Annotated in this window: 44 protein-coding genes and 2 pseudogenes; 16 read left to right on the forward strand and 30 right to left on the reverse strand. The window is 57.7% G+C overall.

Translation table 11 applies throughout. The features are described from left to right. Nucleotides 1-303: pseudogene (locus WFM46_RS06505) on the reverse strand (MFS transporter); the annotation flags it as partial. A gap of 82 nt (nt 304-385) precedes the next feature. Then, nucleotides 386-646 (reverse strand): DUF2534 family protein, encoded by a 261-nt coding sequence (locus WFM46_RS06510; RefSeq protein ID WP_039031021.1) that lies wholly within the window; start codon nt 644-646, stop codon nt 386-388. Between the two features lie 195 nt (nt 647-841). Here WFM46_RS06510 and eco point away from each other — a divergent pair, with 195 nt between their 5' ends. Then, a complete protein-coding gene (gene eco / locus WFM46_RS06515) occupies nt 842-1,333 on the forward strand; it encodes a serine protease inhibitor ecotin (RefSeq protein ID WP_336997271.1) in 492 nt (163 codons plus the stop codon). A 36-nt stretch (nt 1,334-1,369) separates the two neighbouring features. Here the strand turns inward: eco and mqo are convergent, their stop codons facing one another. Beyond that, the gene (gene mqo / locus WFM46_RS06520) at nt 1,370-3,025 is read right to left on the reverse strand and encodes a malate dehydrogenase (quinone) (protein WP_156654927.1); all 1,656 of its coding nucleotides are present in this window, start codon (nt 3,023-3,025) and stop codon (nt 1,370-1,372) included. Nucleotides 3,026-3,213: 188 nt separating this feature from the next. Between mqo and WFM46_RS06525 the strand changes: the two are divergent. Further along, a pseudogene (locus WFM46_RS06525) lies at nt 3,214-4,513 on the forward strand (SulP family inorganic anion transporter). On the opposite strand, the gene mgtE reads toward WFM46_RS06525, so the two are convergent. The 6 genes from mgtE to WFM46_RS06555 form a co-directional block, all read right to left on the reverse strand. Next, complete coding sequence (mgtE, locus tag WFM46_RS06530) at nt 4,476-5,912, reverse strand: magnesium transporter (protein WP_103180395.1); 1,437 nt, start codon at nt 5,910-5,912, stop codon at nt 4,476-4,478. The pseudogene WFM46_RS06525 and the gene mgtE sit on opposite strands and share 38 nt — an antisense overlap. A 155-nt stretch (nt 5,913-6,067) precedes the next feature. Beyond that, complete coding sequence (locus WFM46_RS06535; RefSeq protein ID WP_159339607.1) at nt 6,068-7,711, reverse strand: multidrug ABC transporter permease/ATP-binding protein; 1,644 nt, start codon at nt 7,709-7,711, stop codon at nt 6,068-6,070. Nucleotides 7,712-7,787: 76 nt separating this feature from the next. After that, nucleotides 7,788-8,438 (reverse strand): DNA oxidative demethylase AlkB, encoded by a 651-nt coding sequence (alkB, locus tag WFM46_RS06540; protein ID WP_156654931.1) that lies wholly within the window; start codon nt 8,436-8,438, stop codon nt 7,788-7,790. Next, nucleotides 8,438-9,502 (reverse strand): bifunctional DNA-binding transcriptional regulator/O6-methylguanine-DNA methyltransferase Ada, encoded by a 1,065-nt coding sequence (gene ada, locus WFM46_RS06545; protein ID WP_336997272.1) that lies wholly within the window; start codon nt 9,500-9,502, stop codon nt 8,438-8,440. Before ada ends, alkB begins: the two co-directional genes overlap by 1 nt. 72 nt (nt 9,503-9,574) lie before the next feature. Further along, nucleotides 9,575-10,630, reverse strand: a complete 1,056-nt coding sequence (apbE, locus tag WFM46_RS06550; RefSeq protein ID WP_103180401.1) for an FAD:protein FMN transferase ApbE — start codon at nt 10,628-10,630, stop codon at nt 9,575-9,577. Nucleotides 10,631-10,750: 120 nt separating this feature from the next. Further along, nucleotides 10,751-11,863 carry a porin OmpC gene (locus WFM46_RS06555; protein WP_336997273.1) on the reverse strand — a complete coding sequence of 371 codons (1,113 nt, stop codon included), beginning with the start codon at nt 11,861-11,863 and terminating at the stop codon, nt 10,751-10,753. Between the two features lie 739 nt (nt 11,864-12,602). On the opposite strand from WFM46_RS06555, the gene rcsD reads away from it, so the two are divergent. Next, nucleotides 12,603-15,275: a phosphotransferase RcsD gene (rcsD, locus tag WFM46_RS06560; protein ID WP_103180405.1), complete on the forward strand. Its 2,673-nt coding sequence runs from the start codon at nt 12,603-12,605 to the stop codon at nt 15,273-15,275. Nucleotides 15,276-15,291: 16 nt separating this feature from the next. After that, nucleotides 15,292-15,942 (forward strand): response regulator transcription factor RcsB, encoded by a 651-nt coding sequence (gene rcsB / locus WFM46_RS06565; protein WP_032612710.1) that lies wholly within the window; start codon nt 15,292-15,294, stop codon nt 15,940-15,942. 110 nt (nt 15,943-16,052) lie between these two features. Here the strand turns inward: rcsB and rcsC are convergent, their stop codons facing one another. Beyond that, nucleotides 16,053-18,899, reverse strand: a complete 2,847-nt coding sequence (rcsC, locus tag WFM46_RS06570) for a two-component system sensor histidine kinase RcsC (protein WP_336997274.1) — start codon at nt 18,897-18,899, stop codon at nt 16,053-16,055. Nucleotides 18,900-19,042: 143 nt separating this feature from the next. Next, the gene (gyrA, locus tag WFM46_RS06575) at nt 19,043-21,679 is read right to left on the reverse strand and encodes a DNA topoisomerase (ATP-hydrolyzing) subunit A (protein WP_159339610.1); all 2,637 of its coding nucleotides are present in this window, start codon (nt 21,677-21,679) and stop codon (nt 19,043-19,045) included. Nucleotides 21,680-21,811: 132 nt separating this feature from the next. Here gyrA and ubiG point away from each other — a divergent pair, with 132 nt between their 5' ends. The 4 genes from ubiG (at nt 21,812) to yfaE (ending at nt 26,625) form a co-directional block, all read left to right on the forward strand. Then, entirely contained in the window at nt 21,812-22,546 is a 735-nt protein-coding gene (ubiG, locus tag WFM46_RS06580) for a bifunctional 2-polyprenyl-6-hydroxyphenol methylase/3-demethylubiquinol 3-O-methyltransferase UbiG (RefSeq protein ID WP_180210757.1), read from the forward strand. Nucleotides 22,547-22,873: 327 nt separating this feature from the next. Then, entirely contained in the window at nt 22,874-25,159 is a 2,286-nt protein-coding gene (nrdA, locus tag WFM46_RS06585; protein ID WP_336997275.1) for a class 1a ribonucleoside-diphosphate reductase subunit alpha, read from the forward strand. An 81-nt stretch (nt 25,160-25,240) separates the two neighbouring features. Continuing rightward, on the forward strand, nt 25,241-26,371 hold the full coding sequence (gene nrdB, locus WFM46_RS06590) for a class Ia ribonucleoside-diphosphate reductase subunit beta (protein ID WP_336997276.1): 1,131 nt from the start codon (nt 25,241-25,243) through the stop codon (nt 26,369-26,371). Further along, nucleotides 26,371-26,625, forward strand: a complete 255-nt coding sequence (yfaE, locus tag WFM46_RS06595; RefSeq protein ID WP_103180417.1) for a class I ribonucleotide reductase maintenance protein YfaE — start codon at nt 26,371-26,373, stop codon at nt 26,623-26,625. The genes nrdB and yfaE overlap by 1 nt, the downstream gene beginning before the upstream one ends. A gap of 83 nt (nt 26,626-26,708) precedes the next feature. On the opposite strand, the gene glpQ is transcribed toward yfaE, so the two are convergent. Continuing rightward, nucleotides 26,709-27,770: a glycerophosphodiester phosphodiesterase gene (gene glpQ, locus WFM46_RS06600; protein ID WP_336997277.1), complete on the reverse strand. Its 1,062-nt coding sequence runs from the start codon at nt 27,768-27,770 to the stop codon at nt 26,709-26,711. Nucleotides 27,771-27,781: 11 nt separating this feature from the next. After that, complete coding sequence (gene glpT / locus WFM46_RS06605) at nt 27,782-29,134, reverse strand: glycerol-3-phosphate transporter (protein WP_156654937.1); 1,353 nt, start codon at nt 29,132-29,134, stop codon at nt 27,782-27,784. Nucleotides 29,135-29,384: 250 nt separating this feature from the next. On the opposite strand from glpT, the gene glpA reads away from it, so the two are divergent. From glpA to glpC, 3 genes are read left to right on the forward strand one after another with little or no spacing between them, the layout of a single operon-like run. Further along, the gene (glpA, locus tag WFM46_RS06610; RefSeq protein WP_336997278.1) at nt 29,385-31,013 is read left to right on the forward strand and encodes an anaerobic glycerol-3-phosphate dehydrogenase subunit A; all 1,629 of its coding nucleotides are present in this window, start codon (nt 29,385-29,387) and stop codon (nt 31,011-31,013) included. Then, nucleotides 31,003-32,220 carry a glycerol-3-phosphate dehydrogenase subunit GlpB gene (glpB, locus tag WFM46_RS06615; protein ID WP_336997279.1) on the forward strand — a complete coding sequence of 406 codons (1,218 nt, stop codon included), beginning with the start codon at nt 31,003-31,005 and terminating at the stop codon, nt 32,218-32,220. The genes glpA and glpB overlap by 11 nt, the downstream gene beginning before the upstream one ends. Then, nucleotides 32,217-33,407, forward strand: coding sequence for an anaerobic glycerol-3-phosphate dehydrogenase subunit GlpC (glpC, locus tag WFM46_RS06620; protein WP_336997280.1), 1,191 nt, complete (start codon nt 32,217-32,219; stop codon nt 33,405-33,407). Before glpB ends, glpC begins: the two co-directional genes overlap by 4 nt. A gap of 32 nt (nt 33,408-33,439) precedes the next feature. On the opposite strand, the gene WFM46_RS06625 is transcribed toward glpC, so the two are convergent. The 4 genes from WFM46_RS06625 to tctD form a co-directional block, all read right to left on the reverse strand. Next, on the reverse strand, nt 33,440-34,639 hold the full coding sequence (locus WFM46_RS06625; RefSeq protein ID WP_336997281.1) for a nicotinamide mononucleotide deamidase-related protein YfaY: 1,200 nt from the start codon (nt 34,637-34,639) through the stop codon (nt 33,440-33,442). 93 nt (nt 34,640-34,732) lie between these two features. After that, nucleotides 34,733-35,272, reverse strand: coding sequence for a YfaZ family outer membrane protein (locus tag WFM46_RS06630; RefSeq protein ID WP_180210753.1), 540 nt, complete (start codon nt 35,270-35,272; stop codon nt 34,733-34,735). 128 nt (nt 35,273-35,400) lie between these two features. Next, nucleotides 35,401-36,810, reverse strand: coding sequence for a sensor histidine kinase (locus WFM46_RS06635; RefSeq protein WP_336997282.1), 1,410 nt, complete (start codon nt 36,808-36,810; stop codon nt 35,401-35,403). After that, nucleotides 36,797-37,471 (reverse strand): transcriptional regulator TctD, encoded by a 675-nt coding sequence (gene tctD, locus WFM46_RS06640; protein WP_103180432.1) that lies wholly within the window; start codon nt 37,469-37,471, stop codon nt 36,797-36,799. Before tctD ends, WFM46_RS06635 begins: the two co-directional genes overlap by 14 nt. A gap of 149 nt (nt 37,472-37,620) precedes the next feature. Between tctD and WFM46_RS06645 the strand changes: the two genes are divergently transcribed. From WFM46_RS06645 to WFM46_RS06655, 3 genes are read left to right on the forward strand one after another with little or no spacing between them, the layout of a single operon-like run. Continuing rightward, the gene (locus WFM46_RS06645) at nt 37,621-38,601 is read left to right on the forward strand and encodes a Bug family tripartite tricarboxylate transporter substrate binding protein (RefSeq protein WP_336997283.1); all 981 of its coding nucleotides are present in this window, start codon (nt 37,621-37,623) and stop codon (nt 38,599-38,601) included. 11 nt (nt 38,602-38,612) lie between these two features. Continuing rightward, on the forward strand, nt 38,613-39,044 hold the full coding sequence (locus WFM46_RS06650) for a tripartite tricarboxylate transporter TctB family protein (RefSeq protein WP_180210156.1): 432 nt from the start codon (nt 38,613-38,615) through the stop codon (nt 39,042-39,044). Nucleotides 39,045-39,055: 11 nt separating this feature from the next. Further along, the gene (locus WFM46_RS06655) at nt 39,056-40,570 is read left to right on the forward strand and encodes a tripartite tricarboxylate transporter permease (protein WP_336997284.1); all 1,515 of its coding nucleotides are present in this window, start codon (nt 39,056-39,058) and stop codon (nt 40,568-40,570) included. On the opposite strand, the gene menE is transcribed toward WFM46_RS06655, so the two are convergent. The 8 genes from menE to WFM46_RS06695 all read right to left on the reverse strand — a co-directional run bounded on the left by menE (nt 40,571) and on the right by WFM46_RS06695 (nt 48,503). Next, nucleotides 40,571-41,932: an o-succinylbenzoate--CoA ligase gene (menE, locus tag WFM46_RS06660; RefSeq protein WP_336997285.1), complete on the reverse strand. Its 1,362-nt coding sequence runs from the start codon at nt 41,930-41,932 to the stop codon at nt 40,571-40,573. It abuts the gene before it with no gap. Beyond that, complete coding sequence (menC, locus tag WFM46_RS06665) at nt 41,929-42,894, reverse strand: o-succinylbenzoate synthase (RefSeq protein WP_336997286.1); 966 nt, start codon at nt 42,892-42,894, stop codon at nt 41,929-41,931. Before menC ends, menE begins: the two co-directional genes overlap by 4 nt. After that, a complete protein-coding gene (gene menB / locus WFM46_RS06670) occupies nt 42,894-43,751 on the reverse strand; it encodes a 1,4-dihydroxy-2-naphthoyl-CoA synthase (protein ID WP_103180443.1) in 858 nt (285 codons plus the stop codon). Before menB ends, menC begins: the two co-directional genes overlap by 1 nt. Beyond that, nucleotides 43,748-44,524, reverse strand: coding sequence for a 2-succinyl-6-hydroxy-2,4-cyclohexadiene-1-carboxylate synthase (menH, locus tag WFM46_RS06675; protein WP_336997287.1), 777 nt, complete (start codon nt 44,522-44,524; stop codon nt 43,748-43,750). The genes menB and menH overlap by 4 nt, the downstream gene beginning before the upstream one ends. Then, on the reverse strand, nt 44,521-46,191 hold the full coding sequence (menD, locus tag WFM46_RS06680; RefSeq protein ID WP_103180447.1) for a 2-succinyl-5-enolpyruvyl-6-hydroxy-3-cyclohexene-1-carboxylic-acid synthase: 1,671 nt from the start codon (nt 46,189-46,191) through the stop codon (nt 44,521-44,523). The genes menH and menD overlap by 4 nt, the downstream gene beginning before the upstream one ends. A gap of 88 nt (nt 46,192-46,279) precedes the next feature. Next, complete coding sequence (gene menF, locus WFM46_RS06685) at nt 46,280-47,575, reverse strand: isochorismate synthase MenF (protein ID WP_336997288.1); 1,296 nt, start codon at nt 47,573-47,575, stop codon at nt 46,280-46,282. A gap of 98 nt (nt 47,576-47,673) precedes the next feature. Beyond that, a complete protein-coding gene (elaB, locus tag WFM46_RS06690; protein WP_103180450.1) occupies nt 47,674-47,979 on the reverse strand; it encodes a stress response protein ElaB in 306 nt (101 codons plus the stop codon). 62 nt (nt 47,980-48,041) lie between these two features. Then, a complete protein-coding gene (locus WFM46_RS06695) occupies nt 48,042-48,503 on the reverse strand; it encodes a GNAT family N-acetyltransferase (RefSeq protein ID WP_336997289.1) in 462 nt (153 codons plus the stop codon). A 73-nt stretch (nt 48,504-48,576) separates the two neighbouring features. On the opposite strand from WFM46_RS06695, the gene rnz reads away from it, so the two are divergent. Next, the gene (gene rnz / locus WFM46_RS06700) at nt 48,577-49,494 is read left to right on the forward strand and encodes a ribonuclease Z (RefSeq protein WP_336997290.1); all 918 of its coding nucleotides are present in this window, start codon (nt 48,577-48,579) and stop codon (nt 49,492-49,494) included. Nucleotides 49,495-49,560: 66 nt separating this feature from the next. After that, nucleotides 49,561-50,565, forward strand: a complete 1,005-nt coding sequence (locus tag WFM46_RS06705) for a chemotaxis protein (RefSeq protein WP_103180456.1) — start codon at nt 49,561-49,563, stop codon at nt 50,563-50,565. Between the two features lie 111 nt (nt 50,566-50,676). On the opposite strand, the gene nuoN is transcribed toward WFM46_RS06705, so the two are convergent. From nuoN to nuoJ, 5 genes are all read right to left on the reverse strand, one after another. Next, nucleotides 50,677-52,134: an NADH-quinone oxidoreductase subunit NuoN gene (gene nuoN, locus WFM46_RS06710; protein ID WP_103180457.1), complete on the reverse strand. Its 1,458-nt coding sequence runs from the start codon at nt 52,132-52,134 to the stop codon at nt 50,677-50,679. Nucleotides 52,135-52,140: 6 nt separating this feature from the next. Next, nucleotides 52,141-53,670, reverse strand: coding sequence for an NADH-quinone oxidoreductase subunit M (gene nuoM, locus WFM46_RS06715; RefSeq protein WP_156654950.1), 1,530 nt, complete (start codon nt 53,668-53,670; stop codon nt 52,141-52,143). A gap of 76 nt (nt 53,671-53,746) precedes the next feature. Next, a complete protein-coding gene (gene nuoL / locus WFM46_RS06720) occupies nt 53,747-55,588 on the reverse strand; it encodes an NADH-quinone oxidoreductase subunit L (RefSeq protein WP_156654951.1) in 1,842 nt (613 codons plus the stop codon). After that, nucleotides 55,585-55,887, reverse strand: coding sequence for an NADH-quinone oxidoreductase subunit NuoK (gene nuoK / locus WFM46_RS06725; RefSeq protein WP_049841347.1), 303 nt, complete (start codon nt 55,885-55,887; stop codon nt 55,585-55,587). The genes nuoL and nuoK overlap by 4 nt, the downstream gene beginning before the upstream one ends. Then, complete coding sequence (gene nuoJ, locus WFM46_RS06730) at nt 55,884-56,438, reverse strand: NADH-quinone oxidoreductase subunit J (protein ID WP_336997291.1); 555 nt, start codon at nt 56,436-56,438, stop codon at nt 55,884-55,886. The genes nuoK and nuoJ overlap by 4 nt, the downstream gene beginning before the upstream one ends. Nucleotide 56,439 lies beyond the last annotated feature (1 nt).

Raw genomic sequence — 56,439 nt, forward strand, 5'->3', positions numbered from 1 at the left:
CGAGGCGATCGCAAACAGCGGCTTACTGGCCGCACCCAGCCCGTAGCCCAGCAGCGCCAGCCCTTTGCGTTTCCCCAGATAGTCGCTGATGGCCCCGGAAAAAACCTTAATGATAAGCGCGGTGGCTTCCGCCAGCCCTTCAATCAGACCAATGAAAATGACGCTGGCGCCCAGGGTGGTCACCATAAAGAGCGGCAGCAAGCTATGGATAATTTCCGATGAAATATCCATCAGCATACTGACGCCGCCAACAACCCAGACCCCTTTTGGGATCCGGCTCAGCGTGGAAAACCGGGAGACCATGCTCCACTCCTGTTAACGGGGAAAAAATCATTTAACCCGAAAACGGCACAGGAGTGAAACAGGCATTAATCGCGTTGGCGACTCAGTGTTTATCGCTTCCGCCGAGGAAAAATATACCCAGCGGGATAGCCAGCAGCACGGTAAAGACCGTGCTGTAGACCAGCACCATCGCCGACTGCAGCACGTACATGCTGGTGGTCCACTCCGTCAGTGGGATATTGTACTGCTCAACCACGCCAATGATAGTCACACGGCCTACCCCCATCACCGCGATCAGAAAAACCGTCAGCAGTGCCAGCAGAAATTTTTTCCCCGCCGGGGTGTTGAGTTTATTACGTACCATGCGTGTTTCCTTCACAGATAGATAACAATGATTGCAGCTCACCCTACCACGATCGTTCCTCCGGGGCCAATACAGAATTTAAAACCAAATCACAAGGCACTTACCAGTTATATAAACCAGTTAAAAATAAAATTAAGGTAAAAAACACCATTCATGGTAGTGTATGCCCACCGTTTGACATAAAAAGGAATCACTGTGAAAAACGCCGCTAAAAGTCTCATCACTCTGCTGGCTCTGACCTGCGCCAGCGCATACGCCACCCCTGCTAACCAGCCGCTCAGTAAAACGGCCCCCTACCCGCAGGCGGAACAGGGGATGAAGCGCCAGGTCATTGACCTGCCTGAGCAGAAAGATGAAGCGAATTACAAGGTGGAACTGCTGATCGGCCAGACGCTGAAGGTGGATTGCAACGCGCACCGCCTCGGCGGTCAGTTAACCAGCAAGACGCTGGAAGGCTGGGGATATGACTATTACATCTTTGATAAGGTCACTTCGCCGGTTTCCACCATGATGGCCTGTCCGGACGGGAAAAAGACAACAAAATTCATAATCGCGAATCTCGGCGAGCATAGCCTGCTGCGCTACAACAGTAAGTTGCCGATTGTGGTTTATACGCCTGCGGATATCGAGGTGAGATACCGTATCTGGCAGGCTGACGAGAAGGTTGAAAGCGCCGTCACGCGCTAATAAAAAAAGCCGGGTAAATCACCCGGCTTTTTAATATCAGAGTGCGATATCCGCAACCGGTTTGCTTTCCGGCTGGGAGGTCGCCTGTGCCTCAGGCTGAGGCGCCGCATCCGGTGCCTGCGGTTTTTCATACTTCAGCTGCAGCACGCGGCTGGTGTACTCCAGCTCCTGCTCGGTGGCCTCAACGTTGCCGTTCAGCGCCGTACCGTATGAAGGAATAATGGTCTTCAGCTTCGCCTGCCACTCCGGGCTGGCGACTTTGTCTTTAAACACTTTTTCCATCAGGTGCAGCATAATCGGTGCCGCGGTGGAGGCGCCCGGGGAGGCTCCCAGCAGCGCGGCGACAGTGCCTTCTTTGTCGCTGACCACTTCAGTGCCCAGACGCAGCACGCCGCCTTTTTCCTCATCACGCTTGATGATCTGCACGCGCTGGCCCGCCTGCCACAACCGCCAGTCCGCTTTCTTCGCTTCCGGGTAGTACTCTTTCAGCGCCGCAAAGCGATCGTCATCGGAGAGCATCACCTGGCTAATCAGGTATTTCACCAGATCGAAGTTATCCAGACCAACATCAACCATCGGACCCACGTTTGAAGTGGTGGTGGAGCTGAGCAGATCCCACAGCGAACCGTTCTTGAGGAATTTGGTCGAGAAGGTGGCGAACGGCCCGAACAGCACCACGCGCTTACCGTCGAGAACACGTGTATCGATATGCGGCACCGACATCGGCGGTGCGCCCACGGACGCCTGGCCATAGACCTTCGCCAGATGGCGATTCACCACCTCCGGGTTTTCCGACACCAGGAACTGGCCGCCAACCGGGAAGCCCGCGTAATTCTCCGCTTCCGGAATACCGGTCTCCTGCAGCAGCTTCAGCGCCGCGCCGCCCGCACCGATAAAGACAAACTTCGCCTTAATGACGTGCTCTTCTTCATTGTGCTTCAGATCGGCGACGGTCACGCTCCAGGAGTTGTCCGCGTTGCGCTTAAAGCCGCGCACTTCGGTATTCAGCGACAGCGTAAAGTTCTCTTTTTTCTGCAGAGAGCCCACCAGCTGACGGGTAATTTCGCCATAGTTAACGTCGGTACCGATTTCCGTACGGGTGGCCGCCACCTTCTGGTTCGGGTCGCGCCCTTCCATCACCAGCGGCGCCCACTCTTTGATCTGGGCGTGATCTTCGGAGTACTTCATGCCGCGGAACAGCGAGCTTTGCTGCAAAGCAGCATAACGTCCGCGCAGGAAGTTCACATTGTCGTCTCCCCAGACAAAGCTCATGTGCGGGACGGTGTTAATGAAACTGTGTGGATCGTGCAGCACACCGCTGTTCACCTGGTGAGACCAGAACTGACGAGAGATCTGAAACGCTTCGTTGATCTCCACCGCTTTCTCAATGCTGATGGAGCCATCTTTCTTCTGTGGGGTGTAGTTCAGCTCCATTAACGCGGAGTGGCCGGTCCCGGCGTTGTTCCAGCCGTTAGAGCTCTCCTGCGCTACGCCGTCCAGGCGTTCAACCATGGTCATGGACCAGTCCGGCTGAAGCTCCTGCAAATAGGTTCCCAGCGTGGCGCTCATGATCCCGCCACCAATTAACAGAACGTCCGTTTCCTGCTCTTGCGATGCCTGAGCCTTCGCCGCCGTGGAGACAGCACTAAGGCTTGCCGCCGCAGCCAGCAGCAGGGCAGTCATTTTTTTCATAATTAATGCCTTCGTAATACGCGTTTGTTCGCTATTTATGCAGATGAAGTCGAGTGCGGCGCCACGGTAGCAATAATTAAATATTGTTTAAAGGTTAAATAATTATTGTAATTATGATAATAAATGTCGCTGCGTTTGTAGGGGTATGGCTAACCCGGTGCTGGAAAAGTGCGCCATTTCTCGCTACTATGCAGCGCTTTGTGATCGCGCGCACAGATAGCTCTGGGCTGCACTCATTCTCCTGACCTGCGAAAAACTATGTCTTCAGTACACGCTTCTCCTTCTGCGCTCTCTATCCTGCGCTCTCCATCGCTGTTTATGCGTGAAACCCTTGCCGGTGTTATCACCGCCCTGGCGCTGATTCCGGAAGTGATCTCGTTTTCCGTCGTCGCGGGAGTCGATCCGAAGGTGAGCTTGTTCGCCTCGGTGGTCCTCTGCCTGGGGCTGTCGGTGATGGGCGGTCGCCCGGCGATGGTGACGGCCGCCGCGGGCTCCGTGGCGCTGGTGATCGGGCCGATGGTGCATCAGCATGGCGCGCAATACATCCTGCCGGCGGTGCTGCTGGCCGGCGTGATCCAGATCCTGTTCGGGGCGCTGGGAATGGCGCGTCTGATGCGTTTTATTCCCCAGGCGGTGATGACCGGGTTTGTTAACGCCCTCGGGATCCTGATTTTCTTTGCCCAGGTGCCGCATTTCTGGAGCAGAAGCCCGCTGATTGTCGGCCTGTTTGTGCTCACCCTGCTGATTGTGCTCTGGGCGCCCCGCTACATTAAAAGCGTGCCCTCCCCGTTGATTGCCATCGTGGTGCTGACGCTCTATACCGTCACCAGCGGCCAGCTGCTGCCGACCGTGGGGGATGAAGGGTCAATTGGCGGCGGGCTGCCGGGGATCACCCAGATGCTGGTGCCGCTGAATCTGCACACCCTGAGCATTATCTGGCCCTGCGCCCTGAGTATCGCCTTTGTCGGCCTGATGGAGTCGCTCCTGACCGCGAAGCTGGTGGATGAGCTGACGGCAACCCCGTCCAGCAAGCGCCGCGAGAGCATGGGGCTGGGCGTGGCCAATATCATGGCGGGCTTCTTTGGCGGGATCGCCGGTTGCGCGATGATCGGGCAGACCATCGTTAACGTCGAAATGGGCAAAGGCCGCAGCCGCGTCTCCACCTTTGCCGCCGGGCTGGTACTGCTGGTGCTGGTTACCGCCCTGAGCGAAGTGATGGCGAAAATTCCGATGGCGGTGCTGGCGGGGATCATGGCGATTGTCGCCATTAAGACCTTCAACTGGCAGAGCATTCGCCCTGCCACGGTGAAAGGCGCGCCGGTTGCGGAAACGCTGGTGATGCTGGTGACCGTCGGGGCCACCGTTTCAACCGGCAACCTGGCAATTGGCGTGGTAGGCGGGATTATCATGATGGTGATCCTCCCTGCCCGCCTGCGACGCAAACACGCCGTTACAGCAGAAACAGTGTCGCCAGCCCAAGAAAAATAAAGAAGCCGCCAGTATCGGTAATGGCGGTGATCATCACGCTCGACCCCACTGCGGGGTCGCGCCCGAGGCGGGTCATGATCATCGGGATGAGAACGCCCATCGTCGCCGCCACCAGCAGGTTCAGCACCATCGCCAGAGTCATTACCCCACCCAGCGCCATATCGCCGTACAGCCACCAGGTCACGCCCCCCATGATGCCGCCCCACACCAGGCCATTAATCAGCGCCACGCCGAGCTCACGCAGGATCAGAAAGGTAAAGTTGCCCGGCTGAATATGCTGAAGCGCCAGGGCGCGCACGATCATGGTGATGGTCTGATTACCGGTATTGCCGCCAATGCCCGCCACGATGGGCATCAGCGAGGCCAGCGCCACCAGCTGGGAGATGGTGTGTTCAAATCCGTCAATGACACGTGAAGCGATGAAGGCCGTGCAGAGGTTGATCGCCAGCCACGCCCAGCGGGTTTTCACCGCCTTGCTCACCGGGGCATAGACATCCTCTTCGGCACTTAACCCGCCGAGGGCACGCATATCGTTGTCGGTCTCTTTGTAGACCACGTCGACGATCTCATCGATGGTCAGGCGCCCCAATAGCTTACCCGCCGGGTCTACTACGCCCGCGCTGAGAAGGTTGTCACGTTCAAAGGTGCGGGCGGCTTTTTCGGCGTCATCTTCCGGGGAAAAGAGCATCGGCTGCGTTTCCATCACCTCGCTGACCAGGGTCTGAGTGCTGTTAAGCAGGATGGTCTGTAGCTCAAGCTCGCCGAGCAGGGTTTTATCCCGTGAGGTCACAAACAGCTTATCGGTGTTCTTTGGCATTTTGCCCAGACGTCGCAGGTAGCGCTGGACCGCGCCCAGCGTGACGTCAGGGCGCACCGTAATGACGCTGAACTCCAGGATTGCGCCGACGCGGTCCTGCTCATAGTGCATCACCTGTTGGACCCGGGCACGATCCTGAGGCGGGAGCGACGCCAGCAACTGTCCGGTGAGGTTACGCGGCAGGTGCTGGACCATGTAGAGCTGGTCGTCGATATCCAGGGTGCGTACCGCGTCGAGAATGGCCTGGTCGCTCATCTCGTCGATCAGATCGTCCCAGACGTTTTCGGAGGCTTCCAGCAGTACCTGACCGCGCTCGTGATCCTCTACCAGCCGCCACAAAGCGTGGCGCTCTTCCGAGGGCAGCGCTTCGAGGGTGTCGGCGAGATCCGGCGGCGGCAAATGGGCTACCAGCGCCCCTACCTCAGCAATATCGTCGGCTAACGTCCCGACATCATATTGCTCAGCCAGGGTCAGTTTACCCAGCAGGGTGGAAGTGAGCGCTTTGTCGGTGGTCATCAGCCAGATCAGGCGCGCACGCTCTTCATCGCGCAGCCTTGCGCTGTTTTTGGTTAATCCAGACATTAAATATCAATCCATTAAATAAGTTGGCATTAAGCATAGCGTGGGGTTGTGTAAATTTTAATAAACGGATGAGAGGAGAGGTTAAAAAAACAGCAGGCGGGGAAAACAAGATCGCAGGCCGGGTGAGGCGAAGCCACCACCCGGCACAGTTACGCTCAGGCGGTACGGGCTACCGCATCACGCGACGCGGCATCTCGCTCCGCGCCGGTCAGTTCCGTCAGCTGGCCGCTGCGCATCTCAAGCAGACGGTCAGCATGGATAAAGTAGTGGTCGTCATGGCTGATGGCGAAGATGGTTTTGCCCATCTGCTGCATCAGCGGCAGCAGCACCTGGTAAAACTCGCGACGGAAATGCGGGTCCTGATCGGCAGCCCACTCATCCAGCAGAATAATGTCGCGCTCTTCCGCCAGCGCCAGCAGCAGCGCCACGCGCTTCTTCTGCCCTTTTGACAGCTTGAGGTTGAGGATTTTACCATCCTGTAGCTCCAGCTTGTGGGACATCTGCAGATGCGCCAGCCATTTTTCCACCAGCGCCGGATCGGCCTGCTTGCCTTCCGGCCCCAGCAGCTGATCGAACAGCCAGACGTCGGTAAACACCGCCGAGAAAAGCTTGCGGTAATCCTCCGGTTTTTCAGCGCTGAGCGGTTTACCGTCCAGCAGGATCTCGCCTGACTGGGGCTGATACAGGCCGGTCAGCAGCATCGCCAGCGTCGATTTGCCGCTGCCGTTGCCGCCAATCAGGAACAGCAGCTCACCGCGCTTAAGGGTTAAATTTACCGGCCCGACGGAGAAGGCGTTGTCCTGATACTGGAAGGTGACGTTGCGCAGCTCCAGCGTCTGCCAGTTTGGGAAGGCCTCAGGGCGCGGGAACTCAGGTTTGTACGGCGCCAGGGCAAACTTGCGCAGTTTGTTAAAGGCCACCTGGGCGCTGAGCAGGGTCGGCAGCGCACCGACAGCCGAGAGCAGGGGCGTGCGCAGGAACAGCAGCGTCAGCGAATAGGTCGCGGCGACGTTGGTATCCGCCCAGCCGAGGCTATTTGCCATCCAGAAGACGAGGCCAATCGCCCCCAGCATCATGATATTCGACCAGTTGACCGCGCTCAGGTGGAAGGTATCGGCCCGCACGATATGGTGGCGATACTCACGGGCATCCGGGATATAGAGATTATTGAAGATGTGCTCGGCGCGCTCGCGGTTCAGGGTCAGCTCTTTGCGCCCTTCCAGCACCGTCTGATAGTCGTTGTAGAGCTTATCTTCGGTTTCGCGCAGCACCGCCATATGTTTGTAGACGCGCGACACCAGCAGGTAGCCGCCCCAGATGGTGATCGCAATCCACAGGGCAGTGATGGCCAGCATTTTGGTGGAGAGCCAGGCCAGATAGGCCGCCGATCCAAAGGTCAGGATGATCCCCTGCACCAGCTCCGGCAGACGCACAAAGGCGATGGTGATCGAACGTACGTCGCTAGTCAGTCCGGCCAGCAGCGAGGCGCTGCCCAGTTGCTCGACGCGTTCAACCTGAGTATCCAGAATCCGCTTGATGAACTCGCTGCGCAGGCGGTAGACAAAGTGGTGACCGAGCGTCGTGAGCGCCAGCTGCGAGCCGAGGGTGACGGCCATCAGCAGGACCAGCAGGCCGAGAAATTCCGGCAGCACCATCAGGGTGGTATCAACAGTTTCAATCAAACGCAGGTTGATAAAGGCGATAAGCCCAATACCCAGCGCGGCGCTGAGCAAGCTCAATGCCATCACCGCGATAAACGGCCAGCGGTATTGGCGCCAGACCAGTAACAGGAGTTCCATGCAGAGCAATCCAGACAAGAAAAAACAGCCAGCAGTGTAAACTGCTCGCCGTTTACATCAAGAATAATTCTTATTTTTATTCGCTATCCGCCGCCTGGCGGAAGGTCAGGTTGTAGCGACAGTCGCCGGTAAGAGGATGCGTACCAGGCTTAAGCGGCTGAATACCATGGTAAAACAGTCGTGATGCCCCACCCCAGACCACCACGTCGCCATGCTCCAGCAGCAGACGTTTAAGGGGATCGTTACGCCGTAATCCGCCAAACTGGAATACCGCCGGCAGGCCGAGGGAGACCGAGACAATCGGCGCCCGCAGGTCCGCTTCATCTTTGTCCTGATGTAGCGAGAGCTTAGCCCCAACGGCGTAGCGGTTGATGAGACAGGCGTCCGGCTGGAACTCAGGGTAGCCCGCCGCGCAGGCGGCATCGTGGCACAGGGTGGCAAACGCCTCCGGCATCGGCGGCCAGAGGGCGTCGGTAAGCGGGTCTTTCGGGGAGTAGAGATAGCCCCGCTGATTGGTGGTCCAGCCCAGCCCGCCGCAGTTGGTCATTGCCACCGACATGGTGTAGCCCCCGGGGGTGACCATCTGGCGGAACGGCGAGACGGTAGCCACCTGTTCAATTGCCTGCATTAATGCAGGCGCCCCAGCCCGGGCGAAGCGGCGCAGGATCACCGCACCGGGCGCCAGCGGCTCCTGCCAGGGTTGTTCATCTGCAAAAAGATCGAGCATCACACCTCCTCTTTTTTCGCTTCCCGACGCAGCAGCGCCGCTTTGCGGGCCGTGCCCCAGCGGTAGCCCGAGAGCCCGCCATCACTACGCACCACCCGGTGACAAGGGATGATAACCGCCAGCGTGTTGGCGGCACAGGCCCGGGCCACCGCCCGCACCGCGCCAGGATGGCCAATGGCGTTCGCCACCTGTTGATAGCTTGCCGTCTCGCCGCTACGTATGGCTCGCAGAGCTTGCCAGACCTGGCGCTGAAAAGCGGTGCCGCGAATATCCAGCGGCAGGGGGAGCGCCACGGCGTGGTTATCCACGCTGGCGATCACCCGGGCGACGCGGGCGGCAAAGGCGGCATCTGCCTGTTCCCGCCGGGCGTAAGGAAAAAGGGTCTCCAGCTCGGCAATCAGCGTGCTGTCATCATCGCCGGGTAAAATGGCGCAGATCCCCCGCACGCTCTCCGCTACCAGGCACCGCCCCAGCGTACAGTCGCTCAGGGCGTAGCGCACGGTAGTCTCTTCCCCGCCGTTGCGGTACTGCTTCGCGGTCATCCCCAGCGTGGCATCGGCGTTGCGATAGTAGCTGCTGCTGTCGGGGAAACCCGCTGCCAGCACGGAGTCGGTAATTTTATCCCCCTGCGCAAGGGCATGGCGTAGCCGTTTCGCCCGGGCCGCCTGCTGCCAGGCTTTCGGGGTCATCCCGGTCGAGGATTTGAACAGACGATGAAGATGATACGGGCTCATCGCCACCTGCTGCGCCAGCTGCTCAAGGGTCAAAGGCTGCTCCTGCTCCAGCAACCGACAGGCTTTTTCGATGGTGGCGGCGCGCTGCGCCTGCGGGTCCTGTTGATCCGGACGACAGCGTTTGCAGGGGCGAAAACCCGCCAGCTCCGCACGGTGGGCATCAGGATAAAAGCGGACATTCTCACGCAGAGCATGGCGCGCCCGGCAGGAGGGGCGGCAGAAGATGCCGGTGGTCTGCACGGCAAACACAAATTGACCATCGGCATGGCGATCGCGGGCCAGCACCGCCAGCCAGCGTTCATCATCATTATTCAGGTTCGGCTTTTTCATGATCGGCTCCTTCTGTAAGCATACTCATAGCCTGCCTGAGCGCCAGCCGACAAAAACCCGCAACCTTGCTTTTTAATTCTTCCCGTTAACGAGGAAACTGGCGAACTGCGGGGACATCCAGGTTTTGAAGCCCTCCCCTTCCCGGGTGATCATATAGACAGCCAGCCCTTGCTGACGCACGACCTCTTTGGCTTTTTCCGTCCCCAGCACCATCAGGCCGGTATCCCAGGCATCGGCCTCCAGGGCCGTCGGGGAGATTACCGTCACCGACACCAGGTTGTGGGTAATCGGACGGCCGGTCTGCGGATCGATTACGTGCGAAATGCGTTTTCCGTCCAGCTCATAATAGTTGCGGTAGCTGCCGGAGGTGCTGATCCCGTGGCCGTTGATATCGAGAATGGCCTGCACGGCGTTTTGCTCATCGGTCGGCTTCTGGATCGCCACGCGCCAGGGCTTATCGCTGGCGTTCATGCCCCGGCTGACCAGCGCCCCGCCTACCGACACCAGATAGCGCGAGATCCCCTCTTCGGCCATTAGCCGGGCCAGGTGATCGGCAGCGTAGCCTTCGCCCACCGTGGAGAGATCGACAAACAGATCGGGAATATCTTTTTGCAGATACTGCTGGCCGGACTGATTAATCACGGACAGATGCTGCAGCCCCGTTTGCGCCCGGGCATCGTCAATCTGCGCCTGATCGGGGGTTTTCACCGGCTGCTTGTTTGGGCCAAAGCCCCACAGGTTAACCAGGGGACCGACGGTAATATCCATCGCGCCGTTAGTTTTGTAGCCCACCCGCAGCGATTCGGTGACAATGTCCGCCATCGCTTCGCTCACCGGCCAGGGCGACGTACTCTTCGACTGATTAAAGCGCATCAGCGCGGAGTCGTTTTTATAGGTGGACATCAGTTGGTCATCGCCGTCCAGCTGAGCCTGGATCTTCCCGCGCAGCTCTTCCGCCCGGGCAGCGGAGAGATCGATGGCGCTGACGCGCCAGAAGGTGCCCATCGTTTTCCCTTCCAGCACCGTCGCGGCGGCGGTTTCGTTCTTTGCAGACGGAGCAGGTGCGTCACACGCGGTCAGCATAAAAAGTGTTGCCAGCAAGCCGACACGTAAAAAAGTAATTTCCATTCGTTATTATCCTCAAGCCTGAGACCGGCAAGAGTACACCAAAAAGCAGGCTTTGTAAGGGCCTGACGGTAATACCAAAAAAAGGGGCCATTTGGCCCCTTTCGCAAGAGTACGTAAGACTTAGAACTGGTAAACCAGACCCAGTGCTACGATGTCATCGGTGCTGATGCCGGCACGGTCGGTGAAGGCGTTTTCATCCAGCAGGTTGATTTTGTAATCAACGTAGGTGGACATGTTTTTGTTGAAGTAGTAAGTCGCGCCCACATCAACATATTTCAGCAGATCCTGGTCGCCGTTGCCTTCGATGTCCTTACCTTTAGACTGCAGGTAAGCCACGGATGGACGCAGACCGAAGTCGAACTGGTACTGTGCAACCACTTCGAAGTTCTGTGCTTTGTTGGCAAAGCCGTAAACAGCATTAGCGCGGTCGGACTGAGAGTCACCGAAACGGGTTGCGTTGTAGGTCTGGGAGTACTGCGCTGCCAGGTACAGGTTGTTTGCGTCATATTTCAGGCCGCCGCTGTACACTTCAGCACGGTCGCCACGGCCGTAAACGCGTGGACCGTTCTGGTCTGCGGTACGTTTAGAAGAGGCTGCTGCCGCACCTACGCTGAAGCCTTCGCCCAGATCGTAAGTCAGGGAGCCGCCGAAGCCGTCGCCGTTCTGTTTCAGCAGGCTACGACCGCCCACGTTTTCTCCGCTGACGCTGCCGTTTTTACCCTGATACTGCAGAGCAAAGTTCAGGCCATCAACCAGACCGAAGAAGTCCTGGTTACGGTAGGTAGCAACGCCGTTACCACGGGATTGCAGGAAGTTATCGGCACCGTAGGTGTCGCCGCCGAATTCTGGCAGAACGTCAGTCCAGGAGGTGACGTCATAGATTACGCCGTAGTTACGACCGTAGTCGAAAGAACCTGCTTCAGCGAACTTCAGACCTGCGAAGGCCACACGCGTCCAGGACTGGTTCTCGCTCTCGCTGGTGTTGCCCTGAATCTGGTATTCCCACTGACCGTAGCCAGTGATCTGGTCGTTAACCTGAGTTTCGCCTTTGAAGCCGAGACGCATGTAAGTCTGATCGCCATCAGCGCCATCGTCATCAGAGAAATAGTGCAGACCGTCTACTTTACCGTAGAGATCTAATTTGTTGCCGTCTTTGTTGTAAATTTCAGCCGCATTCGCTGCGCCTGGTACCAGCAGTGCTGGTACCAGGAGGGACAGTACTTTAACTTTCATTATTTTAACCCTCTGTTATATGTCTTTTATTACCACTGCTTACTGATTAACCCTCTTAACCAGTCGGCAAGTTCATTCTCCGCAAAAAAACAGAATAATCCAATAAGAATATGATACGAAAACTTTTAAGATGTTTCATATTGCCACATAGATGTTTCAATTTGTAAATTTTGGGGAACTTTTTGGCCGCACATTTAGTTAAAAAATAGAGCACCAATAATCAAAAACACAAAATAAATCATAAAAATCAGTTAGTTACCCAAAAACAAATTATAGCACTGATTGATAAAACAAAAACCGCAGCGGCGACTAAAATATTTACTGCTATCATCATTAACTTTATTTATTACCGTCATTCAGATTTGAATGTCTGTTTATCCAGAATTGAACCGAATGCAATGCATTCGGTTTTTTTTTACTCATCTTTACGCAAACTTGAATAATTTGTGCTACCCGCCTGAAACTATAACGACTATTAATTAAATCTTCGCTTGTTATTTTTAGGCGCATAAATTTCATGGTGATTTTAATTTCTTGTTTATTCGTGCTATTTTTTTCCTATATTGGGACTTATTTGTACAATTTTTATCTGAGCGTACAGATTTAAAACAGTCCATTTTCGTCTCACAGCGACATGAAAAAGTCAGCCCCGGTAGTGGCGTGAGGCTGGAAATTCGATTATTACGCTTTATACTGCCCTATTCGCCTGAAGCGCAGCCATAACGGGTTAAACACATCAATGAGTCAGTCTGAAACCACAGCCGCGAACAAGTTTTCCCTGCTCCCGGGCAGCATTACTCGTTTCTTTCTTCTATTGATCGTTGTGCTGTTAGTGACCATGGGCGTAATGGTGCAGAGCGCCGTGAACACCTGGCTCAAAGACCGCAGCTATCAGATTGTCGATATCAGCCACGCGCTGCATAAACGCATCGACACCTGGCGCTACGCCACCTGGCAGATTTATGACAACATCGCGGCAACCCCTACCACCTCCTCTGCTGAAGGTTTGCAGGAGACGCGCCTGAAACAGGACGTCTACTATCTTGAGAAGACGCGACGCAAAACCGAAGCCCTGATTTTCGGTTCCCACGACAGCGCCACGCTGGAGATGACCCAGCGCATGTCGACCTATCTGGATACGCTTTGGGGGGCGGAGACTGTTCCCTGGTCGATGTACTATCTCAACGGTCAGGACAACAGCATGATCCTGATCTCCACCCTGCCACTTAAAGATCTCTCTTCCGGGTTTAAAGAGTCTACGGTGGGTAATATTGTCGATTCCCGTCGCGCGGAGATGCTCCAGCAGGCTAACGCCCTGGATGAGCGTGAAAGTTTCTCCTCCCTGCGCCGACTGGCATGGCAAAATGGCCACTACTTCACCCTGCGTACGACGTTCAATCAGCCGGGCCATCTGGCCACGGTGGTGGCCTTTGATCTGCCCATCAACGATCTGATCCCGCCGGATATGCCGCTGGAAAGTTTCCGCCTGGAGCAGGACAATAGCGTGCAAAATATGCGCGCGCCAACGGATAAAGAGAGCCCTGACAGCGTCTCCATCTCCTTTAATGGTTCGAAAATCGAAATTGCTTCCGCCCTGAACACCACCGGCATGCGTCTGGTCTGGCAGGTGCCTTTCGGCACGCTGCTGCTGGATACGCTGCAAAATATCCTGTTGCCGCTGCTGCTCAATATTGGTCTGCTGGCGCTGGCGCTGTTCGGTTACAGCACCTTCCGTTCGCAGCCGGGTCGCCAGAGCGATGTTCCCGTGGCAGCCGGTACCCATAATGAGCTGCGCGTCCTGCGCGCGCTGAATGAAGAGATTGTCTCTGTGCTGCCGCTCGGCCTGTTGGTGCACGATCAGGAGGCTAACCGCACAGTGATCAGCAACAAAATCGCCGACCACCTGCTGCCCCACCTGAATCTGCAAAACATCACCAGCATGGCGGATCAGCACCAGGGGGTGATTCAGGCCACGATTAATAATGAGCTGTACGAGATCCGCCAGTTCCGCAGCCAGGTGGCGTCGCGCACGCAAATATTCATTATTCGCGATCAGGATCGCGAGGTGCTGGTGAATAAAAAGCTCAAGCAGGCGCAAAGGCTGTATGAGAAAAACCAGCAGGGCCGCGCAGCGTTTATGCAAAATATCGGCGAAGCGTTCAAGCTGCCGCTGAAGGCGCTTGCCAGCGAAGCCGCTCATTTATCCACCCCGGAGAGCATGCAGCTGTCCGCTCATGCCGATACGCTGGTACGGCTGGTGGATGAGATCCAGCTTGCCAACATGCTGGAAAATGATACCTGGAAGAGCACGGCGTCGCTGTTTTCCATTCAGGATCTGATTGATGAAGTGGTGCCGGAGGTACTGCCTGTCATCAAGCGTAAAGGGCTTCAACTGCTGATCAACAATCCGCTGCGTGCGAACGATGAGCGTCATGGCGACCGCGACGCCCTGCGCCGCATTCTGCTGATGCTGATCCAGTACGCGGTCACTACCACCCAGATCGGCAAAATTACCCTTGAAGTGAGCAGCGATGAATCGGCTGACGACCGCCTCACCTTCCGCATTCTGGATACCGGCGAAGGGGTGACGGCCAGCGAAATTGATAACCTGCACTTCCCGTTCCTTAACGAGACTCAGGGCGACAACTATGGCAAAGCCAATGCCCTCACCTTCTGGCTCTGCGATCAGCTGGCGCGTAAGCTTGGCGGCCATCTGAATATCAAAGCGCGTGAGTCGCTGGGCACCCGTTACTCTCTTCACGTTAAAATGGCGGCCAGCCCGCAGGATGCGGAGGAGGATGAACGCCTGCTGGATGATGTGGTAATAATGGTGGATGTGACCTCAAATGAGATCCGTAATATTGTGGTTCGTCAGCTGGAAAACTGGGGTGCGAGCTGTATCTCGCCGGACGAACGGCTGGCAAGTCAAGAATATGATCTCTTTTTAACAGATAATCCGTCTAATCTTACTGCCTCGGGCTTGCTTTTAAGCGATGATGAGCCAGGCGTGCGGAAAATTGGCCCCGGCCAGGTGCGCGTCAACTTTAATATGAGCAATGCTATGCAGGAAGCTGTACTACAACTAATAGAAGAGCAACTGGCGCAGGAAACGATCCCGGAATCCCCACTGGGCGGCAATGAAAATGCTGAACTTCATGCCAGCGGATATTATTCGCTCTTTGTAGACACAGTTCCAGATGATGTTAAGAGGTTGTATACTGAATCGGCCGTGAACGACTTCGCGGCGCTGGCTCAGACAGCACACCGGCTCAAAGGGGTGTTTGCCATGCTTAATCTGGTTCCAGGCAAGCAATTATGTGAAACGCTGGAACATCTTATTCGTGAGAAAGATGCCGCCAGCATAGAAAAATACATCAGCGACATTGACGCCTACGTCAAAAGCTTGCTGTAGCAAGGTAGCCCTATACATGAACAATATGAACGTAATTATTGCCGATGACCATCCGATTGTACTGTTCGGTATTCGCAAATCACTTGAACAGATCGAGTGGGTGAATGTAGTTGGCGAATTTGAAGATTCCACAGCACTGATTAATAACCTGCCTAAGCTTGATGCGCACGTGCTCATCACCGACCTTTCCATGCCTGGAGATAAGTACGGTGACGGGATTACGCTGATCAAATACATCAAGCGCCATTTCCCGAGCATTTCGATCATCGTGCTGACCATGAACAATAACCCGGCGATTTTAAGCGCGGTTCTGGATCTCGATATCGAAGGCATCGTCCTGAAACAGGGCGCGCCGACCGATCTGCCGAAAGCGCTGGCCGCGCTGCAGAAAGGGAAGAAATTCACGCCGGAAAGCGTCTCCCGCCTGCTGGAAAAAATCAGCGCCGGCGGTTACGGTGACAAACGCCTGTCGCCAAAAGAGAGTGAAGTCCTGCGTCTGTTTGCCGAAGGTTTCCTGGTGACCGAAATTGCCAAGAAGCTGAACCGCAGTATCAAGACCATCAGTAGCCAGAAAAAATCGGCGATGATGAAGCTGGGTGTGGAGAACGATATCGCCCTGCTGAACTATCTCTCTTCCGTGACCCTGAGTCCGGCGGATAAAGAGTAATGAGCTACATGCCCGGCGGCGCTTCGCTTGCACGGGCCTACAGGTAGCGTAGGCCGGGTAAGCGTCAGCGCCACCCGGCAATAATAAAAAAGCCCATTTCTGGGCTTTTTTTATCCCCGCGCTCTTCTCACCCGCTCCGCATATACCGACAGCGTCTGTTTCAGGACATCCAGCGTTACCGGCTTGGAAAGACAGCTATCCATCCCCGATTCCAGACAGCGCTGCTTCTCCTCTGCCAGCGCGTTAGCGGTGACACCCACCACCGGCAGCGTCAGACCGAGCTGGCGGATACGCTGGGTCAGGCGATAGCCATCCATATTCGGCATGTTCACATCACTCAGGACAATGTCGATATGGTTTTTGCTCAGCACATTGAGGGCATCCACGCCGTCATTCGCCGTTTTACACTGATAGCCCAGCGAGCCGAGCTGATCGGCCAGCAGGCGGCGGTTAATCGGATGGTCGTCCACCACCAGGATCATCATATCCTCATTCAACGACTGCTCAGATTCCGGCGACGGCAGCGAGGCTGTTCCGTCCGCGCTGTCCATTTCCACACGATAGATGCGCGCCAGCAGCGTAATCAGCTCATGTGGCGAGGCCACGCTGTTCACCCATTCGCCGTGCGCACGCTCCAGGGCGATACCGATATGGCGCCGGCAGAAGATCACCGCCGCTTTACCCTGCCACGGCTTCGTCAGCTCATCGTCGGTGAGAAGCATATCTTCCGCGTCCGGGGTTTGGCCGGCGTAGCGCGCCACCCGAATGCCGTATGAGCCCAGCAGAGACTCCAGGTAGGCATACAGCGAGGCATTATTGACCGCCAGCCAGCAGCGTTTATCGCTTAATCCCTCAATCAGCATGTTGCCCGGAGACTGCGCCGCATAAAGTGGAATACGGATAGTAAACTGACTGCCCATGCCCGGTTCGGTATCCACCGAGATATCGCCGTCCATCATGCTGATCAGTTTTTCACAGATCGCCAGCCCCAGCCCGGTGCCCTGGAAGTTGCGCTGAACCCCCGTCCCCACCTGGAAGAACGGGTCGAAGAGTTTGACCACCTCTTTGGCCGGAATACCCACCCCGGTGTCGCGTACGCGAATGCTCAGGTAGTCCCCCGCTTTGGCGACATGCATTACAATGCAGCCCATGTCAGTGAACTTAATGGCGTTGCTGAGCAGGTTGGAGATCACCTGCTGCAGGCGCATCGGATCGCCCTGCAGCGTTAGCGGCACGTCCGGCTCAATAAAGCAGTACAGCCCCAGCTGCTTACGCACCACCAGCGGCAGGTAGTTGGCGCTGATATGGTTCATCACCTCGCGCGGCGAGAATTCGCGCGGTTCAATTTTCAGCTGCTCGGACTCGATTTTAGAGAAGTCGAGAATGTCGCTGATGATTTTCAGCAGCAGGCTGGAGGAGTTGTTCATCGCCGTCACCAGACGGTCAACGCCGCGCGGCAGCTCTTTGGTCTGCAGCAGATCGAGGTTACCGATAATCCCGTAGAGCGGAGTACGCAGTTCGTGACTGACGGTGGCAAGGAACATCGATTTCGACTGGCTGGCCTGTTCGGCGGACTGGGCCATGTCCTGCAACGACTCTTCCATTTTGACGCGCGCGGAAACATCCACCAGCACGCAGATCGCCACGTTCTCATTGCGATAGCGCGAATGGACAAAACTTATCTGCAGGTTGGTGTTGTTACTGGTCAGGACATCGACGAAGTTGACCTGCTGTCCACAGATAATCTGCGTCAGCCGCTGTCGGTCCTCATGGGTGAGCATATTGAGATAGTTATGCGCCAGCTCGTTACTGAGGATGTTGGTCCCGTCAAGGGTGCGTAAAATACAGATCCCCACCGGCGCAGAGGCAACAATCTTACGGTTAAACTGCTCATGCTCTTCAAGACGCTGGGCATCGATCTCCGCCGGAATAAAGATTTTACGCTCGTACATCCGCGCGAGGGTAAATAGCGCAATCCCCACCAGCACGTTCAGCAGTACCGAGTTGAGGATCAGCATCCGAATACGCTCCAGCACCATATCCACCGGTACGGAGTAAACAATGCTCAGCGACGAAGGCGGCAGGCTTTTTTTCAACACCAGGTCACGAAAACCGGCGCTGTAACCAAACCATGAGCGCTCCTGCATCCAGCGAGGATCAATCTTCAGCCGCGATTCCGGCCCGGCCAGCGAAATAAGAGAGTGACCATTTTCATCAAGAATGGTGACGCCCATCGGCAGATTACCCGGGGTGAAAAAGTTCTCCATGCGGATAGTCTGCTCGATACCGAGCATCGCCTGCAGACGGTTGCCCAGATAGACCGGCGTCAGGGCATAGAAGTACCCTACCCCTGAACGCGGCCCCTGGCTTATCCAGAACAGATTATTACCGCGTTCATCCTGCGGCGCGTTACGGTACTTGATGATCCGCTCGTGCAGGCTTTTCAGCGCGCTGTCACGATCCACCGGCACATCGCGCAGGCCAAAATCGGCCATACAGAGATTTTCGCTGCCAATCAGGAAGACGCGGTTCAGGTCATAGGCTGCCGAGAAGTTATCGCGCCAGTAGCGCATAAACCAGGCCAGTGACTCCAGCGATCCCCGCCATGCGGAGCCCATCGCCGAGCAGTCAGAGTCGGGGAAAAGCGGCTCAAAGTTGGGAACGTCCGCCTTACTGTCGCGCCCGCGGATAGCCAGAACGCCATTCTCCGCCGTCAGACGATTCTCGGCGATATACTTGAGCTCCTTCATGACATCCGCGGTGCGCTGAATATAGCGCTGGGACTGATCGAAGCTGAGGTTAAACTCCTGACGGATCTCCGCCTCCTTCTGGTGCAGCGCATTGACGATGTAAAACACCGAAAATAGCGCGATAAGCACCCAAATCAGGAGCGCCAGCGCCCGAAAAAGATAGCGAGAAACTTTCAGCGTGGTTCGAAAGGAGACGAGGTATTTCAAGGGGGCGCGGCTCCGCCGTCAGGTTGACAAGGAATGGGTTAAGGTAGCGGTAAATCGCCGCCGTCGCAACGTTCGGTTGTCTGCAATTCAGCGCCGCGACAAAAGAAAAGGGCCGGAAACCGGCCCTTTGTCGTCAGAAGAGATTACTCTTCGGCATCATCTGCCGCATCATCGTCGATTTCCGCTTCCGGCGCGATTTCATCGTCACCTTCTGCCACGCTACCGTCGATTGAATCGAGCTCTTCGTCATCCACTGGCTCAGCAACACGCTGCAGACCCACCACGTTTTCATCTTCCGCAGTACGGATGAGGATCACACCCTGGGTGTTACGCCCGACCACGCTGATTTCCGACACACGGGTACGCACCAGCGTACCGGCATCGGTAATCATCATGATCTGGTCGGCATCATCGACCTGTACCGCGCCCACAACGGAACCGTTGCGCTCGGTGACTTTAATCGAGATAACGCCCTGCGTGCCACGGGACTTGGTTGGATATTCATCCTGGGCAGTACGCTTACCGTAACCATTCTGGGTGACGGTGAGGATTGCGCCTTCGCCACGTGGAACAATCAGGGAGACCACGCTGTCTTCGCCCGCCAGTTTGATCCCGCGGACACCGGTCGCCGTACGGCCCATGGCGCGCACCGCGTTCTCTTTGAAGCGCACCACTTTACCGGCGGCAGAGAAGAGCATCACTTCATCGGAGCCGGAGGTCAGATCCACGCCAATCAGTTCATCGCCTTCGTTCAGGTTGACGGCGATAATGCCGGCAGAACGTGGGCGGCTGAACTCGGTCAGGGCGGTTTTCTTCACCGTACCGCTGGCGGTCGCCATAAAGACGTTCACCCCTTCAGCGTACTCGCGAACCGGCAGGATCGCCGTAATACGTTCGTTTTGTTCCAGCGGCAGCAGGTTGACGATTGGACGTCCACGGGCGCCACGGCTCGCTTCCGGCAGTTGATAAACCTTCATCCAGTACAGACGGCCCCGGCTGGAGAAGCAGAGGATGGTGTCATGGGTGTTGGCCACCAGCAGGCGGTCGATAAAGTCTTCTTCTTTAATACGTGCCGCTGATTTGCCCTTACCGCCACGACGCTGTGCTTCATAGTCGGTTAACGGCTGGTACTTCACGTAGCCCTGGTGAGACAGGGTAACCACAACGTCTTCCTGGTTGATCAGGTCTTCGATGTTGATATCCGCGGAGTTGGCCGTGATTTCCGTGCGACGCTCGTCGCCGAACTGATCCCGGATCAGCTCCAGCTCCTCGCGGATCACTTCCATCAGACGATCGGCGCTGCCCAGAATGTGCAGCAGCTCAGCGATCTGCTCCAGCAGCTCTTTGTACTCGTCGAGCAGTTTTTCATGCTCAAGGCCGGTCAGTTTCTGCAGACGCAGATCCAGAATCGCCTGGGCCTGCTGTTCGGTCAGCCAGTATTTGCCCTCGCGAATACCGTACTGCGGCTCCAGCCATTCAGGACGCGCGGCATCGTCGCCGGCACGTTCGAGCATCGCAGAGACGTTGCCCAGATCCCACGGCTTGGCGATCAGGCCCGCTTTCGCTTCGGCAGGCGTTGGCGCACGACGGATCAGCTCGATGATCGGATCGATGTTTGCCAGGGCCACCGCCAGCGCTTCAAGGATGTGCGCACGATCGCGGGCTTTACGCAGTTCGAAAATAGTCCGACGGGTCACCACTTCACGGCGGTGACGCACGAACGCGCTCAGAATGTCTTTCAGGTTCATGATCTTCGGCTGACCATGGTGCAGTGCCACCATGTTAATACCGAAGGAGACCTGAAGCTGAGTCAGGGAATAGAGGTTGTTAAGCACAACTTCCCCTACCGCGTCACGTTTGATTTCAATCACGATACGCATGCCGTCTTTGTCAGACTCATCACGCAGCGCGCTGATACCTTCAATACGTTTCTCTTTAACCAGCTCGGCAATCTTCTCGATCAGGCGCGCTTTGTTCACCTGATACGGAATTTCGTGGACGATAATGGTCTCACGGCCAGATTTGGCATCCGCTTCGACTTCGGCGCGGGCACGAATATAGATCTTGCCGCGACCGGTACGGTAGGCCTCCTCGATACCGCGACGGCCATTAATGATGGCGGCGGTCGGGAAGTCCGGGCCCGGGATGTGTTCCATCAGCCCTTCAATGCTGATCTCTTCATCCTCGATATAGGCCAGGCAGCCGTTAATCACTTCGGTGATGTTGTGCGGCGGAATGTTGGTCGCCATACCTACGGCGATACCGGACGAACCGTTTACCAGCAGGTTAGGGATCTTCGTCGGCATAACGTCAGGAATTTTTTCCGTGCCGTCATAGTTGTCGACAAAATCTACCGTCTCTTTTTCCAGATCGGCCATCAGCTCATGGGCAATCTTCGCCAGGCGGATTTCCGTATAACGCATTGCCGCAGCGGAGTCGCCGTCGATAGAACCGAAGTTACCCTGACCATCAACCAGCATGTAACGCAGCGAGAACGGCTGCGCCATACGGACGATAGTGTCGTACACCGCGGAATCACCATGAGGATGGTATTTACCGATTACGTCACCAACGACACGGGCAGATTTTTTGTACGCTTTATTCCAGTCATTGCCCAATACGTTCATGGCGTATAGTACGCGACGGTGTACCGGCTTAAGTCCATCGCGGACATCCGGCAGCGCACGGCCAACAATGACCGACATCGCATAATCCAGATAGGAGCTCTTCAGCTCTTCCTCGATGTTAACCGGTGTAATTTCTCTCGCAAGGTCGCTCATCTAACCGCTATCCCTCTACTGTATCCCGGATTCAAAGGTCGGAAATTATAACACACCCGCTTAGGTTTAAACTAATTTGCTTTGTTATCCTGATATACTTCCTCGTCTTTAAATTACGGAGTAAAAGCGTCCATGAATGCGGAAAAATCCCCGATGGCTGACAACGTCGACCACGAAGAGATCGCCAAATTTGAAGCCGTGGCCTCGCGCTGGTGGGATCTTGAAGGTGAGTTCAAACCGCTGCACCGCATTAACCCTCTGCGCCTGGGCTATATCGCGGAGCGTTCCGGCGGCCTGTTCGGTAAAAAAGTGCTTGATGTGGGATGCGGCGGCGGCATCCTGGCCGAGAGCATGGCGCGCGAAGGCGCCACGGTGACCGGGCTGGATATGGGCTTCGAGCCGCTGCAGGTAGCGCGCCTGCACGCGCTGGAGAGCGGTATCCAGGTGGAGTACGTGCAGGAAACGGTTGAAGCCCATGCGGCGGAGCACGCCCACCAGTACGACGTCGTCACCTGCATGGAGATGCTGGAGCATGTTCCCGACCCGCAATCGGTGGTGAAAGCCTGTGCCGCGCTGGTGAAGCCGGGCGGTCAGGTCTTTTTCTCCACCATCAACCGCAACGGCAAGGCCTGGCTGATGGCGGTGGTTGGCGCAGAGTACGTGCTGCGGATGGTGCCAAAAGGCACGCACGACGTGAAAAAATTCATCAAGCCAGCAGAATTACTGAGCTGGGTCGACAACACCTGGCTTAAAGAACAGCATATGACCGGCCTGCACTACAATCCCCTGACCGACAAATTCAAACTGGCGCCAGGCGTGGACGTTAACTACATGCTCCATACCACCGCCAAAAAAGAGCAAGAGTAATTACTCTTTTTCTGACGAATGCGCAGCAGTTTGTTGCGCATTTTTGACAGCCCGTTGAAGAAATCAGCAGTCGATCAAATTTTCATTTTTTTTTCTGGAATATTGACATGTCGTCCAGGCCTTACGGTACGAGGACTTACGCTTTTTTACGCTTTAACAACCTCAATTTAACCTCAAAATCAACTCTTGTACTCAAAAGAATCCTTACTAGAATACTCACCATCTTGCGTTATCCTTATTGTAAAACCCCTATATGTAGTATTTATCCACAGAAGGCTGTGGATAAGCGGGGGATATTTTCATTTTCACGGACAGGTAAAAACCCACATGAATCAGAGTCTGCTGGTGACAAAGCGCGACGGTACCACCGAGCGTATCAATCTGGACAAAATCCATCGAGTTCTCGACTGGGCAGCAGAAGGGCTGAATAACGTATCGATCTCCCAGGTTGAACTGCGCTCCCATATCCAGTTCTATGACGGCATCAAAACGTCTGATATCCACGAAACCATTATCAAAGCCGCGGCGGATCTCATCTCCCGCGACGCGCCGGATTATCAGTACCTCGCTGCCCGTCTGGCGATTTTCCACCTGCGTAAAAAAGCCTACGGTCAGTTTGAGCCGCCAGCGCTGTTCGATCATGTGGTGAAGATGGTCGAGCTTGGCAAGTACGACACGCATCTGCTGGAAGACTACACGGAAGAAGAGTTCAAGCAGATGGACGGGTTCATCGATCACTGGCGTGATATGAACTTCTCCTACGCCGCGGTGAAACAGCTGGAAGGGAAATACCTGGTCCAGAACCGCGTGACCGGCGAGATCTACGAAAGCGCTCAGTTCCTCTACATTCTGGTGGCGGCCTGCCTGTTCTCGAACTACCCGCGTGAAACCCGTCTGGAATACGTGAAGCGTTTCTACGATGCAGTTTCCACCTTTAAAATTTCTCTGCCAACGCCAATCATGTCCGGCGTTCGCACCCCAACCCGCCAGTTCAGCTCCTGCGTGCTGATCGAGTGCGGCGACAGCCTGGATTCCATCAACGCGACCTCCAGCGCCATTGTGAAATACGTTTCCCAGCGTGCCGGTATTGGCATCAACGCCGGTCGCATTCGTGCCCTGGGCAGCCCAATTCGTGGCGGTGAAGCGTTCCACACCGGCTGTATCCCGTTCTACAAACACTTCCAGACCGCGGTGAAATCCTGCTCTCAGGGCGGCGTGCGTGGCGGTGCAGCTACCCTCTTCTATCCAATGTGGCACCTGGAAGTAGAAAGCCTGCTGGTGCTGAAAAACAACCGTGGCGTGGAAGGCAACCGCGTGCGTCACATGGACTACGGCGTACAGATCAACAAGCTGATGTATACCCGTCTGCTGAAAGGTGAAGATATTACTCTCTTCAGCCCGTCCGACGTCCCGGGCCTGTATGATGCCTTCTTTGCCGATCAGGATGAGTTCGAGCGTCTGTACAGCAAATATGAAAAAGACGACAGCATCCGTAAACAGCGTGTGAAAGCGGTAGAACTGTTCTCGCTGATGATGCAGGAGCGTGCCTCTACCGGCCGTATCTACATTCAGAACGTCGATCACTGCAACACCCACAGCCCGTTCGATCCGGTCGTTGCGCCAGTGCGCCAGTCCAACCTGTGTCTGGAGATCGCCCTGCCGACCAAACCGCTGGAAGATGTGAACGACGAAAACGGCGAAATCGCCCTGTGCACGCTCTCCGCGTTCAACCTGGGCGCCATCAACAGCCTGGACGAACTGGAAGAGCTGGCGGTGCTGGCGGTTCGCGCCCTGGATGCGCTGCTGGATTACCAGGATTACCCAATCCCGGCGGCAAAACGTGGTGCGATGGGTCGTCGTACCCTGGGTATTGGCGTCATTAACTATGCTTACTGGCTGGCGAAAAACGGCAAACGCTACTCCGACGGCAGCGCTAACAACCTGACGCACCAGACCTTCGAAGCCATTCAGTACTACCTGCTGAAAGCCTCGAACGAGCTGGCGAAAGAGCAAGGCGCCTGCCCGTGGTTCAATGAAACCACCTATTCCAAAGGCATTTTGCCGATCGATACCTATAAGAAAGACCTGGATGCGATCGCCAACGAGCCGCTGCATCTTGACTGGGAAGCACTGCGCGAATCCATCAAGACCCACGGCCTGCGTAACTCCACGCTCTCTGCCCTGATGCCGTCCGAGACCTCCTCGCAGATCTCTAACGCCACCAACGGTATTGAGCCGCCGCGCGGTCATGTCAGCATCAAAGCGTCGAAAGATGGGATCCTGCGCCAGGTGGTACCGGATTATGAGCTGCTGAAAAACAACTACGAGCTGCTGTGGGAGATGCCAAATAACGACGGCTACCTGCAACTGGTGGGGATTATGCAGAAATTTATCGACCAGTCAATCTCTGCCAACACCAACTACGATCCGTCACGCTTCCCGTCCGGGAAAGTGCCGATGCAGCAGCTGCTGAAAGACCTGCTTACCGCCTACAAATTTGGCGTGAAGACCCTGTACTATCAAAACACCCGCGACGGTGCGGAAGATGCGCAGGACGATCTGGCACCCTCTATTCAGGATGATGGCTGCGAAAGCGGCGCATGTAAGATTTAATGTATATGCCGGGTGGCGCTACGCTTACCCGGCCTACGATTTTGTTTGCCCGATCTACAAAATCTCTCACAGGACACACTCATGGCATACACCACCTTTTCACAGACGAAAAACGACCAGCTCAAAGAGCCGATGTTCTTCGGCCAGCCGGTCAACGTGGCGCGCTACGATCAGCAAAAATATGACATCTTCGAAAAGCTGATTGAAAAGCAACTCTCTTTCTTCTGGCGTCCGGAAGAAGTTGATGTTTCACGCGACCGCATCGATTTCCAGGCGCTGCCGGAACACGAAAAGCACATTTTCCTCAGCAACCTGAAGTATCAGACGCTGCTGGACTCCATCCAGGGGCGCAGCCCGAACGTGGCGCTGCTGCCGCTGATCTCCATTCCGGAGCTGGAGACCTGGGTCGAGACGTGGGCGTTCTCCGAGACGATCCACTCCCGCTCCTATACCCACATCATCCGTAACATCATCAACGATCCGGCGATTGTCTTCGATGATATCGTCACCAACGAACAGATCCTGAAGCGTGCGGAAGGCATCTCCCACTTCTACGACGATCTGATCGAGCTGACCAGCTACTGGCACCTGCTGGGTGAAGGCACCCACACCGTAAACGGCAAAACCGTCACCGTGAGCCTGCGCGAGCTGAAGAAGAAGCTCTACCTGTGCCTGATGAGCGTGAACGCGCTGGAAGCGATCCGCTTCTACGTCAGCTTCGCCTGCTCCTTCGCCTTTGCGGAACGCGAGCTGATGGAAGGCAACGCCAAAATCATTCGCCTCATCGCCCGCGATGAAGCCCTGCACCTGACCGGTACCCAGCATATGCTGAACCTGCTGCGCAGCGGCGTGGACGATCCGGAGATGGCCGAGATTGCGGAAGAGTGCAAGCAGGAGAGCTATGACCTGTTTGTCCAGGCGGCACAGCAGGAGAAAGAGTGGGCGGAGTATCTGTTCCAGGGCGGCTCCATGATCGGCCTGAACAAAGATATTCTCTGCCAGTACGTCGAGTATATCACCAACATCCGCATGCAGGCGGTCGGCCTGGATCTGCCGTTCCAGACCCGCTCCAACCCGATCCCGTGGATCAACACCTGGCTGGTCTCTGACAACGTGCAGGTGGCGCCGCAGGAGGTGGAAGTGAGCTCCTACCTGGTCGGTCAGATTGACTCCGAAGTCAACACCGACGATTTGAGCGACTTCCAGCTCTGATGAGCCGCGTAACGCTTCGTCTTTCTGGCACAGAGCTTCTGTGCCAGGAAGAGCACCCCTCCCTGCTTATTGCGCTGGAATCCCACCAGATTGCCGTTGAATACCAGTGCCGCGAAGGCTATTGCGGCTCCTGCCGCTGTCGTCTGGTGACCGGTCAGGTTGACTGGATAACCGAACCACTGGCCTTCATCAACGACGGTGAAATTTTGCCCTGCTGCTGCCGGGCGAAAGGGGATATAGAGATCGAGATGTGATTGTGCCGGGTGGCGCTTCGCTTACCCGGCCTACAAAACCGCAGTCCATAGGCCGGGTAAGGCGCAGCCGCCACCCGGCAATTTCAGTCTTTATCCTTCAAAAAGCTCACCGCTTTATCCGGGAAGTCCGTAAACAACCCATCCACGTCCGCCTGCTTATATAACACCTCGTAAAGCTGATTCACGTCTGTGGCGTACGGCGGCAACTGGTCAGCACGCACCGTATACGGATGCACCCGCATCTTGCTGGCATGCGCCTCTTTCACCATCGCCGTCAGCTTCACGTGGCCCGGGGTTGAACCTTCCGCCACCAGCATGTGGTAATCGGGTCCGATCCCGTCGGCGTACTGCGCGATCTGCTTCATCGCACCCGGCTTAAACATCCAGTCGTAGTTGTAGTTTACCCACTTGCCGTCAGCCTGCTTCTCCTGGGTTTCATTCCAGTCGGTATAAGCGATCAGCTGAACCAGATTGAGATCCATCCCCATCTTTGGCTCCAGCTCGGTTTTGATGCGCTTCAGTTCCGCGGCGTCAAAACACTGGAGCCAGACTTTGTCCTTCTTGCTGGTGTAGCCGTACTGCTTCAGCACCTCCAGCGTTTTCGCGGCGATATCCTTCCCTTCCTGGTGATGGAACCACGGGGCTTTAATTTCCGGATAGATACCGATATTTTTGCCCGTCGAGTGGTTCAGCCCCTGAACAAACTCAATCTCTTCCTGGAAGGTATGGATGCGGAACTCAGATTTGCCCATCGGGAAACGTCCCGGATAAACCTGCACCTTCTTGCCGTTTTCAATCTCGAAGCCCTCGGTAAACTTCAAAGAGCGGATTTCATCCAGGGTGAAGTCGATGGCGTAAAAACGGCCATCTTTACGGGCGCGGTCCGGGAAACGTTCCGCCACATCGGTCACCCGGTCAAGATAGTGGTCATGCAGGACGACCAGCTGGTCGTCCTTTGTCATTACCAGATCCTGCTCCAGATAATCGGCCCCCTGCGCATAGGCCATCGCTTTCGCCGGCAGCGTATGCTCCGGCAGATAGCCGCTTGCGCCGCGATGGGCAATAACGATTTTATCCGCCGCCAGGGCGGATCCGGTCATCAGGCCCGCCAGCAACAGACCGGCCGCTATTTGCGTGAATTTCATGGCAGTGCTCCTTATTGACGACGCGCCAGCACGTCCGCGTGGTGACGTTTTTCACCGATCATCACAACAATCAGCAGCAATACCGCCAGCACGCTGCCGCCGATCATCACCATAAAGCCGCCGTCCCAGCCGAAGAAGTCAACGGTATAGCCTACGATGGCGCTCGCCGCGACCGAACCGCCCAGGTAGCCGAACAGACCGGTAAAGCCTGCCGCCGTGCCTGCCGCTTTTTTCGGTGCCAGTTCCAGGGCATGCAGACCAATCAGCATAACAGGGCCATAAATCAGGAAGCCGATGACGATCATACAGGCCATGTCCACGCCCGGGTTACCCGGCGGGTTGAGCCAGTAGACGACGGTGGCAATGGTCACGAGGGTCATAAAGAAGACGCCCGTCGCGCCACGGTTGCCCTTAAACACTTTGTCCGACATCCAGCCGCAAATCAGCGTCCCCGGGATCCCGGCGTACTCGTACAGGAAGTAGGCCCAGGAGGATTTATCCAGCGCAAAATGCTTCACCTCTTTCAGGTAGGTCGGCGACCAGTCGAGGATGCCGTAACGCAGCAGGTAAACAAACACGTTCGCTACCGCGATGTACCACAGCAGTTTGTTCGGCAAGACGTACTTCATGAATATCTGCTTTGCCGTCAGCTCTTCTTCGTGCTTCTCGCTGTAATCATCCGGATAGTCGTTTTTATACTCTTCAATCGGCGGCAAACCGCAGGACTGCGGCGTGTCGCGCATCAGCGCAAAGGCGATAATCGCTACCAGGATTGCCCCAAAGGCTGGCATATAGAGCGCGGCGTGCCAGTCGTTGAACCAGGCCATCCCCAGCAGGAACAGCAGCGGTGGAAGCCCGCCCCCGACGTTATGGGCGCAGTTCCAGACCGACACGATACCGCCGCGCTCTTTCTGCGACCACCAGTGCACCATGGTGCGCCCGCACGGTGGCCACCCCATCCCCTGGAACCAGCCGCAGAGGAACAGCAGCACAAACATAATGGCGATGCTGGAGGTCGCCCACGGCACAAAGCCCATAAACAGCATGACCGCTGCCGCCAGGATCAGGCCAGCGGGCAGGAACACGCGCGGATTCGAGCGATCCGACACTGACCCCATAATGAATTTCGAAAAACCGTAGGCGATAGAGATCCCCGACAGCGCGAAACCAAGATCGCCGCGTGAGAAGCCCTGTTCCACCAGGTAGGGCATGGCGAGTGCGAAGTTTTTACGTACCAGATAGTACGCCGCATAGCCAAAGAAAATCCCCATGAAGATTTGCCAACGCAGACGGCGGTAGAGAGGGTCTATCTCTGCCTCTGGCAGTCGCGCCCGATGTGGCGCAGGTTTAAAGATACTGAGCATAACAGCCTCCGTGGCCTTTCAAAAAGTGACCGGACATCACGCGCCCGGCTAGAGAGGCGGGGATGTTAAGAAATAACGGTGATTGTTACTGTGAATCAACGCACAGATTGTTACAGAAATATGACAGAATGCGCAAAAAAGCGTATGAAATCACGTTTCACTTTCGAATTTCGCTCGTTTGTGTTCGATATCAAACAAACCACAGTTTTTATGTGGCTAAATGAGACAAAACGAACACTGAGGGATGGCAATGACAATTCACGATCCACGCTATAGCGATGTGATTATCATTGGCGGGGGCGCGACCGGCGCAGGCATCGCCCGCGACTGCGCGCTCAGGGGGCTGAGCGTCACGCTTCTGGAGCGCCATGATATTGCAACAGGCGCAACCGGACGCAATCATGGTCTGCTGCACAGCGGCGCCCGCTACGCCGTCACCGACGGCGAATCGGCCCGCGAATGTATCGCCGAAAACCAGATCCTCCGGCGCATTGCCCGTCACTGCATTGAGCCCACCGACGGTCTGTTTATTACGCTTCCCGAAGACGATCTCGCCTTTCAGTCAACCTTCATTACCGCCTGCCAGGCCGCAGGCATTCAGGCGCAAGCCATTGACCCGGCCCTAGCACGCCGCATCGAACCTTCGGTTAATCCGGCATTGACCGGGGCGGTGAAAGTTCCGGACGGCACCGTGGATCCGTTTCGCCTGACGGCGGCCAACATGCTGGACGCCCGCGAGCATAGCGCGCAGATCCTGACCGGCCATCAGGTCACCGGGCTTATCCGTGAGGGGCATCGCATCGTAGGTGTGCGGGTCCTGGATACGCGCTACAACGAACACCACGAGCTCTATGCCGCCGTGGTGGTCAACGCGGCGGGGATCTGGGGGCAGCGCATCGCGGAATACGCCGATCTCTCTGTGCGCATGTTTCCGGCCAAAGGCTCGCTGCTGATCCTCGATCACCGCATTAATAACCATGTCATCAACCGCTGCCGCAAACCGTCTGACGCAGACATCCTTGTACCCGGCGATACCATTTCGTTAATCGGGACCACCTCCACCCACGTGGACTACAGCGAGATTGATTTCAATCGGGTCACCGCAGAAGAGGTCGATATCCTGCTGCGCGAAGGAGAAAAACTGGCGCCGGTGATGGCCCAGACCCGTATCCTGCGCGCCTACGCAGGTGTGCGTCCGCTTGTTGCCAGCGATGACGATCCGAGCGGACGCAACGTCAGCCGCGGCATTGTGCTGCTTGACCACGCCGCGCGCGACGGGCTGGACGGCTTCATCACTATCACCGGGGGTAAATTGATGACCTACCGTCTGATGGCCGAATGGGCGACGGATGCCGTCTGCCGCAAGCTGGGCAATAGCGAACCGTGCGTAACCGCGGAACAGCCCCTGCCCGGCTCGCGCCAGTCTACCGAGAAAACAGTGCAAAAAATTCTCTCCCTACCCGCCCCCCTGCGCGGTTCGGCTGTCTATCGCCATGGCGACAGAACGCCGTTGTGGCTGGGCGAAGGACGGCTGAGCCGCAGTCTGGTATGCGAGTGCGAGGCCGTTACCGCCGGGGAAGTGCAATACGCGGTGGAGAATCTGACGGTGAATAGCCTGCTCGATCTCCGCCGCCGCACCCGCGTCGGGATGGGCACCTGTCAGGGGGAGCTGTGTGCCTGCCGTGCCGCCGGGCTGTTGCAGCGTTTTCATACCACCACCGCCACCCAGTCGCTCGATCAGCTCAGCGATTTTTTAAACGAGCGCTGGAAAGGCATTCAGCCTGTCGCCTGGGGCGATGCCCTGCGTGAAAGCGAATTTACCCGCTGGGTGTACCAGGGGCTTTGCGGTCTGGAGAAGGAGCAACGCGATGAAATTTGATACGGTGATCGTCGGCGGCGGGCTGGCGGGTCTGCTCTGTGGCATCAAACTCACGAAGCAGGGACTGCGCTGCGCCATTATCACCCGGGGCCAGAGCGCCCTGCACTTCTCGTCGGGCTCGCTGGATCTGCTGGACGAAACGTACCGTGACAAACTGCCGGCAGAGCATCCTTATCACCTGATCGGCGCGCAGCACATTGACCGCTTCGCCCTGGAGACCGAAGCGCTGCTGGCTGAGTGCGGCGCCCGGATGCAGGGCAGCGCGCAGCACAATCACCAGCGGGTGACCCCGCTCGGTACGCTGCGCGCCGCCTGGCTCAGCCCGGAAGAGGTCCCCGTTGCCCCGTTCAAGGCCACGCGCGTGCGGGTGGTGGGTATTAGCGGTTTTCTGGATTTTCAGCCCCATCTGGCGGCGGCCTCGCTCAGTCGCCAGGGGGTCAACGCTGAAACGGCAGAGATTGACCTTCCTGAGCTGGATCTCCTGCGCGACAATCCCAGCGAGTTCCGCGCGGTGAATATTGCCCGTTTGCTCGATAACGAAGAGAAATGGCCGCTGCTGTATGAGGCGCTCAAACCGCTTGCAGAGGGATGCGATGCGCTCTTTATGCCCGCCTGCTTTGGCTTAGGTGATAACCGGCTGTGGTGCTGGCTCTCCGATCGCCTGCCCTGCTCGCTCGGCCTGCTGCCGACGCTTCCCCCTTCCGTGCCCGGCATTCGCCTGCATACCCAGCTTCAGCGCCAGTTTGTGGCCCAGGGTGGCGTGTGGATGGCGGGGGATGAGGTGAAAAAAATCACCCTGACAGACGGCACGGTGAGCGAAATCTGGACCCGCAACCACGACGACATTCCGCTTCGTACGCGTTACGCGGTGCTGGCAAGCGGCAGTTTCTTCAGCAACGGTCTGCTGAGCAGCCGGGAGGGCATTCGCGAGGCGATTATGGGGCTGGATGTCCGCCAGAGTGCCTCCCGCGCGGACTGGTATCAGAGCGATTTCTTTTCCCCGCAGCCCTGGCAGCAGTTCGGCGTGATTGTGGATAACCAGCTGCATCCGCAACTTTCCGGAAAGCCAGTTCCAAATCTCTACGCCATCGGTTCGCTTTTGGGCGGATACGATCCTATCGCCCAGGGCTGCGGCGGCGGCGTCTGCGCCATAACGGCGCTCTATGTGGCAGAGCAGATTTGCCAGCGCACGGAGGCTGAACAATGAACGACACCCGCTTTGAAAGCTGCATCAAATGCACGGTCTGCACCACCGTCTGCCCGGTCAGCGGCGTTAACCCGCGCTATCCCGGGCCGAAACAGGCCGGACCGGACGGCGAGCGCCTGCGTCTGAAGGATGGCGCGCTGTACGATGACGCGCTGAAATACTGCATCAACTGCAAACGCTGTGAAGTCGCCTGCCCGTCGGATGTGAAAATCGGCGACATTATTCAGCGCGCCCGGGCACGCTATAGCACGCAAAAACCGTCGCTGCGCGATGCCATTCTCAGCCATACCGACCTGATGGGCAGCGTCTCCACGCCGTTTGCCCCGCTGGTGAACGCCGCGACCTCGCTGAAACCGGTGCGCCAGCTGCTGGATGCCACGCTGAAGATCGACCATCACCGCAGCCTGCCTAAATATTCCCACGGCACCTTCCGCCGCTGGTACAAATCCGTAGCGGCAGACCAGGCACAATATGCCGACCAGGTGGCGTTCTTCCATGGCTGCTACGTGAATTACAACCACCCGCAGTTGGGCAAAGATCTGCTGAAAGTGCTGAACGCCATGGGTACAGGCGTGCAGTTGCTGAGCAAGGAGAAGTGCTGCGGTGTGCCGCTGATCGCCAACGGGTTTACCGATAAAGCGCGCAAACAGGCCAGAAGCAACGTCTCGTCGCTGCGCGAGGCCATCATCGATAAAGGCATTCCGGTGCTGGCCACCTCCTCGACCTGCACCTTCACGCTGCGCGATGAGTATCCGCACCTGCTGGAGGTGGACAATACCGGCCTGCGCGAAAAGATTGAGCTGGCGACGCGTTTCCTGTGGCGCAAGCTGGACAGCGGGCAGACGTTACCGCTGAAAAACTTACCCCTGAAAGTGGTCTACCATACGCCCTGCCATATGGAAAAAATGGGCTGGTCGCTCTACACGCTGGAACTGTTGCGGTTAATTCCGGGGCTGGCGCTGACGGTGCTGGATTCGCGCTGCTGCGGCATTGCGGGGACGTACGGCTTTAAGCGTGAAAATTACGAAACATCACAGGCGATTGGCGCGCCGCTGTTCCGCCAGATTGAGGAGAGCGGCGCCGATATCGTGGTGACCGACTGCGAAACCTGCAAGTGGCAGATAGAGATGTCCACCAGCAAGCGCTGCGAACATCCCATCACGCTGCTGGCGAAGGCGTTGGGTTAGCTATCGCCGGGGCCGCCGCCCCGGCAAACCGGTTACTCAACGAACAGCGATTCCACCACGTTGATCCAGCCGTGCTCGCTGGCCACCTCCTTACCTGCCAGCCAGCGACGCAGCATGTTCAGCGCCATCATGGCGCAGACCTCCTGACGCACCGCCAGGCTGTGGCGGCTGATACCCATTTTGACTCTTAAGGCATGGGTCCCTTCCGGCGTGGCGAGCGCAAAATTGAGATACTCTTCATCCAGTCCCCCGACAAACAGCGCCAGACCGGCAAAATGTTTCACCCGGCGTTCTGACGCCCAGCGTGCCGTCTGCGCCAGCGTCTCCTGCTGGAAGGGCACCACTTCGCTGGCCAGCAGTGGGGCACTGGCCCGGTTTAACTGCAACGCCAGCAGGCCACCGGTAAACTGCTCGCTCAGGGTAACGCTCAGCTGGCGCGACTGCAGATGCTTCGCAATCTGCGCTGGTAGCCCTTCCGTACCCTCGAAAATAAGACTTTCGCCCGCCACGCGCTGCACTTCCGGCCAGAGCGCCAGCATCGCCGCTTTCTGCGTCGCAGGCCCGGTCAGCTTGAGTTCAATGATCGGCATGGAAGAGCGATAGCCCATGGATACCCCCGGTGGCAGCGGCAGGTGATCGAGGCTCTGCGCCAGATCGCTTTCCGAGCGGCCAAAGGTGGTCAGGCGCAGGCAGACTGGCGGTTCAGGCAGGGTAAAACGTTGACGAAGGCGCGGCAGGATCTGCTGTTCGACCATCACTTTAAATTCAGACGGGACACCCGGCGTGAAGAACATCAGGCAGCGGTTCAGTTGAACGGCGAAACCGCAGGCGGTACCCACCGGGTTATCGACCAGTTCGGCGCTGGCCGGGATTTCAGCCTGTTTGCGGTTGCTGGGGGCCATCACGCGGCCACGTTCGGAGAAGAAACGCTCCATGTGGGTCAGCCACGCCTCATGCAACACCAGCCCTTCGCCTTTGGCGGTCGCGGCAGCCAGCGCGCTGAGATCGTCGCCGGTGGGGCCGAGCCCACCGTTCACAATCAGCACGTCGCAGTGTTCGCTACGCTCGCGCAGAACAGTCACCAGCGACTCAAGACTGTCGCCTACGGTATTGCGGCGCGTTAACGGTAATCCTTGCTCAAAGAAAAGATCGGCAAGCCAGGCAGCATTGGTATCAATAATCTGTCCATGCAGCACTTCGTCGCCGGTGGATAACATCTCCACGTTAATCATTGTGTTCTCCCGCTTATATGGTGAAAACACTATAGCGCAATCACAGGCACGGAGAGGAGAGAAACTGGCGCGACGGACGCCGCGCCGGAGGGGTTAGAAGCCTGCGCTGACGCCCACGTACGGGCCGTCAGCCAGCGCGTTGTCGCGGTTGCCGTCTTTGCCCGCCAGGTTCAGATAACGATAGCCCGCTTCAATGGTAATCGGACGCATGATGGTCCAGCGCGCACCCGCGTTAGCTTCTTTATAGCTGTCGATACCGCTGGAGAGGGAGTCCGGAGAGTAGTAATACTCGCCGAACAGGCCGAAGCTGTCGCCAATTTTCCACTGCAGACCGCCGCCCACTGCCGCCGCGTAACCTTCGTCACCGTCGTTCGGGTTGGTATAGATGCCTTTACCGCCGACGGTCGCCAGGAATGGACCAAGCGGAACGTTAAAACCGAGGCCCAGGCTTGCCGCATCGCCATCGTCGTCGTTATGCGTCCAGCCGCCGGTCATCGCCAGGCCTGCGCTATCCGTGCCAAGACCAAAGCCCAGGTGGGTATAGTCCTCGCCCGCCGAGCCGTTGAAGGAAATAGCGTTGGCCGCTGCCGATACACACATCAGGCCTAAGCCCATTAATGCCACTTTTTTCATTGTCGTGATCCCGCACAATTTGTTCACAGATATCCAAAACCGCGAGATTTTAACCTGACTGGCTATGGGATCAATGGACTCCGTGTGCGTCGGACAATTAGTTTGTAACGATTTGATAATATCAACATTTACGTCATCAATAAAAAGCGCATTTTGACGCACAGACCGCCCAGATTTTCACTGGCCATCAATTGAAGATGGCTGCGGTGCAGGCGGGCGATATCGTTGGCCAGCGCCAGCCCAATCCCGGACCCGGCGGCATCTCCTACATTATCCAGCCGATGAAACGGCAGCATGGCCTGGGAAATCTGATCTTCAGCAATTCCCGGTCCGCTGTCCTCCACGCTCAGCTCAACAGCGTCGTTAACCGTGTGCAGAGACACGGTGACGATGCCCTGCTGCGGGGTGTATTTGATCGCATTCTCCAGCAGGTTGGCGCACAGTTCGCCCAGCAGCACCTCATCACCTTCAATCATGACGGATTGCTGAATGCCGTCATAACCTAAATCGATCCCCTTGCTGCGCGCCTGCGCCAGCCGGGAGAAGCAGCAGTTCTGCACCACCTGAACCAGATCCACCGGGGCAAACTGGCGCTCTCCCTGCTCTTTGTGCTTCACCGTGGAGAACTGCAACAGCCGTTCAGTAAGGTCGATGGTGTTGTCCAGCGTCACGTTCATGGCGCGTAAACTCTCCTGCCACAGGGCCGGATCGTTTCGCGTCAGGGCAACGGAAACCTGGGTTTTGAGCACCGCCAGCGGCGTTTTGAGCTGATGAGAAGCATCGGCGTTAAAGCGCTCCTGGCGGGAAAGCACGCCGCGTAATCTGTCGATATAGCGGTTAAAGGCCACGATCAGCAGCCGCGTTTCCGACCAGGGCAGCAGCTCCGGCAGCGGGGCCAGCAGCCCTGGCTCACGGCGCACCATCAGCGAGGAGAGCTGACGCATCGGGCGCAGCACGCGGCGCAGCAGCCAGGCGGTTAAGACCAGCGTCAGCAGCACCAGCAGCCCCTGCGAAACAAGCGATGAAAACAGGAGCTGAGTGGCCAGATAGCGCCGCGACTGCAAGGTTTCGGCGACATAGATCTCCGCCATACCGGAAACATTGTCTTCGTTAATTGGCTGGAGCAGCTTCGCCACGCGGATCGCCTGGCCGCGATACTCAGTATGATAAAACCAGGCCAGCGCGGGATAGTGCGTGGTGCGCGACGTGGAGCGGGGCATGTTCGGCAGATCGTCATAGCCGGAGATCACCCGCCCCTCCGGGTCAACCACCTTGTAATAGAGGCGATCGTTCATGTTCAGCTCGAAGCTGTCGAGCACCACCCAGGGAACATCGACCAGCAGCTTGCCGTTGTGCACCTCCAGCCGCTCAGAGACGGTACGCGCCGACGATAACAGCGTGCGGTCGTACGCCTGGGTCGCCGCCTGCAGGGCGCTGACGTAACTGTTAAAGGCCGACAATCCCCACAGCAACAGCAGCGGCAGGCCGAGAAAAAGCAGCAGCTGCAGATAAAGCGACTGAGGTTTAACCCACTTCATCGCCGCACTCCAGCACATAGCCCAGCCCGCGCAGGGTGGTGATCCGCACCCCGCTGCCAGTCAGTTTTTTGCGCAGGCGATGAATGTAGAGATCGAGACTCTCGGGGCTGACGTCGTCATTCAGGCTAAACACCTGATCGAACAACTGCTGGCGGGAGACGGGCCGGGTGCGGCGATGCATTAGCACCTTCAGCAGTGACAGTTCACGCGGGGTGAGCGAGAGCGGCTCATCGCGCAGCAGGAAAAAACCGTCGTCGTCATACTCCAGCTCCCCAAGACGCTGGCGTTCCTGGGTTCGCCCCTCGCTTCGGCGCAGCAGGGCGCGAAGCCTGGCGTCCAGCTCCTCCAGCTCAAACGGTTTTGGCAGATAATCATCCGCCCCGGCGTTCAGGCCTTTCACCCGATCCGCCACGTTGCTGCGTGCGGTGAGAAACAGCACCGGCAAGGTCTGGCCGCGTTTTCGTAAACGGTGCACCACCTCCAGGCCGTCAAAACCGGGCATACCGATGTCCAGTATCGCCACCGCGTAGTTTTCCCCCTGCAGGAGATGATCGGCCGCGCGCCCGTCAGAAACGCAGTCTACGGCAAAGCCCTCCTGCACCAGCGCTTTCTCCAGCCAGTGAGCCAGCTCACGATTATCTTCCGCCAGTAAGAGACGCATATCACATCCTGTAAAGTTGGTGTCGCGTTGAAAGGGAAATGAAAGGTTATTGTTTTAACAATCACGCAACGGAACCGCTACAAGGTGGTTCACATAATCAGAAAAAAACCCGTACCCGTACCCCCGGATCGCCGGCGTGAGGATAAACGATGAAAAAACAATTACTTTCAACGGTTGCTGCAAGCGTATTAATGTTGAGTGCCTCTGTTGTCCAGGCGCAGGACGCCCCGTCCCGCACCGAATGTATCGCCCCGGCCAAACCGGGCGGCGGTTTCGATCTCACCTGCAAGCTGATTCGGGTCAGCCTGCTGGAGACGAAGGCCATTGAAAAACCGATGCGTGTAACCTACATGCCAGGTGGCGTGGGCGCGGTGGCCTATAACGCGATCGTCGCGCAACGACCGGCGGAAGCCGGCACGGTGGTCGCCTTCTCCGGCGGCTCGCTGCTGAACCTTTCCCAGGGCAAGTTTGGCCGCTACGGCGTGGATGACGTGCGCTGGCTGGCCACCGTCGGTACCGACTACGGCATGATCGCCGTGCGCGCAGATTCCCCGTGGAAATCCCTGAAAGATTTGCTCACCGCCATGGAAAAAGACCCTAACAGCGTGGTGATTGGTGCAGGCGCCTCCATCGGCAGTCAGGACTGGATGAAAGCCGCCCTGCTGGCGCAGCAGGCGAAAGTGGATCCGCACAAAATGCGTTACGTGGCGTTTGAGGGCGGCGGTGAACCAGTGACGGCGCTGATGGGCAACCACGTGCAGGCAGTTTCCGGTGACCTCAGTGAAATGGTGCCCTACCTGAACGGGGATAAAATCCGCGTGCTGGCGGTCTTCTCCGAAAACCGTCTGCCCGGACAGCTGGCAAACGTGCCGACTGCAAAAGAGCAGGGTTATGACCTCGTCTGGCCGATTATCCGCGGCTTCTTTGTCGGGCCAAAAGTGACCGATGCCGAATACCAGTGGTGGGTCGACAACTTTAACAAACTGCAGCAGACAGACGAATTTAAAAAGCAGCGCGATCTGCGCGGGCTGTTTGAGTTCAACCTGAACGGTAAGCAGCTGGACGAGTATGTCAAAAAACAGGTGAATGACTACCGCGAGAAGGCAAAAGCGTTTGGCCTGGCCAAATAACCGGAGGCGCTATGAGCGATCGCATTTTTGCCGGGATCTGGTTGTTGCTCTGCGTTGGCGGGATGTTCGTCGCCTGGCAGATCCACAGCGAATACAGCTATGAACCCGTGGGGCCACGCCCCTTTCCAATGGGCATTGTCGGCCTGATGCTGCTTTGCTCGGTGGCTATGCTGTTACGCCATCCGGATACCGTAGAGTGGCCGCCCAGACGCATTTTGCAGCGGCTGTTGGTGATGGTCATTGTGCTGCTGATGTATGCCTGGGGCTTTGAATGGCTCGGCTTCCCGGTGGCGACCGCCATCCTGACGATGGTGATCGGCATGCTGTTTAACGCCAGCCTCCCTGCGGCGGGGATCTCGGGCGTGGTGATGGGCATTTTCCTGTGGTACGCCTTTGACCGCCTGCTGGATGTGACGCTGCCGCTTGGCGCCTGGCTTAATTAACGGAGCACGCTATGGATACCTGGATTTACCTCTCACAGGGGTTCGCCGTGGCGATGACCCCGGAAAACCTGGTGATCGCCCTGATCGGCTGCTTCGTCGGGACGATCGTCGGTCTGCTGCCCGGACTTGGGCCCATCAACGGGGTCGCTATTTTGCTCCCGCTGGCGTTTGCCCTGCATCTGCCTGCGGAATCGGCGCTGATCCTGCTGGCGACGGTCTACATCGGCTGTGAATATGGCGGCCGTATCTCGTCAATACTGCTCAACGTGCCCGGGGATGCGGCGGCCATTATAACCGCGCTGGATGGTTACCCAATGGCGCGGCAGGGACGCGGCGGCGTGGCGCTCTCTATCTCCGCCGTCAGTTCGTTCTTTGGCTCGCTGATTGCCATTGGCGGCATCATTCTGTTTGCGCCTGCGCTGGCCCAGTGGTCGCTGGCGTTTGGTCCGGCAGAGTATTTTGCCCTGATGGTCTTCGCCATTGCCTGTCTCGGCAGCATGATGGCGCAAAACCCACTTAAATCGTTTTTGTCTGCGCTGATTGGCTTAGGGTTAGCCACCGTCGGCGTGGATGCCAACACCGGGGTCTATCGTTTTACCTTCGACAGCGTTCACCTCTCCGACGGCGTGCAGTTTATCGTGGTCGTGATTGGTCTGTTCTCTGTCTCTGAGATCTTACTGATGCTGGAACATACCAGCAGCGGGCAGACGCTGGTGCGTAAAACCGGCCGGATGCTCTTTAACGCCAAAGAGGGCGCGCAGTGTATCGGTACTACGCTGCGTTCAGGGGTGATTGGTTTCTTTGTCGGCATTCTGCCAGGCGCCGGAGCAACCATCGCCAGCGCCATCACCTACATGACGGAGAAAAAGCTCAGCGGCAACAGCGACAGCTTTGGTAAAGGCGATATTCGCGGCGTCGCCGCACCTGAGGCGGCCAACAATGCCTCGGCCTGCGGCTCGTTTATTCCCATGCTGACGCTCGGCGTACCCGGCTCCGGTACCACGGCGGTGATGATGGGGGCGCTGACGCTCTATAACATCACCCCAGGACCGGCGATGTTTACCGAACAGCCGGACATCGTCTGGGGACTGATTGCGGCGCTGCTGATTGCTAACGTCATGCTGCTGGTGATGAACATCCCGCTGATTGGCCTGTTCACCCGTATGTTGACCATTCCGCTGTGGTTCCTGGTCCCCGCGATCGCGGCCGTCTCGGCGGTGGGGGTGTATGCGGTACACAGCACCACCTTCGACCTGATTCTGATGGTGGTGCTGGGGGTGTTCGGCTACATCTTGCGTAAAATGCACTTCCCGATGTCGCCGCTGATTTTAGGGTTTGTGCTGGGTGAGATGCTGGAGCAGAACCTGCGCCGCGCTCTGTCCATCAGCAATGGTAATGTCTCCATTCTGTGGGACAGCAACGTGGCGAAGATCCTGCTGACGCTGGCGATTGTGGTGGTGGTCGTACCGCCGGTGCTGCGCCTGCTTCGTCGCCGTCAACGTAAGCCGCAGCCCGATATCGGCTAATTACCCTGACAGTTGGGCATTCACCCACTGTGTTAACGCCTGGCGGGAGATCTTAATCCCGCCATTTTTTAGCGCTGCTGGCAGCACCAGCCAGTGCACGGGCTGCTCAAATCGCGCCAGTTTGCCCTGTACCCACTCCGGGAAGCGGGTGAAATCCGTTCCCGGTTCACACTCCACTACCGCCACCGGACGCTGACCAAATTCGGCGTCATTCAGCGGAACAATAAAGACCTGGCTGATGTGCGGATGGGTCGCGATAATCCGCTCAAGGCTCTCCGGCTGAATGCCCTCGCCTCCGCTGAAAAAGAGGTTATCCATCCGGCCGAGGATCGTCAGGCGACCCTCATGCAGATCCCCGCGATCGCGGGTGGCAAACCAGCCCTCAGAATTCGTGAGCGGCAGCAGCGCGCCGTCGCGCCAGTAGCCTGAGGCCATGCTTTGCGCCCTGATCCACACTTCACCGTTAACGACCTGCACCTCCCTGCCCGGCAATGCGCAGCCCACGTCCGGCTCACCGTCAGCCTCTTTCGCGCAGACGGTAGAGGCAAACTCCGTCAGGCCGTAGCCACAAAACGTAGAAATACCCTGCGCGCGCGCCTGTTGCGTCAACTCAACGGGGATGGCGGCCCCGCCCAGCAGTACCGCTTTCAGCGCGATGTGCTGGTGGGTATTGAGCAGACGCCAGAGCTGGGTTGGCACCAGCGAGGCATGGGTACACCCCTGCAAGGCCTGCTCCAGCGGCTGCTTCTCGCGCACGGTTAAGCGCGCGCCGGCCTGCAGCCAGCGCCATAAGATCCCCTGCCCGGAGACATGAAACAGCGGCAGCGAAAGCAGCCAGTCGTCATCCTCGCCGTAGGGCATCAGCGCGAGGACACCCTCAGCGCTGGCAAGATGCGCCCCGCAGGTATGAACGGCCGCTTTCGGCAGCCCGGTAGAGCCGGAGGTGAGCGTCATTGAGGCCAGCCGCTCAGGCTGCCATACCACGCTGTATTCGCCAGACTGTGCATGCATGCCAAGCGCGGCGAGTCCCTCATAGTGATCATCCAGCACCAGCGCAAAACGCAGCGTCATTTGCAGAAGCAATACCTCCAGCAGCGGGCGCGGGAGCTGAGGGTTAACGGGAAGAATACGCGCGCCGCACTGGAGCAGCGCCAGCCATGCGAGCAGGGTCTGCGGATGATTATGGGCAAGCAGCAGCACACCGTCCCCCGCCTCCACGCCCTGCTGATGAAACCCTGCAGCCAGATTGTCGATGCGGGTGCAGAGCTGTTGCCAGCTCAGCACCTCGTCGTTGAGACGCAGAGCCGGTTTATCAGCACGCTGCTCGCGCCAGTGCCGCCACGGCCAGTCACTAAAACTCATTGCAACGGCTCCAGCGCCTCAACGCCCGCGCACGGCAGGGCGCTACCCGGCCACGGGCGAATAAGCTGGGTTTGCATCAGGTTTAACGTATCCAGCCCCGGGATGGTGTCGGGCGTTAACCAGGCGGCAATACGCGCCAGCTGCGTCAGCCCAAGGCTGGATTCGATGGAGGAGCTGATCACCGCGGTCAGTCCTGCGCTATGCGCTGCCGCCACCTGGGCACGCACCTTCGCCAGACTGCCCGTTAGCGTCGGTTTTATGACCACGGCGCTGACGCCCGGCTCGGCGGTAAAGGCAAAGTCCGCCTCGCGCAGGCTTTCGTCCCAGGCGATGGCTATGCCGGTTTCGCGGGCAAAGGCGCGTGAATCCTCACGGGTTTTGCACGGCTCTTCCAGGAAAGCGATGCGGCTGCGGTACGCCGGATTGACGTACTTCGCGAACTGCTGCGCCTTAAGCGGCGTCCAGGCGCGGTTGGCATCCAGACGCAGGCGCAGATCGGGGATTGCCTCCAGCAAGAGGTTAGCGACCATGCCGTCGCGTACCGCTTCGTAAAGACCGACTTTGATTTTCGCCACTTTCTCGCCGGGCATAGCGCTGAGCAGTGCAAACAGCTCATCCGGATCGCCGGTACAGAGCGGCGCGGCACGGTAATCGGCCTCATCAGGGAGGCTGCCCTCGAGCTCCGCGAGCGCGCAACTGATGCCGAACGCGGCGGAAGGGACGTCGGGCAGCGGCGGATTCACGCCTGTACGCCATTCCTCTATCCATGCCACCAGCGCAGCCTGCGCCTCCTCCAGCGACTCCAGGCTAAAGCCCGGCAGAGGCGAAATCTCGCCCCAGCCCTGCCCTTCGCCCTGCTGGAGTTGCACGAAGAAGCCATCACGGGTTTTTAACCGCCGTTCACGCAGCACCACGCCCGCGTCCATCGGTATCTGCCAGCGGTAAACCTGCGCGCGACGCATTACGGGTTCCGTTTGTATTTGCTGAAGTCCGGCTGGCGCTTCTCGTTAAACGCATTGCGCCCTTCCTGACCCTCTTCAGTCATGTAGAAGAGCATAGTGGCGTTACCCGCCAGCTCCTGCAGACCGGCCTGGCCGTCGCAGTCGGCGTTCAGGGCCGCTTTCAGGCAGCGCAGCGCCATCGGACTGTTCTGCAGCATTTCGCGACACCAACGCACGGTCTCTTTTTCGAGGTCGGCAATCGGCACCACGGTGTTCACCAGGCCCATATCCAGTGCTTCCTGAGCATTGTACTGGCGGCAGAGGAACCAGATTTCACGCGCCTTTTTCTGACCGACAATGCGCGCCATATAAGAGGCACCCCAGCCGCCGTCGAAGGAGCCGACTTTCGGTCCGGTCTGGCCGAAGATGGCGTTCTCTGCGGCAATGGTCAGATCGCACATCATATGCAGCACGTGACCACCGCCGATGGAGTAGCCCGCCACCATTGCGACAACCGGTTTCGGGCAGGTGCGGATCTGACGCTGGAAGTCGAGCACGTTCAGGTGATGGGTACCCGCATCGTCCTGGTATCCGCCGTAGTCGCCGCGCACTTTCTGATCGCCACCGGAGCAGAACGCTTTTTCACCTTCCCCGGTCAGGACGATAACGCCGATGTTGTCGTCGTAACGGGCATCCGCCAGGGCCTGAATCATCTCTTTGACGGTTAACGGGCGAAACGCGTTACGCACCTCTGGACGGTTAATGGTGATTTTGGCGATGCCGTCAGTGGACTTGTGGTAGCGAATGTCGGTATAGCCTTCGGAGCAGTCCAGCCATTCCACCGGTGCATAGAGCATGTTTTCATCAGGGTAGATCATAGAGTGTCCTTAATTGAAAGAGGGAGTATCTGGGCCAGACGCTCAGCCACCGCAGCGGGGTTTTCCCGATGGGCGTTATGTCCGGCGTGAGGAATTTCATGGCGGGTGGCGGTAAGCTGCCGGGCAATATCCCGAAACTTAGGGTCCTGTTCGCCATAGAGATAGAAAAAAGGAAGTGCGCACGAGGCGAGCTCAGGGCGTAAATCGGCTTGTTCGGCAAGCGACGTCGCCTGGAGCATGGCGGCCAGAGCTGGACCATTATTCTGGCTACGCAGGGCGACAAGCTGTTCGCGCTGCGCGGGGGTTAGCGAGGCAAATACCGGCTGCTGATACCAGTCGTCAAATACCGACGCCAGAGGTTCATGGCGCAAGCGTGCCGCCCACTGCGCATCGGAGGCGCGACGGCTCGTCCGCGCGTGTTCATCGCTCAACCCCGGATGCGCCCCCTCCACAATCAGCCCCTGTAGCCCCCCGGGCCGCTGGCAGGCGTGATACATCGCAATGCGGCCGCCGAGAGAGTACCCCACCAGCCAGTAATTTAGTATGTTGTAACTAATCAGGGTGCGATTGAGCAAGTTGCTGAGATGATGGAAATCACTCACCACAATGGAGGCCGACTCTCCGTGTCCCGGGAGATCGAGATAGAGGCGGGAATAATCGCTCAGGCGCTCCCCTGACACCTGCCATTCGCGGCAATCGCCGGAAAAACCGTGCAGGAAAACCAGCCAGGGTTTATCCGGCTGACCTTTACGCTGGGTTCCCGCGAGGATCATAGATGGCTTACCTGCGCCAGCAGGTTTTGCAGCATCTGCGCCCCGTCGCTGTCGTTTACCACCACCTCGATTAGCGTGGTGCCGGGTTTGCTCCACGCCGTGCTGAGCGCGCTCTCCAGCTCCGCCCAGTTTTCCGGGCGCTGATACTTGAGGCTGAACATCGCCGCCGCATGTTCAAACTGCACGTTCTGCGGCATCAGATAAAAGCGTTCCCGTTCGCTCTGCGGTGTCGGCAACAGGGAGAAAATCTGGCCGCCATTGTTGTTGATCACCAGCAGCACAAAGGGCGCCGAAGCCTGACGAAGCAGCGCCAGCGCGTTCAGATCGTACAGCGCCGAGAGATCGCCGACGATCGCCAGCGTCGAACGGGCATTCGCGCGCTGAACCCCTGCTGCGGTTGAAATCAGACCGTCGATACCGCTGGCGCCACGGTTACTGAATACCGGGTAGCCCGCCGGCAGGCGGGAGAAGGCGTCAATCAGACGCACCACCAGGCTGTTGCCCACAAACAACTGCCCCTGTTCGGGCAGATAGCGATGGATGCGGTGGGCCAGCTGCGCTTCACCGAATGCGTCGCTGTGTTGCGCCGTCAGTTCCCAGGCCTGGCGAGAGAGTTCAGGAATGTCGGTTGCCCAGGGGGCACGTTTTTCCGCCGGATGCAGCTCCAGCCACTCGGCCACGCTGGATACCAGCCGACGGCCACGATGGTGCGCAGGATCCAGCCGCCCTTCGCGGGAATCGACCAGCCAGTACTCTTCCGGCCTGCAGGTGGCCTGCCACTGCAGAAGACGTTTACCCGTCAGGCTGCCGCCAAGCTGCACCACAATCTGCGCCTGCTCCAGTTCGGTCACGGCTCTGGCGTTGCCGAGCCAGAGATCCGCGCACGGCAGCGGCTGGCCGGTCTGGGAGAGCACGTCGCCAATCAGCGGCCAGCCAAGCCGTTGCGCCCACTGCGCTACCTGCTTGCCTTCCTCGGCGCTCATCCTGCCCGCGATGACCACACCGCGTTTCTGCCGCCAGAAGAACCAGTCGCGCTGTTGGGGGCTTGAAAGCGCCGCCGGAGCGCGCAGCCAGGGTTTATCGCTCTGCCACCAGTCGCCCAGCGCCTGCTGCCACTCAAGATCGGTATCATCCATTTCGCCATACAGCGGCTCGGCAAACGGACAGTTGATGTGCAGCGCCCCGGCACGCAGCCCGCCCAGGGCGTTATCCACCGTCGAAACCAGCCAGCGGGCGGGAATATCGCGGGTCGGACGCGGCAGCGACAGGGTTTCTGTCGGATGGGTGGCAAAAATCCCCGACTGGCGAATGGCCTGATTGGCGCCGCAGTCGATCAGCTCCGGAGGACGATCTGCCGTCAGCAGCACCAGTTTTTCACCGGTCAGACCGGCTTCGATCAATGCGGGATAAAGGTTAGCCACCGCCGTGCCGGAGGTCACAATCACCGCCACCGGCTCATGGCTGGCTTTTGCCAGCCCCAGCGCCAGATGGCCGAGACCGCGCTCATCAAAATGGGTGTGATGAATAAAGGCGCGGTTTTCGGCGGCGGCCAGGGTCAACGGCGTTGAGCGCGAGCCGGGCGCAATGCAAACATGCCTGACGCCATGGCGGGTCAGGGCTTCAAGGATCACCGCCGCCCAGCGCCGGTTAAAGGAACTCACTGACATGGAATTGTCCGGTATCAATATTGCGACGTAGTATAAATAATAGAGAAAGATGTAATTTTGATATGAATCGGGAATGTATGACTCAGTATTAATCCTTTAGGAGCAGAGAGCGCAGCCCGGCTGCTTTATTTTCAATCTCCTGCCACTCCTGATCGGGGTCAGAACCGCTGACGATCCCCGCCCCGGCATACAGGCGAACACAGCTCTCCTCAACGCTTGCCGAACGCAGCGCCACGCAGAACTCGCTTTGTGCTAACGAGAGATACCCGGCGGAACCGGCATACCACTCCCGGTCGAAGGGTTCATTGTGGGCGATGAAATCCCACGCCGCCTGGCGCGGCAGACCGGCAACGGCCGCGGTGGGCTGCAGGCGCAGCAGGCACTGTTCATCATCCGGGTGTTGCAGCGCGGTCCAGATGCAGCGGCGTAAATGCTGAACCTTCCGCAAGCGCACGATTTGCGGCGGGAGGACATCAAGCACCCCGTTTTCCCGCTGCAGGCGCTGGCAGATGTCCTCAACCACCAGCATATTTTCCCGCTGGTTTTTATCGTCGGTCATCAGCCAGTTACCCAGCCGTGCGGCATGGGCATCGTCCGGATGGCTGGCAACGGTACCGGCCAGCGCTTCGGTGCGCAGCAGCAAACCGCGCCGCCGCCACAGCCGTTCCGGCGATGAGCCGAGAAACGCCCGGCTCGCATCAGGGCGCATAAAGAAGTGGTAGCACTGGAAGTTGACCTGCCGGCTGGCCGCCATCAGCGCGGCGGGGTTTACCGCCTCGTTAAACTGCAAATCTGTCGCCCGGGCCAGCACCACTTTATCGAATTCCCCCCGGCCGATAGCCTCTGTCGCCCGGGTAATCAGCTGAAGCCAGCCGGCCCGGTCAGGGAGATGCGTTTCGCTCACCACCGCCTGCGTGACCGGGGTGACAGGCTGGCTCTCCGCCAGGGTCTGCATAAACTCCCGCGCGCGCTGGGCCTCCGCTTTCAGGGAGGTGTCGCTCCAGAGCACCAGGCGCAACGTTGCGGTCCCGCCGAAGCGCTGCCACAAAAGGCGCGGCAGGAACAGGCTGCCCTGCTTTGGATCGAAGGCATTAACGCCCACCACTCTCAGGTCGGGTGCGTGCGGATAACGGTTTAAAAACTGACGGGCAACGGATAACGAGGAGAAATGCGTTATCGCTCCGAGAGCAGCATACTCTTCGTCGCCATTGCGCTGCTGCCAGTAGAACTGCGGGTAGATGTGCTGGGCATTCAGCCAGCCGAGCGGATCAAACGCGTCGTTGAGGGCAAAGGAGACATCGAGATAATGCAGGCCTGGGGTATCGGGAAAATCGTCGGCTAATTGTTGGCAAAGGCCTTTCAGCGCGGTGGAAATCGAGTGCACGCGAACTTCTCCCAGCTCAAAAACCTCACATTATAAGGGGTACTAAACAGAAAAAGCAGTACCCCGAGTTGGCAGGGAGAAGCGTTCGTGCTGTGTTGTTAACGGCGGGCGAGTAAAATACCCAACACCAGGCCGGCGGCGGCGCCTACGCCAATCCCCTGCCACGGCTTTTCACGGACATAATCATCCGCACGATAGACCGCTTTTTTGGCCTTGTAATAGTATTGATCGGACGCATGACCCACGCGCGTTTTCACATCATGCAGAGCCTGCTCAGCACGCGCTTTTAGCTCAATGTATTTCTGATCGGCCGGATCGCCGGAAGAGCGTAAGACCTCCTCCAGGGTTTCACTCAGCAGGGTCAGATCGTCATCTACATGGTTATCCGATGATTGATAAGACATAGTGTTCTCCATGTGGTTGCATCAGTTCCGTAACTATAGACAATGCTTGACGATTCCGCCTGCTACGCTTGTTGTACCTCTTTCGCCATACCCACGTGCGGAATGCCATCTTCGTCGTAGATATCCGTCACCTGCACAAAGCCAAAATGGGCATAAAAGGCGTGCAGATGCGCCTGCGCCCCGAGGTATAACGCCTTGTCGGGCCAGTTATTTTCGCAGGAACGCAGCGCGTGCTCCATCAGGGCATAGCCCAGCTTCTCGCCCCGCACCTCGCAGCTGATAATCACGCGGCCAATCACAACGGGAGCGAAATCGTCGTCACTTTTCAGAATCCTCGCATACGCCACCAGCCGGTTATCTTTCCAGCCGAGGATATGGCGGTTCTCCCCCACCAGGTCTTCGCCGTCAATGTCCTGATAGGGGCAGGTTTGCTCAACGACAAACACCTCACAGCGCAGTTGAAGTAAGGCGTAAAGCACAGGAACGGACAGCTCGCTATGGTGCAGATCTTGCCACTGGATCATTGAGGTCTCCTTATCGTGAGGGGAGCCGTTATACTAATGACTTTTCGTCCCCGGTGCAGAGGCTGAGTGCATTATGGAGCTGTTTTTTTTAGGAACATCCGCTGGCGTACCGACCCGTACGCGCAACGTCACCTCAATTTTGCTGGATCTCCAGCACCCCACCCGCGGCGGGCTGTGGATGTTTGACTGCGGCGAAGGCACGCAGCACCAGCTGCTGCGCACCGCCGCGCATCCCGGCAAGCTGGATAAAATTTTCATTACTCACCTGCACGGCGATCACCTTTTTGGCCTGCCGGGGCTGCTCTGCAGCCGCTCGATGGCGGGGAATATCCAGCCGCTAACCATTTACGGCCCGCCCGGTATCCGGGAGTTTGTTGAAACCAGCCTGCGGATCAGCGGCTCGTGGACGGATTATCCCCTCGAGATTATTGAGATCAAACCGGGCGTGGTGTTCAAAGATGATGCTTACACGGTGACCGCCGCGGCGCTCAATCACCCCGTGGAGTGTTACGGTTTTCGCATTGAAGAGCGGGATAAACCCGGCGCGCTGGACGGCGCCGCGCTGATCGCCGCGGGAGTGCCCTTCGGCCCGCTGTTTCAGCAGCTAAAACGCGGCGAAAGCGTCACCCTGGAAGATGGCCGAACCATCAATGGCGCGGCGTATCTCTCCCCGCCCCGTCCGGGTAAGAAGCTGGCCCTCTTCGGGGATACCGCCCCCTGCGAGAACGCCCTTGCGCTGGCTCAGGGCGTCGATCTGCTGGTGCATGAGGCCACGCTGGAGGTAGCGATGGAGGAGAAAGCCAACAGCCGCGGCCACAGCTCCACGCATCAGGCGGCCAGGCTTGCCCGCGACGCGCAGGTAAAAAAACTGATCGTCACCCACGTCAGCTCCCGTTACGACGCCGAAGGCTGCGCCATGCTGCTGGCGGAGTGTTGCGCCATCTTTGCTACCAGCGAGCTGGCAGAAGATTTTGCTACCGTGCGCGTTTAATGCTCTGGTTTTCCCCGAAACTGCCGATAACCCTATCAGGCCGGTATTTTTCACTGAGGGGCAAACATGGATAACTTCCAGAAAGACATTGATGACAGGGCAAATCTTACTCTGTCGAACCGATTTGAGCTGCTACTGTTTCGTCTTGGCCGCTCAATGAATGAAAACAAATCTGAGCTGTTCGGCATCAACGTCTTTAAGCTTCGCGAGATTGTGCCCATGCCCTCGTTCACCAAACCGGCGGGGATGAAGTCGCCCCTGATGGGTATGGTTAATATTCGCGATCAGGTGATCCCGGTTATCGACCTGGCCGCGGTGGCAGGCTGCAAGCCAACGACGGGGCTGAACATTTTGCTGATCACCGAGTACGCCCGTAGCGTCCAGGCGTTTGCCGTGGAGTCGGTCGAAAATATCATGCGCCTGGACTGGAAGCAGGTGCATGCGGCGGAAACCGCGGTCAGCGGACGCTATATCACCAGTATCGCCTGTCTGGATGAGAAGACGGATACCAACGATCTGGCGATGGTGCTGGACGTTGAGCAGATCCTCTATGACATCACCCCGGCCAACCACGACCTGCATGCTACCGATCTGAAAATCACCAAATTCAATATCAAGCCGGGTGCGGTGGCGATTGTGGCAGAAGACTCCAAAGTGGCGCGCTCAATGCTGGAAAAAGGGCTGCAGGCGATGCAGATCCCGGCGCAGCTGCATATCACCGGCAAAGAGGCCTGGGAGAAGATCGGCGTGCTGGCCGCGCAGGCCCAGGCGGAAGGAGTGCCCATTACCGATAAGATCTCGCTGGTGCTGACCGACCTTGAGATGCCGGAGATGGATGGCTTTACCCTGACGCGCAAAATCAAAACCGACGCCATCCTGAAAGATATTCCGGTGGTGATCCACTCTTCCCTTTCGGGCAACGCCAACGAAGATCATATCCGCAAGGTGAAAGCCGATGGCTACGTGGCGAAGTTCGAGCTGAACGAGCTGTCATCGGTGATTGAAGAGGTGCTGGAGCGCGCAAACAAAAAAATTGACGGGCCGCTGATTAGCCGTAAGCAGCTGGCTTAAGCCCGGCGGCGCTTCGCTTGCACGGGCCTACGGTTTTGTAGGCCGGGTAAGCGCAGCGCCACCCGGCAATAAAAAAACCCGCCGAAGCGGGTTTTTTTGTTTCTGGCGTTTTTACATCAGCGGCATCGCATGCTGCACGATGGTGATCAGCGGCTGCGGATAGATACCGAAGATCAGTACCAGCAGCGCGGAGATGAGCACCACAATACCGCCGGCGCTGTACTGCCAGTTGCCTGGCGCATCGCGGTTGAGCTGCTGAGGCGCACTCAGGTAGAGGCTCACGGCAACGCGCAGGTAGTAGTAGAGACCAATCGCGGAGCCGATAACGACACCCGCCGTCAGCCACCACAGACCAGCCTGCACACCCACTGCCAGCACATAGAACTTCCCGATAAAGCCGAGCGTCATCGGGATACCCGCCAGCGAGAGCATCATCACGGTCATCACCGCGGAGAGGATCGGACGGTGCCAGAACAGACCACGGTAGGAGAAGAGCGAGTCGGCATCCGGGCCACGGTACGGGCTGGACATCAGGCTCACCACGCCGAAGGCGCCGAGGCTGCTGAACAGGTAACCGGCCAGGTAGACACCCACGGTCTCCATGGACATCTGACCGCTCTGCAGGGCAATCAGCGCCACCATCAGATAGCCGAGGTGGGAGATGGAGGAGTAACCGAGCAGACGCTTGATGTTGGTCTGGCTCAGCGCCATCAGGTTACCGAAGATGATGGAGACAAAGGCGATCACGCCCAGCACCACGCGAACCGCTTCGCTGTCACCCACCGGGGCGTAGAGGAACAGACGCATCACCACCCCGAAGATAGCGATCTTGCTCGCCGTCGCCAGGAAGGTGGATACCGGCGCTGGCGCACCCTGGTAGACGTCTGGCGTCCACAGGTGGAACGGCACCAGAGAGAGTTTAAAGCCGAGGCCAACAATCATCATGCCCAGACCCGCCAGCAGCAGCGGCTCATGCAGCATGCCGTCGCCGAGGCTCTTGCCGAGCGCTTCAAATGAGAGGTTACCGGACTGAGCGTAGAGCAGCGCAATACCAAACAGCAGGAAGGACGAAGCAGCAGCAGACAGGATCGTATACTTGATACTCGCTTCCAAAGAGCGCTTCTGGCGGAAGGCATAACCAATCAGGCCGAACAGCGGCAGCGAGATCAGCTCAATACCGAGGAACAGCGCCGCCAGATGGTTGGCATTCGCCAGCAGAATGCCGCCCAGGGCCGCAATCAGAACCAGCAGGTAAAACTCTTCTCTGTTGTCGTTGTACCCTTCCAGCCACGGGTAGGCAAAGGTGCAGGTCGCCAGACTGGCTAACAGCACCAGCCCGGTGTAGAGCATGGCGAAGCCATCAACGCGCATCAGCGGCGTGACGTCCATCGCCCCCGCCTGGCCAACAAACCAGAGGGAGACTAACGCAGCGTTCAGACCCAGAACCGCCAGCGTGGCATTCAGGAAGTGATTGCGTCGCCACGCAATGGAGAGCATCACAACCACCACCGTCAATCCGACGATCAGCAGCGGTAGCAGCGCAATCAGTTGTTGTGGAGTTATTGTCATGGCGATTTACGGCCTTGTAGTAGAAGCAGAATTAACAAACCACTGCTGGATATTACCCATCGCGGAGTGCGAGGTATCCAGAATCGGCTGCGGGAAGAAGCCCAGCAGCACCAGCAGTACGACCAGCAGCAGGATGATGAACAGCTCACGCAGCGACATCCCCGGCAGTTCTTTGGCAGCGATCTCACTCTTCGCTTTACCGAAGTAAGCGCGGTGCAGCATCGCCAGCGAGTAAACGGAGGCGAACACCAGACCGAAGGTGGAGATGACGGTAATCATCGGTACCACCTTGAAGCTGCCGAACAGGATCATAAATTCGCCAACGAAGTTACCGGTCCCCGGCATCCCCAGCGTGGCAACCGCGAAGAACATCGACATCGCTGGCAGCCACTTAATTTTGCTCCACAGACCACCCATCTGACGCATGTCACGGGTGTGCAGACGTTCGTACAGCTGACCACACAGGATGAAGAGACCGGCTGCAGAGAGACCGTGGGCAATCATCTGGATCACAGCGCCCTGGTAGGCCAGCTGGCTGCCGGTGTAGATAGCAATCAGCACGAAGCCCATGTGGGAAACGGAGGTGTAGGCAATCAGACGCTTGATGTCGTACTGCGTGAAGGCCATCCAGGCACCGTAGAAGATACCGATCACACCGAGCCACATGGCAATCGGCGCAAACTCTGCGGAGGCATTCGGGAACAGCGGCAGCGCGAAACGCAGCAGACCGTAGGCCGCGGTTTTCAGCAGGATGCCCGCCAGGTCAACGGAACCCGCCGTTGGTGCCTGGGAGTGCGCATCTGGCAGCCAGCCGTGCAGCGGCACCACCGGCATTTTTACCGCGAAGGCGATGAAGAAGCCCAGCATCAGCAGGTATTCTACGCCGTGGGACATCGGGGTCTTCAGCAGGTCCTGATAGTTGAAGGTCCAGACGCCGGTCGCGTTGTAGTGCACGAAGACCAGCGCCAGGATGGCAATCAACATCACCAGACCACTCGCCTGGGTATAGATGAAGAACTTGGTGGCCGCCGTGATACGCGTTTTACCGTCGGATGCCTTATGGCCCCACAGCGCGATCAGGAAGTACATCGGCACCAGCATCATCTCCCAGAAGAAGAAGAAGAGGAACATGTCGATGGCAAGGAACACGCCGATCACGCCGCCCAGGATCCACATCAGGTTCAGGTGGAAGAAGCCCTGGTATTTTTCGATTTCTCGCCAGGAGCAAAGCACCGCCAGAACGCCGAGCAGACCGGTCAGCACCACCATCAGCAGCGACAGACCGTCAATCGCCAGATGGATCGTGATACCGAAACGCGGGATCCACGGCAGAATGAATTCAGACTGCCACTGCGGAATGCCCGCAGACTGGGTCAGTGAATAGCCGCCCTGCAACCAGAGTTGCAGACCGAGCGCGAGCGTCAATCCCATGGTGATCAGCGCAATCCAGCGCGGCATCTTCACGCCAAAGCGTTCGGTCTGCCAGCACAGGAACCCACCGATAAAGGGAATTAATATTAGCCAGGGTAGTAACATGGCGATTTGCATTCCTTTTTAAGGCCCCCAGAAGGGGCCTGATTTTCAACGAATTCGAATAAAATTCACTTAACGATCAACGCAATACCATCAGCAGCGCCAGCACCACAACCGCGCCGATGCTCATGGACGCTACATACCAGCGCAGATACCCGTTCTCGCTGAACAGCAGGCCTTTACCTGCCAGGCGGGAAAGGATGGCCGGGATGTTCATTACCGCGTTCAGCGGATCGCGTTTGATAAGCCACGCAATGCCGAGGAACGGTTTCACGAAGATCATGTCGTACAGCCAGTCGAAGCCCCACGCGTTATACCACCAGGTGCCCAGCAGACGGCCCGGCGCACTGTTGGCAACCGAGGTGACCAGGGTACGTTTGCCCAGCCATAGCCATGCCGCAATCAGGATACCCGCGATAGCGACCACACCGGAGGTGATTTCAAGCGTCAGAACGCGACCGTGCTCAAGCTCGGTGGTGTCTGGCAGTACGCCCTGCAGCGGTGGCACAATCATCGCGCCAACGAAGGTGGAGAGTACCAGCAGCACAATCAGCGGCAGGTGGTGGGTAATCCCCTTCCCTGCGTGAGCGTGAATTTGTTCTTTACCGTGGAAGACGATGAAAATCATACGGAAGGTATACAGGGAGGTCATAAACGCACCGACCAGACCCGCAACCATCAGATTGATATGCCCGTTCGCCATGGCCCCCGCCAGGATTTCGTCCTTACTGAAGAAGCCCGCGGTGATCAGCGGCAGTGCCGCCAGCGCCGCGCCACCCACCAGGAAGCAGACGTAAACCAGCGGGATGGACTTACGCAGTCCGCCCATTTTAAAGATGTTCTGCTCGTGGTGGCAGGCCAGGATCACCGAACCGGACGATAGGAACAGCAGCGCTTTGAAGAACGCGTGCGTCATCAGGTGGAAAATGGCCGCGTCCCACGCCTGTACGCCCAGCGCCAGGAACATGTAACCGATCTGGCTCATGGTGGAGTAAGCGAGAACGCGTTTGATGTCGGTCTGGACCAGCGCGGCAAAGCCTGCCAGCACCAGCGTCACCGCACCGACGATACCCACCAGATGCAGAATTTCCGGAGTCATCAGGAACAGGCCATGGGTACGCGCAATCAGGTAAACACCGGCGGTCACCATGGTGGCGGCGTGGATCAGCGCGGAGACAGGGGTTGGACCCGCCATCGCGTCGGCAAGCCAGGTCTGCAACGGCAGCTGTGCAGATTTACCCACAGCACCACCCAGCAGCATCAGGGTTGCCCACCACAGCATATTGTTGCCGGCTTCGAAGTGCGCCGGTGCCAGTTCCACCATCTCGCGGAAGTTCAGCGTGCCCAGCTCGTTGTAGAGAATGAACAGCGCGAAGGCGAGGAAGACGTCACCCACACGGGTCACAACGAACGCTTTCATGGCCGCTGCGCCATTCTTCGGATCGGTGTAGTAGAACCCAATCAGCAGGTAAGAGCAGAGACCCACCCCTTCCCAGCCGAGATACATCAGCAGCAGGTTATCCGCCAGCACCAGTACCACCATGCTGGCGATAAACAGGTTGGTGTAGGCGAAGAAGCGGGAGTAACCCTCTTCACCGCGCATATACCAGGAGGCGAACATGTGGATCAGGAAGCCGACACCGGTAACCACGGAGAGCATGGTCAGAGAGAGACCATCCAGCACCAGGTTAAAACCGATGTTGAAATCACCCACCGACATCCAGGTCCAGAGTGGAACGCTGAAAGCCTGACGTCCGTTATTAAAGAAGTCGATCCCCGCATACGCTGTGACCAGTGCGGCCAGGCCCACAGAGCCCATGCCGATGGTCGCAGAGAGATTCTCAGACCAGCGGCCGCGTGAAAACGACAGCAGCAGGAAGCCAATCAGCGGAAAAATAATGGTTAAGGCAAGCATGTTCATCCACGCAACTCACTTACTGAATCGATGTTCAGGTTCTGGCGGCGACGATGGAGCTGCAGCAACAGCGCCAGGCCAATACTCGCTTCCGCAGCCGCGAGGCTGATAGCGAGAATGTACATCACCTGACCATCGGTCTGGCCCCAGTAGCTACCGGCAACCACAAAGGCCAGCGCGGAAGCGTTGATCATGATCTCCAGGCCAATCAGCATAAACAGCAGATTGCGGCGGATAACCAGACCGGTTAAGCCCAGCACGAATAAAATCGCGGCGAGGATCAGTCCGTGTTGTAAAGGGATCATGCGTGATCCTCCGTTTTTCTTTTCGCGCTGTCGTCCTTACGGTTGCTCAGCACTTCACCCATGCGCTCTTCGCGACCCACGTGGAAAGCAACGACCAGGCCTGCCAGCAGCAGCATCGAGGCCAGTTCCACTGCCAGTACGTATGGCCCAAACAGGGTGACACCCACCGCTTTGGCGCTGATTGGCGTGCCGTCGATACCCTGGTCGTTCACACCCAGAATGGCGTAAACGATCACCGCCAGCATGATGGCCGACAGAATTGCCGGGCCAATCCACACCTGCGGTTGCAGCCACTGACGTTCCTGCTCGATCTCAGAGCCGCCCAGGTTCAGCATCATCACCACGAAGACGAACAGAACCATGATGGCCCCGGCGTAAACGATAATTTCAAGCGCACCGGCAAAGTGTGCGCCCAGCGCAAAGAACACCCCGGAAATAGCCAGCAGCGAAATGATTAAATAGAGCAGCGCATGCACCGGGTTGGTGTGCGTAATCACTCGCAGCGTAGCCAGGATGGCGACCAGGCCGCAGATATAAAAAGCGAATTCCATT

It is taken from the genome of Leclercia sp. M50 (genome assembly GCF_037150775.1).
Lineage (GTDB): Bacteria > Pseudomonadota > Gammaproteobacteria > Enterobacterales > Enterobacteriaceae > Enterobacter.

What these genes read in the sequence shown, in the direction of transcription:
- glpT (WP_156654937.1), bottom strand. Translation starts at nt 29,134, where the DNA reads ATGCTCAGTATCTTTAAACCTGCGCCACATCGGGCGCGACTGCCAGAG.
- nuoL (WP_156654951.1), bottom strand. Translation starts at nt 55,588, where the DNA reads ATGAACATGCTTGCCTTAACCATTATTTTTCCGCTGATTGGCTTCCTG.
- menB (WP_103180443.1), bottom strand. Translation starts at nt 43,751, where the DNA reads ATGATCTACCCTGATGAAAACATGCTCTATGCACCGGTGGAATGGCTG.
- menC (WP_336997286.1), bottom strand. Translation starts at nt 42,894, where the DNA reads ATGCGTCGCGCGCAGGTTTACCGCTGGCAGATACCGATGGACGCGGGC.
- mqo (WP_156654927.1), bottom strand. Translation starts at nt 3,025, where the DNA reads ATGAAAAAAATGACTGCCCTGCTGCTGGCTGCGGCGGCAAGCCTTAGT.
- glpC (WP_336997280.1), top strand. Translation starts at nt 32,217, where the DNA reads ATGAACGACACCCGCTTTGAAAGCTGCATCAAATGCACGGTCTGCACC.
- WFM46_RS06705 (WP_103180456.1), top strand. Translation starts at nt 49,561, where the DNA reads ATGGATAACTTCCAGAAAGACATTGATGACAGGGCAAATCTTACTCTG.
- menE (WP_336997285.1), bottom strand. Translation starts at nt 41,932, where the DNA reads ATGAGTTTTAGTGACTGGCCGTGGCGGCACTGGCGCGAGCAGCGTGCT.
- WFM46_RS06655 (WP_336997284.1), top strand. Translation starts at nt 39,056, where the DNA reads ATGGATACCTGGATTTACCTCTCACAGGGGTTCGCCGTGGCGATGACC.
- glpB (WP_336997279.1), top strand. Translation starts at nt 31,003, where the DNA reads ATGAAATTTGATACGGTGATCGTCGGCGGCGGGCTGGCGGGTCTGCTC.
- WFM46_RS06645 (WP_336997283.1), top strand. Translation starts at nt 37,621, where the DNA reads ATGAAAAAACAATTACTTTCAACGGTTGCTGCAAGCGTATTAATGTTG.
- WFM46_RS06650 (WP_180210156.1), top strand. Translation starts at nt 38,613, where the DNA reads ATGAGCGATCGCATTTTTGCCGGGATCTGGTTGTTGCTCTGCGTTGGC.
- ada (WP_336997272.1), bottom strand. Translation starts at nt 9,502, where the DNA reads ATGAAAAAGCCGAACCTGAATAATGATGATGAACGCTGGCTGGCGGTG.
- glpA (WP_336997278.1), top strand. Translation starts at nt 29,385, where the DNA reads ATGACAATTCACGATCCACGCTATAGCGATGTGATTATCATTGGCGGG.
- gyrA (WP_159339610.1), bottom strand. Translation starts at nt 21,679, where the DNA reads ATGAGCGACCTTGCGAGAGAAATTACACCGGTTAACATCGAGGAAGAG.
- WFM46_RS06535 (WP_159339607.1), bottom strand. Translation starts at nt 7,711, where the DNA reads ATGGAACTCCTGTTACTGGTCTGGCGCCAATACCGCTGGCCGTTTATC.
- rcsB (WP_032612710.1), top strand. Translation starts at nt 15,292, where the DNA reads ATGAACAATATGAACGTAATTATTGCCGATGACCATCCGATTGTACTG.
- tctD (WP_103180432.1), bottom strand. Translation starts at nt 37,471, where the DNA reads ATGCGTCTCTTACTGGCGGAAGATAATCGTGAGCTGGCTCACTGGCTG.
- rnz (WP_336997290.1), top strand. Translation starts at nt 48,577, where the DNA reads ATGGAGCTGTTTTTTTTAGGAACATCCGCTGGCGTACCGACCCGTACG.
- WFM46_RS06625 (WP_336997281.1), bottom strand. Translation starts at nt 34,639, where the DNA reads ATGATTAACGTGGAGATGTTATCCACCGGCGACGAAGTGCTGCATGGA.
- WFM46_RS06510 (WP_039031021.1), bottom strand. Translation starts at nt 646, where the DNA reads ATGGTACGTAATAAACTCAACACCCCGGCGGGGAAAAAATTTCTGCTG.
- alkB (WP_156654931.1), bottom strand. Translation starts at nt 8,438, where the DNA reads ATGCTCGATCTTTTTGCAGATGAACAACCCTGGCAGGAGCCGCTGGCG.
- nuoK (WP_049841347.1), bottom strand. Translation starts at nt 55,887, where the DNA reads ATGATCCCTTTACAACACGGACTGATCCTCGCCGCGATTTTATTCGTG.
- menD (WP_103180447.1), bottom strand. Translation starts at nt 46,191, where the DNA reads ATGTCAGTGAGTTCCTTTAACCGGCGCTGGGCGGCGGTGATCCTTGAA.
- glpQ (WP_336997277.1), bottom strand. Translation starts at nt 27,770, where the DNA reads ATGAAATTCACGCAAATAGCGGCCGGTCTGTTGCTGGCGGGCCTGATG.
- nrdA (WP_336997275.1), top strand. Translation starts at nt 22,874, where the DNA reads ATGAATCAGAGTCTGCTGGTGACAAAGCGCGACGGTACCACCGAGCGT.
- yfaE (WP_103180417.1), top strand. Translation starts at nt 26,371, where the DNA reads ATGAGCCGCGTAACGCTTCGTCTTTCTGGCACAGAGCTTCTGTGCCAG.
- nrdB (WP_336997276.1), top strand. Translation starts at nt 25,241, where the DNA reads ATGGCATACACCACCTTTTCACAGACGAAAAACGACCAGCTCAAAGAG.
- ubiG (WP_180210757.1), top strand. Translation starts at nt 21,812, where the DNA reads ATGAATGCGGAAAAATCCCCGATGGCTGACAACGTCGACCACGAAGAG.
- nuoN (WP_103180457.1), bottom strand. Translation starts at nt 52,134, where the DNA reads ATGACAATAACTCCACAACAACTGATTGCGCTGCTACCGCTGCTGATC.
- mgtE (WP_103180395.1), bottom strand. Translation starts at nt 5,912, where the DNA reads ATGTCTGGATTAACCAAAAACAGCGCAAGGCTGCGCGATGAAGAGCGT.
- nuoM (WP_156654950.1), bottom strand. Translation starts at nt 53,670, where the DNA reads ATGTTACTACCCTGGCTAATATTAATTCCCTTTATCGGTGGGTTCCTG.
- menH (WP_336997287.1), bottom strand. Translation starts at nt 44,524, where the DNA reads ATGATCCTCGCGGGAACCCAGCGTAAAGGTCAGCCGGATAAACCCTGG.
- WFM46_RS06635 (WP_336997282.1), bottom strand. Translation starts at nt 36,810, where the DNA reads ATGAAGTGGGTTAAACCTCAGTCGCTTTATCTGCAGCTGCTGCTTTTT.
- WFM46_RS06630 (WP_180210753.1), bottom strand. Translation starts at nt 35,272, where the DNA reads ATGAAAAAAGTGGCATTAATGGGCTTAGGCCTGATGTGTGTATCGGCA.
- elaB (WP_103180450.1), bottom strand. Translation starts at nt 47,979, where the DNA reads ATGTCTTATCAATCATCGGATAACCATGTAGATGACGATCTGACCCTG.
- rcsD (WP_103180405.1), top strand. Translation starts at nt 12,603, where the DNA reads ATGAGTCAGTCTGAAACCACAGCCGCGAACAAGTTTTCCCTGCTCCCG.
- nuoJ (WP_336997291.1), bottom strand. Translation starts at nt 56,438, where the DNA reads ATGGAATTCGCTTTTTATATCTGCGGCCTGGTCGCCATCCTGGCTACG.
- WFM46_RS06555 (WP_336997273.1), bottom strand. Translation starts at nt 11,863, where the DNA reads ATGAAAGTTAAAGTACTGTCCCTCCTGGTACCAGCACTGCTGGTACCA.
- WFM46_RS06695 (WP_336997289.1), bottom strand. Translation starts at nt 48,503, where the DNA reads ATGATCCAGTGGCAAGATCTGCACCATAGCGAGCTGTCCGTTCCTGTG.
- apbE (WP_103180401.1), bottom strand. Translation starts at nt 10,630, where the DNA reads ATGGAAATTACTTTTTTACGTGTCGGCTTGCTGGCAACACTTTTTATG.